This is a genomic window from Trueperella sp. HMSC08H06 (assembly GCF_001808465.1).
Taxonomy (GTDB): domain Bacteria; phylum Actinomycetota; class Actinomycetes; order Actinomycetales; family Actinomycetaceae; genus Trueperella; species Trueperella bernardiae.
The window spans coordinates 137,140-193,992 of sequence record NZ_KV793344.1; the positions used below are offsets into that span (position 1 = coordinate 137,140).

Here is a 56,853-nt window from a genome sequence, read left to right on the forward strand (position 1 = left end):
GGTAGCCGGTATTTTCACGAGTTCTGTCGGAGGGGCCCTGGAACTGGGTGCCCGGCGCCGGCCCGGGCGCCGGTAATCCGCCGGGCAATCTAGCCCCAGAGGGAGGCGACGGGGAGTGCGGCGAGGCGATCGCCGAGGAGACGCCCGCGGCTGTCTGTGGTGAGGACATATCCGGCGATGAAGCGCTCGCCCAGCTGATCACGCAACCACGTCAGGTGCTTGTAATCGACAGTCCCAACAGAGGACGCTGCCTTGACTTCCAAGGCGATGACGCGGCCGTCGTCGAGTTCAATGACCAGGTCGATTTCGCGGCCGTCCGGGCTGCGGTAGTGGAAGAGCTCCCATTCCTCCGAGGACCAGGTCTTCTGGCGAAGCAACTCGCTTGCCACGAATGCCTCCAGCATCCCGCCGAAAGCCTGGCCTCGAACGAGGTCCTTGAGCGTGGCCGGTTTTGCGCCGGTGAGCCACATGCCAAGGCCGGGGTCGCTGATGACGACCTTGTGGCGGCCCACCTCACGCTTGAGCAGATTGGGTGTCCACGGCGGCAAGAGGTCCACGAGGAACAGCCCTTCGAGCAGGCGCAGGTACTGCGCGGCAGTGCTTGCCGGAATGCTGAGCTCATTGGCCAAACGGCCGATAACCACCTCCGATCCTTGCACAGCAGAAAGCGTGCGAAGCAACGCCGTCACCTGCTCTGGGCGCTGGATCTTCGATAGGTCCTGGATATCCCGTGAGGTCACACGGGTGGTGTACGACCTCATCCACGTTTGTCTCATCCGCTCTGGAAGGTGTTGCGCTTCTGGCATGGAGCCGCGGGATATCGCGTCGACGTAATCGCTACGGGTCAGCGGCGAGGTCTCGCCTGCGGGGTTGAGCCTGCCGAGCGTGCGCGAAACGAAGTCATCCCGCATGCCGCTCAGCTCTCCCTGGCTAAAGCCGCGCATCTGCAAGCTGGCCACTCGGCCGGCCAGGCTGTCCGCGGCGGCAGTACCCGTCGTCAGCTGAGAGCTACCAGTAATCAGAAAGCGGCCGGGTCTGCGGTAGCGATCGATCTCGGCCTTCAGCGAGAGAATGAGCTCGGGCACCCGTTGAAACTCGTCAATGACCAGCATGCCGCCGGGGTTCTGAGCAAGAAAACCCCTGGGATCATCGAGAGCGACGCTTCGAGTTTCCGGGTCGTCCATCGTGAAGCTCGCAACTGACGTGCCGGCTGACGCCAACTCCTCGGAAACCTGCTGGGTGAGCGTCGACTTTCCCACCTGCCGTGCACCCAGAACCTCGACAGCCGGGAAATGATCCGTCAGCTGCCGGAGGAGGGGTGCTGAATTCCTTGGGATAATAGCGCTCATGCAGGTCATCCTAGGTACTATTCGCTTGGGCGTCTAGGCATTTCTGTTGATTGGTGGCAAGGTGCTCTGTGGTTTGGTGGCAATATGCTATGTGCTTTGGTGGCAAGGTGCTCTGTGATTTAGTGGCTGGGTCCAGCCGGCGGCCGGTGTGGGTAACTGGTGAGTCTGGGGCCGGAAGGGGCGTTTTTACTGACGAGACTTCTCAGGTTTACCTGTTGTCTACGGACGAGCCGGCGCGGAGGCGCGCCCGGGCCGGAACTCCCAGCCAAGTTTCAGGAATTCTTCACTCTTTGAAAAGATTAAAGATGGAATCTGTTCCTATAGCCGGCATCCCGGCGTTGGAAAGGAGAACGAATGAACGAGCATGAGGAACGCGGCCCCGCCGACGACACATCGGCCCCCCAGGGCGCGAACCCGGTAGCAGGTAAACCTGAAATATCGCCGGCGCAGACCCTGGCTGAGACCCCGGTCGAGGATGAGAGCGGAGCGCGCACGGAGTCGGCGCCCGCGGCATCGTCGCACGAGGAGGGCCCGGCGCCCATGATGCCGGCGCAGGAGGAGCGCCCGGCACGGGCAGAGGAGGGCCCGGCGCCCGCCGAGCAGACGCATGACGCCGCCCCGACTTTCCGCCCGACGCCGGCGGCAGACCAGCGTCCCTCGCCCATGCCAGCTCCGGTATCTGGCCAGGTGCCGAATAACCCGGAGCGCGTGCCGGGTGCGGGTGCCGGCGTCGTCCCGGGAGCTCCCGAGCACCCCAAGGTGTATCGCAGCTCGGAGGCAGGAGTGCCCCGCCCGGCAGAACAGCCGGCGCAGACGGTTTCTCAGGGGCAGGCCGGCCAGGCGGCGCGGCCTACACAGTCGGGACAACCGGCTCCGCAGGCGCAGCTCAGCCAGCCCGCCGGCTCGAGCCATCCGACGCAGCCGTTGCAGCCGACCCGGCCCACCCAGCCGTTGCCTGTGGCCGGCGGTTTCGCCAGCCCGAACGGCCCGTCGGGCTACGGCCCGCAGCCAGGCCAGCCCGGCAACCCGAACCAGCCGGGCCACCCCGGCCAACCCGGCTCCGGCCAGGCCCCTGCGTGGGCCACACCTCAGCCGGCGAAGAAGCGCCGCCGCGGCCCGGGTTGGATGGCCCTCATCGCGGTAGGCCTCATCGCCTCACTGCTGGGTGGATCAATCGGAGTGGGTGTGGTGTCGGCACGGTGGGGTACGGCCCGCCCGGCGGCGATGCCGACGTCGACAACGTCGGGAGTAACCGAGACGGTCTCGAACGTGGATGGCACGGACTGGCAGGCGGTGGCTGCAGCGGTTAGCAACGCGGTGGTCTCGATTAACGTGAGTGGCGCGAAGGGTGACACTGCCGGATCGGGCTTCATTATTGACGAAGACGGCCACATCATTACGAACGACCACGTGGTCTCGGGCGCGGACCAGGTCTACGTCACGCTCTCCGATTCCCGGGTCTACCAGGCGGAGATCGTCGGCACTGACGCGGCGACCGACCTCGCGGTCATCAAACTGGTCAACCCGCCGAAGGACCTCACCGTGGCCCGCTTCGGTGATTCCTCGGCCCTCAAGGTTGGCCAGCCCGTGGCCGCGATCGGCAACCCGCTCGGCCTGTCTTCGACCATGACCACCGGCATCATCTCCGCCCTCGACCGCCCGGTCCAGACCGTCAGCGAGTCCAGCCCGGCGTCGGCTACGCGCGTGGTGACGAACGCTGTCCAGATCGACGCGGCGGTCAACCCCGGCAACTCGGGCGGCCCGGTCTTCGATTCGAGCGGCGCGGTGATCGGCGTCGCCTCCTCGATCGCCACCCTGTCCGGGAGCGAGTCCAGCCAGTCCGGCTCGATCGGCCTGGGCTTCGCGATCCCGATCAATCTCGCCAAGACCATCGCCAATCAGCTGATCAACAACGGCGTGGCCGAGCACGCATTCCTGGGCGTGAGCATTGTCGACGGCGTCGGCCAGGCTGACGGCACGAACTGGAAGGGTGCAAAGATCGGCCGGGTGGAGCCCGGCACGCCGGCCGCGGAGGCGAACCTGCAGGAGGGCGACGTGATCCTCAAGATCGGCGACCGCGATGTCGCCTCGGCGCTCGCGCTCACGGGTTACGTGCGTCAGTTCAGTTCCGGCGACGTCGTCACCCTGCTCGTGGCCCGCAACGGGGAGTTGGTGAACGTGGACGTCACGCTCGCCACCCGCGCCGACCAGAACTAACGTCCCGCCCTGCGGCAGCCGCGGCTACCGCCCACAGGGCCTTACCCTCCGAGTGCGCCGAGCACGGGAGCAAGCTTCGCTTCCGTCTCGGCGTATTCGGCGTCCGGGTCGGAGTCGGCCATGATGCCGCCGCCGGCCCACGCGATTGCCTGCCGCCCCTCGATCCGGGCGCAGCGCAGCGCGATGCACCATTCGCCCCCGCGGGTGTCCATCCACCCCACGGGCGCGCCATAGCGGTCGCGGTCGATACCTTCTATTTCTGCGATCGTGTCGAGCGCGCGCAACGTGGGCGTGCCGCCGAGCGCCGCCGTCGGGTGAAGCGCGCCCGCCACCTGCAACGACGTCGCCTCAATCTCCAACTCCGCCCGCACCTGTGTGGCCAGGTGCAACACGTTGGGCAGGGTGAGCACCTCGGTGGGCGCCACCTCCACCCGGCCGAGCTTTTCCAGCTTCTCCACCACGGACTCCACGGCCAGCCGGTGCTCGCAGGCGTCCTTCGCCGAATCCAGCAGCGCCTGCACGTCCGCCTCGCCGCGGGGGAGCGTGCCGGCCAGCACCTTGACCTCCACCTCGCGCCCCGTGCCCGCGGCCAGCAGCTCCGGGGTGGCCCCCACCAGTCCGTCCACCGCGAACGTCCAGCACTGCGGGTAGGCCGCCGCCAGCCGTGCCACCACGTAGCGTTCGTCGATCTCGCGTTCGGCCTCCACCTGCAGCTCGCGCGCCAGCACCACCTTGCGCACGCTCCCCGCCGCGATCCGCTCCTGGATCCGCGTCACCTTGTCGCGGTAAACCGCCACATCGACGTCGTCGGCGCGCACCTTCCCGTGGCTGGCGTAGCTTCCCGACGACGGCCGAAGCGCGGCGTCCACCAGCGCCAGGGCATCCGGGGTGAGGGTGTCGAAGACGTCAAGGTCGGCGGGGCCGATGAAGGTTAGCCAACCGACCTCTCCGTCGAATCCCACCACCACTTGGGGCACGATGAGCGCAGAACCGACGGGCGAATCGGCGGCGAAGGCGAACGAGCCCATGCTCACAAGCCCGGTGCCGGGGCGGAGAAGCGTGTCACGAATCTCTGCGGCCTGCACCACCTCGATCCACCACTGCGAGGTGAGCGCGAAGCGGGTGCCCGCCCCGTCGCGCCCGTGGTCGTAACGGGCGGCCTCGCCTGCGGCAATGAAGCCGCGCCCGTCCTTCAGCCACGCGAGCGCGCCAGCCGACGCGGGCATGAGCTCGGTCAAAACCGGGGGCGTAGGCAGGGCGGTTGTCTGGGCTCGCAGGTGTGGAATGGTAAACACGAATAACGATCTTACGTGCCAAGATGGTTAAATGCAGTCATGAAACGAGCCACTCTGGAGAAGGTCCCGGCGGACGTCGCAGCGATGTTTGACCAGGTGTCCTCCAAATACGACCGCACCAACTTCATCCTCACCTTCGGCCTCATCGACGTGTGGAGAGTCGCCACCCGTGAGGCGATCGCGCCCGGCCCCGGCATGTCTATCCTCGACATCGCCGCAGGCACGGGCTCCTCGTCGGTCACGTATGCAACCGCGGGGGCCGACGTCGTCGCCTCCGACATCTCCGAGGGAATGATGGAGAAGGGGCGCCTGCGTCACCCCGAACTGAAGTTCGTCCAGGCCGACGCCACGAACCTGCCGTTCGAGGACGATTCCTTCGACGTCACCACCATTTCTTACGGACTTCGCAACGTCAACGATCCGGATAAGGCTCTGCGCGAGATGTTGCGCGTGACGAAGCCGGGCGGCAAGCTCGTGGTGACCGAATTTTCACGGCCCACCTTCGCGCCCTTCCGCCGCGCCTACCGCTTCTTCCTGGCCGACGTGCTGCCCACCATCGCCTTCGCGGTTTCGTCCGACGCCGAGGCCTACGACTACCTCGTGGAGTCGATCCTGTCCTGGCCGCGCCAGGAGGTTTTTGCGAAGCGGATCCAAGAGGCCGGGTGGAGCGATGTGGAGTATCGCAACCTGTCGAACGGGGTCGTGGCCTTGCATCGTGCGACCAAGCCGATCGAGCGTTGATGGGCCACCCATTTGCGCAAGTCAACTGTGCTGTTAATACCCGCACCATAATTTTTCAAGCCCCTAACAGTTGCGTAGACTTGGGCCGTTATGGCGAGATTTCGTGCTCGCCGGCGAAAGGTGGTGGCTATGAGGGAGCATGCTGACGTGATCGTCGTCGGCGGTGGTCCTGCCGGAGCAGCCACCGCACACTACCTCGCACAAAACGGTATCGACGTGCTCGTGCTGGAAAAGGCAACCTTCCCGCGTGACAAGATCTGTGGCGACGGGCTGACCCCGCGCGCGGTGTCAGAACTCATCCGCATGGGCATCTCCCTGCCCGAGGAGGAGGGCTGGGTGCGCAACTACGGCGTGCGCGCGTATGGCGCCGGCCACATGATCGAGGTGCCCTGGCCCGAGCTGGCCTCCATGCCTTCATGGGGGAGCGCCAACCGGCGCGTGGACTTCGACCACATGCTCATCCGCCACGCCGTGGCCTCCGGGGCCCGCCTGCGCGAGGGCGTCACGGTCACAGGCCCGCTCATCCACGAGCCCTCCGGCCGCGTCGTGGGCGTCACCGCCCGCTCGAGTGCCGACCGCAAGAAGGAGATGACCTTCTCCGCCCGCTTCGTGGTCGACGCCGGGGGAGTGGCCGCGCGGCTGTCAATCGCGGTGGGGCGGGAGAAGGACATGATGCGCCCGATGGGCGTGGCCTACCGCACCTACTTCGAATCCCCGCTGGCCAGCACCGACATGATGGAGTCCTGGCTGGAGCTGTGGGCGGGCAAGCCCGGTGAATCCGAGCAACTGCCCGGCTACGCGTGGGCGTTCGCCGTGGGGGACGGGCTCATCAACGTGGGGCTCGGCTCCCTGTCGTCCACCGCGAAGGCCACTGGCGTCGATCACCGCAAGGTCTTCCAGCAGTGGCTGGCCAACACCCCCGAGGAGTGGCAGATGAACGCCGACACCCAGCGCGGCCCGATCCGCGGCGCCGCGCTGCCCATGGCGTTCAACCGCAAGCCGCACTACGCGAGCGGGCTGGTGCTGGTGGGCGACGCGGGCGGCATGGTCTCGCCCTTCAATGGAGAGGGCATCGGGCCCGCGCTACTGGCGGGCCGCCTGGCCGCCGACTCGATCGCCCAGGCCCTGACCCACGGCCCTCTCGGTGCCCAAGACCGGGTGATGGCCGAATACCCGCGCCAGCTGGGCGCCGAGCTCGGCGGCTACTACACGTTGGGACGGGTCTTCGCCGCGCTCATCGAGCGCCCTGAGATCATGCACCTGTGCGTCAAGTACGGCCTGCCGCGCTCCACGCTCATGACCCTGGTGATGAAGCTCCTGTCCGATTCATATGATCGCCACGACGGGGATTGGATGGATCGTCTCATCACGGCGCTGTCGAAGGCGGTGCCGCGCGCATGAGCACATTTTTTCGTGGGCAAAACTGTAAAGTGAGAAGTGGTGCACACATGAGCGCCCACTTTTCGAAGATGAAAGAACATGTGGAGGACTGATGTATTCGTATGTTCCGCTTCTCGTGATGATCATTGCCGGTGGCGTGGTCGCGGTTGCCGGCCTTTTGGTGTCGGCAATCATTGGCCCCAAGCGCTACAACCGCGTCAAGGTCGCGAACTACGAGTGCGGCCTTGAAGCCACCCCGAACGCGGGGCACGAGGGCCGCTTCCCGATCAAGTACTTCTTGACGGCCATGACTTTCATTATTTTCGACATCGAGGTGGTCTTCCTCTACCCGTGGGCGGTCTCGGCCGGCTACCTCGGGCTGGCGGGTGTCATCTCGATTGGCGTCTTTGTTTTCCTCATCACCGTCCCGTTCATTTACGAATGGCGTCGTGGCGGCCTGGAGTGGGAGTGAAATAAATGGGAATTGAAGAAAAGGCATCCGGCAAGCTCCTCACGGGTATCGAGGCCGTCGGCGGCTGGGCGCAGGCCCGTTCGCTTTGGCCCGTCACCATGGGCCTTGCCTGCTGCGCTATTGAGATGATGTCGTTCGGTGCCGTGCGCTACGACGCCTCGCGAATCGGCATGGAGGTCTTCCGCGCCTCGCCGCGTCACGCAGACCTCATGCTGGTCTCCGGCCGTGTGAGTCACAAGATGGCCCCGGTTGTGCGCAACATTTATGACGAGCTCGCCGAGCCCAAGTGGGTCATCTCGATGGGCGTGTGCGCCTCCTCGGGCGGCATGTTCAACAACTACGCCATCTTGCAGGGCATCGACCACCTCGTGCCGGTGGACGTGTACCTGCCAGGCTGCCCGCCGCGCCCGGAGATGCTGATCAACGCCATCTTCGAGCTGCGCAAGCACCACGTTGAGGGCCGCCCGATCGGCGAACACCGTAAGGAGATCGCGCGCAAGGCCGAGCAGGCCGCACTTGCTGCGATCCCCGTCGAAGAGAAGAAGGGACTGCTGGCGTGAGTGAACACGAAGGCGCTATGGTGCCAAACGCTGGGGCCGGTTCGGTCATCGCTACCCGCAAGGGTATGTGGGGCGTGAAGGATACGGGCGACACCACCGGCTTTACCGGGAACGAAGAGGTCGCCGTCATCGCCCCGCCGTCGTCGCGCCCGTACGGCGGCTGGGTCGACGAGGGGGTGGACATCATCATCGAGCTCGCCCAGGCTGACGGCCTGACCGAGCGTGACGTCATCGAGAAGATTTCGGTGGACCGCGGCCAGCTGGTCATCTTCATCAAGCGTGAGCGCCTGCCGCTCGTGGCGCGCTACTTGCGCGACGACCAGGACCTGCGCTTCGAAATGTGCCTCGGTGTCTCGGCCGTGCACTACCCGATGGACAAGGGCCGCGAGCTACACGCGTACTTCCCCTTCTTCTCCATCACCCACAATCGCATGATCGCCCTCGAGGTCACGTGCCCCGACGACGACCCGCACATGCCCTCCATCTGCTCCGTCTACCCGGGCGATGACTGGTCCGAGCGCGAGGCGTTCGACCTCATGGGCATCATCTTTGACGGGCACCCGGGTCTGACACGCTCGGCGATGCCCGACGACTGGGTCGGCCACCCGCAGCGCAAGGACTACCCGCTTGGCGGCATCCCGGTTGAGTACAAGGGCGCAGTTATTCCGCCGCCGGATACACGGAGGGAGTACAACTAATGAATTCCACATACGCGACCCGCGCAGCGACCGAAGAGTCGATGGAGAACGCCAAGATTTACGAGGCCGTGGGCGGGGACTGGGGCGATATCGCCAAGGACGCTGAGGAGCTGGGCGAAGAGCACATCGTCGTCAATCTCGGCCCGGTCCACCCCTCCACGCACGGCGTTTTGCGCGTCCAGGTTGAGCTTGACGGGGAGCGCGTGAACGAAGTTCGCGCCGCCACCGGCTTCCTCCACACCGGTATCGAGAAGAACATGGAGTACCGCACGTGGACCCAGGGCGTGGCGTTCTGCACGCGCATGGACTACGTGGCGCCGATCTTCCAGGAGGTCGGCTATTGCATGGCGGTGGAGAAGCTGCTCGGCATCGAGGATCAGATCCCCGAGCGCGCCCAGGCGATCCGCGTGCTGCTCATGGAACTCACCCGCATCAGCTCCCACATCGTGGGCATCGGCTCGGGCGGTAACGAGCTCGGCGCCACCACGATGCTGACGCTAACCTTCCGCCTGCGCGAGGACATCCTGCGCATCATGGAGGACATCACCGGCCTGCGCATGAACAACGAGTTCATCCGCCCCGGCGGCGTGATGGAGGACCTGCCCGAAGGCGGCATCGACTACATCCGTGAACTGCTCCCCGGTATCCGTAACACGATCTCGGAGATGCAGGACCTGACGATGGCGAACCCGATCTTCTTGAAGCGCCACGTCGACGTCGCGGTCTCTCCGCTGTCGGCCCTCATGGCCCTGTCGATGACGGGCCCGTCGGTGCGCGCCGCTGGCGTGCCGTGGGACCTGCGCAAGACCCAGCCCTACTGCGGCTACGAGAAGTACGAGTTTGACGTGCCGGTGGCCGACAAGTGTGATGCGTACAACCGCATCAAGGTCAAGTTCGAGGAGTGCTACCAGTCGATCCGCATCATCTACCAGGTGCTGGACGAGCTGGAGAGGACCGCCGGCGATCCGGTGATGATTGACGACAAGAAGATCGCCTGGCCCGCCCAGCTCTCGATCGCTTCCGACGGCCAGGGCACCAGCCCCGAGCACGTGCGTCACATCATGACCGAGTCGATGGAATCCCTCATCCACCACTTCAAGCTGGTCACGGAGGGCTTCCGGGTACCGGCCGGCCAGGCCTACTCGATCATTGAGCACGCCAAGGGCGTGCTGGGCGTGCACCTGGTCTCCGATGGCGGCACGCGTCCCTACCGCGCGCACTTCCGCGATCCGGGCTACAACAACCTGCAGTCGCTGGCGCTCATGGCGGAGGGTGGCCTGCTGGCTGACCTCATCATCGCGCTGGCCGCCGTCGATCCCGTGATGGGAGGAGTGGACCGCTAATGGCTACGAATTACACGCCAGAAGTCGAGGCGCGTCTTCGCGCCGACGCCGCCGAGGTCGTCTCGCGCTACCCGCAGTCGCGTTCGGCGATCATGCCGCTGCTGCACCTCGTGCAGTCCGAGGATGGTTTCTGCTCGCCGCGTGGCATCACGCTGGTCGCCGACATCCTGGGCCTGACCCGCGCGCAGGTGTCCGCGGTTGCCACCTTCTACTCGCAGTACCGGCGCCACCCCAACGGCGAATACAACGTGGGCGTTTGCACCAACGCGCTGTGCGCGGTCATGGGCGGCGACCAGATCTGGGAGGAGCTCACCGACTACGTCGGCGTGGGCCACGACCAGACCACGGAGGACGGCAAGATCACGCTCGAGCAACTCGAGTGCAACGCGGGCTGCGACTACGCGCCCGTCGTCATGGTCAACTGGGAGTTCTTCGACAACCAGACCCCGGCGTCGGCGAAGCAGATCGTGGACGACATCCGTGCGGGCAGGGACATCCACCCCACGCGCGGCCCGGAGAAGGTGCACACCTTTAAGGAGATTTCCCGCGTGCTGGCCGGCTTCGAGGACGGCCATGTCGACGAGGGCCCGGCGGCCGGTGAGGCCTCGCTGCGCGGCCTGAAGATCGCCCGCGAGCACGGCTGGTCCGCGCCGAAGGCAGTGGAGGAGACGAAATGACTGAGTTTTCACCCGCAGGAACCCTCTCCCCGGTGCTGTCTGACACTTGGGACAAGGAGCGCTCCTGGACGCTCGAGACGTACCGGGCGAACGGCGGCTACCAGGCGATCAAGAAGGCCTGGGAGATGACGAAGGAAGACGGCGCGATCACGAACGTGATCAAGGACTCCGGCCTGCGCGGCCGTGGCGGTGCAGGCTTCCCCACGGGCCTCAAGTGGTCCTTCCTTCCCGCTCCCGACGGCGGCCCGCGCTACCTCGTGGTCAACGCTGACGAGTCGGAGCCGGGCACGTGTAAGGACATCCCGTTCCTCATGGCGAACCCGCACCTGCTGGTGGAGGGCATGATGATTTGCATGCTCGCCATCGGCGGCCACCACGGCTTTATCTACCTACGCGGCGAGGTCGTTCACGTCTATCGCCGCCTGCTCGCTGCCGTGCGCGAGGCCCGCGAGGCCGGGCTGCTGGGCAAGGGCCTGGGCCCGAACGGCGATTACGACCTGGACATCACGGTCCACGCCGGCGCCGGCGCCTACATCTGTGGTGAGGAGACCGCGTTGCTCGATTCGCTCGAGGGCTTCCGCGGCCAGCCGCGCCTGAAGCCCCCGTTCCCAGCGGTTGAGGGCCTGTATGCCCGCCCCACGGTAGTCAACAATGTCGAATCGATCGCCTCGGTTCCCGGCATCATCAACCACGGTGCTGACTGGTTCCAGGCGATGGGCGCCGATACGAAGAACTCCCGAGGTCACGGCATCTTTTCTCTGTCCGGCCACGTGAAGAACCCGGGTCAGTACGAGGCCCCGTTCGGCATCACGATGCGCGAGCTGCTGGAGATGGCCGGCGGCATCCGCGACGGCCACGAGCTGAAGTTCTACGCGGTGGGCGGTTCCTCGGCGCCGCTGTGCACGCCCGATCACCTGGACGTCCCGCTCGGGTACGACGAGGTGGCGGCCTCCGGTTCCATGCTCGCCACGCGCGCCATCCAGGTATTCGATGAGACCGTGTCGGTGGTCCGCGTCGTGTCGCGGTGGACCGACTTTTACCAGCACGAATCGTGCGGCAAGTGCACCCCGTGCCGTGAGGGCACGTACTGGATGCGCCAGCTCATGCACCGCTTCGAGGCTGGAAAGGCCCGCGAGGGCGAGATCGAGTTGCTGTACGAGATTGCCGACAACATTTTCGGACGTTCCTTCTGCGCGCTTGGCGACGCGGCGGCCACCCCGATCCGTTCTGCCATTGACCTGTTCCGGTCCGAGTTTGAGGCTGGCTACACGACGCCGGCCGCCGAGCTCTTCCCGCCTGAGAAGTCCGTCCTGTTCCGCGAAGTAGGTGTTCAATGACAACCACTGATCACGCACCCGTCGATCTTGTCACGATCAAGGTTGACGGCAAGGAGGTCTCCGTTCCGAAGGGGACGCTGATCATTCGCGCCGCCGAGAAGATCGGCGTGCACATCCCGCGTTTCTGTGACCACCCGCTATTGGCGCCCGCGGCGGCCTGCCGTCAGTGCCTCGTGGAGGTGGCTACCCCGAACCGTGAGGGCGTGGTGGCGAAGATGCCTAAGCCGCAGCCGGCGTGCGCGGTGACGGTGTCGCCGAACATGGAGGTCTTCACGGCCGCGTCCTCGCAGGTGGCGGAGAAGGCCCAGCACGGTGTCATGGAGTTCCTGCTCATCAACCACCCGATGGACTGCCCGGTGTGTGACAAGGGCGGCGAGTGCCCCCTGCAGAACCAGGCGATGACGGACGGCCGCGGGGAGTCGCGCTTCATTGACATCAAGCGCACCTATCCCAAGCCGATCTCGGTGTCCTCCCAGATCCTGCTTGATCGCGACCGTTGCATCCTGTGCCAACGTTGCACGCGTTTCTCCACGCAGATTGCGGGCGACGCCTTCATCCAGCTTCAGGGCCGCGGCGGCGGTTCGGCCGGGCGCGAGGTCCACGGCCTGCACGGCTCGCAGATCGGTAACTTCGACGCCTCGGTCCTCGACTTCGCGGTCGAGGGCGGCCACGCCCCGGACGTGCTCAACGATTACTCGGGCCCGGACGGCGATTCGGGCCGCGAGGTCGGCTTCTCGGCCGGCCCGGTGGCCGTGGGTGAGATGGACGTGACGGGCAAGCCGTTCTCCTCCTACTTCTCCGGCAACGTCATCCAGATCTGCCCGGTGGGCGCGCTGACGTCGGCGGCCTACCGCTTCCGCGCCCGCCCGTTCGACCTGGTCTCCGTGCCCTCGGTTACAGAGCACGACGCCTCCGGCTCCGCCATTCGCGTCGACTACCGCCGCGGTACCGTGGTGCGGCGCATGGCCCAGGAGGACATGGACGTCAACGAATCGTGGATCACGGACAAGGACCGCTTCGCCTTCCGCTGGCAGACCGGCCCGGATCGCCTCACCTACCCGCGCATCGCGGGGGAGGAGGGCCCGATCTCGTGGTTCGAGGCCCTTGAGGCCGCCGCCGATGGGCTGAATGCGGCGAAGGCCAAGGGCGTCGGCGTCATCACCGGCGGCCGCCTGGCCCTCGAGGATGCCTACGCGTATTCCAAGTTCGCCCGCGTGGCGCTCGGCACGAACGATATCGACTTCCGCACCCGCCGCGGCAGCGCCGAGGAGGACCAGTTCCTCGCGGCGCACGTGGCCGGCACCGAGCTCGGCGTCACCTACGCCGACATCGAGCATGCCGGGCACGTTCTCACGGTGGGCCTGGAGGCCGAGGACGAGATCGGCTCGGTCTTCTTGCGCCTTCGCAAGGGCGTTCTGGCGAAGACCACGGCGGTCACGGTGGTCTCCGCCTACAAGACGCTGGGCACGTCGAAGATGAACGCTCGCTTCCTGCCGGCGGTGCCGGGTACGGAGGCCGAGGTGCTCGACGCGATCGCCGCGGGCGGCGCTGAGGGCTTCGGCGAGGCGTTCGCTGATCTTTCCGCCGCCGGCTCCATCATCCTCGTGGGTGAGCGCGCGGCCGACACCCCGGGCGCGCTGTCCGCAGCCGTCCGCCTGGCCGAGCGCACGGGCGCGCGCCTCGCGTGGATCCCGCGCCGAGCGGGCGACCGCGGTGCCGTGGACGCCGGCGCCATGCCGAACCTGCTACCGGGCGGTCGCCTCGTGTCCGACGCCGGCGCCCGCATCGACACGGCGGCCGTGTGGGGCGTGGACTCGCTCCCCGCCACCCCGGGCCGCCACACCGAGCAAATCCTGGCCGCGGCCGCGGCGGGCGAGCTCGGCGCGATCGTGCTCGCGGGCGTGGAGCTGGCCGACCTGCCGGCCGGCGCCGCCGATGCCCTGCGCAACGTGTTCGTGGTCCAGCTTGAGGTGCGCGACACCGAGACCACCGCGCTTGCCGACGTCGTCCTGCCCGTGGCCCCCACGGCCGAAAAGGGCGGCACGTTCGTCAACTGGGAAGGCCGCCTGCGCCCCTTCGGGCAGACCATCGTGTCCAAGGCCCTCGCCGACCGCAAGGTCCTGACCGAGCTCGCCACCGAGATGGGTGTCGACCTCGGGCTGGAGACCCTCAAGGCCGTCGTCGAGGAAATGGCCGAGCTGCGCCGCTGGGACGGCACGCGCGCCGAGCTGCCGAACGAGGCCCCGGCTCCCGCCCCCACCGTGGGCGCGGGTCAGGCCGTGCTCGCCTCCTGGAAGCAGATGATTGACGCGGGCGCGCTGCTAAGCGGCGAGCCCCACCTGGCCAAGACGGCCCGCAAGCCCGTGGCGGTCATGAGCCCCGCCACCGCGAAGAAGGCCGGCGTCACCGGCGCGGTGAAGATCACCGGCCCGGCGGGCTCGCTGAGCCTCGACGTCGCGGTGGTCGACATGCCCGACGCCGTGGTGTGGGTCCCGCAAAACGCTGTCGGTTGCGCCATCGCCACGCTCGGAAGCCGGCCAGGCGACCTCGTCACGATTCAATCGGAGGTAACGAAGTGAATCTCTATACCGTTGGCGGAGTCGCCGCAGACTTCTCGCAAGACACGTGGTGGATCTGGGTGATCAAGGCGGTCGCGATCGTCGTCTTCCTCATTTTCTCCGTGATCTTCGCGCTGTGGTTTGAGCGCCGGCTGATCGCCAAGATGCAAAACCGCCTCGGCCCGAACACGGTTGGTCCGCTCGGCCTTGGCCAGTCCTTCCCGGACGCCATCAAGCTGATCCTGAAGGAAGACTTCTGGCTGGCGGGCGCCGATAAGGTCATTTACGCGATCGCGCCGGCCATCTCGGCAACGTGTGCGTTCGTGGTTATGGCCGTGCTCCCGGTGGGCCCGGGCGTGTCGATGTTCGGCATCCACACCCCGCTACAGTTGGCCGACTCCCCGGTGGCGATGCTCTTCGTACTGGCCGCCGCGGCGCTCGGCGAATATGGCCTGGTGCTTGGCGGCTGGTCCGCGAAGTCCACCCTGCCGCTGTACGGCTCGGTCCGCGCGGCTACCCAGATGATTTCATACGAGCTGGCCGAGGGCCTGTCGCTCGTGACGATCTTCATCACGGCCGCCACGATGTCCACCTCGGGCATCGTCGAGGCCCAGACCAGTCTGTGGAACGTCATCTTGCTCATGCCGGCCTTCCTCATCTTCCTGGTGACGATGTTCGGCGGCACCAACCGCCTCCCCTTTGACCTCACCGAGGCCGAGGGCGAGATCGTGGCTGGCGCGCACCTGGAGTATTCCTCCATGAAATTCGGCTGGTTCTACCTGGCCGAGTACGTCAACATGCTCAACATGTCGATGCTGGTCACCACCCTGTTCTTCGGCGGCTACCGCTCGGGCCCGATCCTCACCTCGCTGTTCGGCTTGTGGGGCGGGGACCCGAACGTGGGCTGGTTCCCGGTGCTCATCTTCGTGGCGAAGATGTGGACCTTCATGGCCCTGTTCGTCTGGGTGCGCGGCACGCTGCTGCGCTTCCGCTACGACCAGTTCATGCACCTGGGCTGGAAGGGCCTCATCCCCGCAGCCCTCGGCTGGCTGGCGATCGTCATGATCGTGGTCGGCATCAACATGGTGGTGCGGATCAACATGGTCCCCGTGCTCACGATCCTCGCCGTCGGCTACTCGCTCATCCTGCTGATCTGGGCTTTCGGTGATGACACGGTGAAGAAGACCCAGCAGGAGATCATCGCGGAGCGCGAGTCGGAGGAGTTCGACGGCTTCGAGAACGGCTACCCCGTTCCGCCGCTTCCCGGCCAGCACCTTCCGCCGTCGCCGCGTGCGCGTGGCCGTGCGACGATCGACACGCAGACCATTGAGGAGGCCTAAATGTCTGAAGACACCAACGCTCCGCGCTTCGAGCAGCCGGATCCGGCGCTCTACAGCCCCACGAAGAAGGGCCCGATCGGCAACTTCTTCGCGCCGGTGGCCGGATTTGGCGTGACGTTCTCGACCATCTTCCGCCCCACGGTCACGGAGGAGTACCCCTTCAAGAAGGTCCCCACCCGCCCGCGCTACCACGGCCTGCACAAGCTCAACCGCTACGCGGACGGGCTGGAAAAGTGCATCGGCTGTGAGCTGTGCGCCTGGGCCTGTCCGGCGGACGCTATCTACGTCGAGGCCGCGGCGAACACCCCGGGGGCGCAGTACTCGCCGGGCGAGCGCTACGGCCGCGTCTACCAGGTCAACTACCTGCGTTGCATTTTCTGCGCGTACTGCATCCAGGCGTGCCCCACGCGTGCGCTGACGATGTCGAACGACTACGAGATTGCAGGCCCCACCCGCGAGGACATGATTTACGAGAAGCACCAGCTCCTCGTTCCGCTCGCCGAGGGCATGCTCAACCCGCCGCACCCGATGGTGGAGGGCACGACGGACGCCGACTACTACCAGGGAACTATTACCGGGCCCACGCAGGAGCAGATCGACTGGGTTAAGGACAACCGACCCGACGATCCCTCCCTCTCCACGGCGCGGGCCACCCAGAAAGCTGAGGTCGCACAATAATGCCCACCCAGCCTCTTGAGATTTCGCTCGGTGAGACGATCATCTTCGCCCTCATGGCGGTGGCGATGGTCGCGCTCGCCGTCTACGGACTGCTCATTGCGCGCAAGGCCGTCTACTCGGTCGTTTCCGTCATCTTCATCATGGTCGGCCTGGCCGTGCTCTACACCGCGCTGGAGGCGCCCTTCATGGGCGTGGCCCAGGTGGTGGTCTACACGGGTGCCATCCTCATGATGTTCCTGTTCGTGCTCATGCTCATCGGCGTGGATTCCTCCGATTCTACACACGAGACACTGAAGGCCCAGCGCCCGGTGGCGATCGTGGGCGGGATTGGCGTGGCCGGGATCCTCATTGGCGTCGTGCTCGGCGCGGCGAACCCGGCCGCGGTTGGCCTTGCAGCCGCGAACGCGAACGGCAACCCCGTCGGAGTCGCGCAGTCGATCTTCACCAACCACATCCTCACCCTTGAGCTCACCGGCACGCTCCTCATCGTGGCCGCGCTTGGCGCGATGACGCTGACGCACCGTGATCGCATCCACGATCCGATCACGCAGGAAGACCGCGCCCACCAGGGCGTACGCGACTTCGTCACGGACGGGCGCCACATCGGCAACAAGCCGAACCCGGGCGTCTACGCCGAGTCGAACTCGTCGGCCAACCCGGGCCTGACCGCCTACGGCCAGCCGCTCGATCTGTCGGTCAACCGCGTGCTGCAGGTGCGTGGCCAGATGCGCACGGTCGGCCAGATCTCGCCGGCCACCGTGGAACGCATCGCCACTGGGACCGGCGTCTCCGGCCCGTCAACGTACGGCGTCACCGGCCGCGCGACCCTCGCGGGCATGCCCGGCGAGCTCGCCCCCGATCACGACGCCGCCCTGGCCCGCCTCGAGCAGCTTGAGAGCGGAGCGGATGTGCCGAGCGCCAGGGAGGTCGCTGACGCGGCCGAGACCACTGCCGAGCTGACGGATAAGACGGAGGAGTAAGCCATGGATCTGATGTACTACGTGGTCCTCGCGATCATCCTCTTCGTGGTGGGCGGCGCGACCGTCCTCACCCGCCGCAACGGCGTCATCGCCCTGCTCGGCGTTGAGATCATGCTCAACTCGTGCAACCTGGTGCTCATCACCTTCTCCCGCATGTGGGGCAACCTTGAGGGGCAGGTCTTCGCCTTCTTCGTCATGGTGGTGGCTGCCGCCGAGGTCGTGGTGGGCCTGGCGATCATCGTGTCCATATTCCGTACTCGCAGGACGGCGTCGTTGGACGGCGCCAACCTCATGAAGAACTAGGCAGGTGCGAGCATTGACTAGCATTTTTGCGGAAAGCACCGTGGCTGTCGCAAGCGCGACGGGCGCGGCGAGCCTCATCTGGCTGGCCGTGGCCATCCCGCTTGTCAGCTTCGCGATCCTCCTCCTGGCAGGCAAGGCTGCTGACGCGTGGGGCCACTGGCTGGCGATCCTCGCCTCCACGGCGTCGTTCGTCATCGGCGCCGCCGCCGCCCTGCAACTGCTGGGGATGGACGCGAGCGCGCGCGTGGTCGAGACCACGCTGTATGAGTGGATCCCCGCGGTGGGTAACTTCGCGGTGGACTTCGGCACGCGGGTCGACCCGCTGTCGATCACGTTCGTCCTGCTCGTGACCTTCGTGGGCACCCTCATCCACATCTACTCCGTGTCCTACATGGAGCACGATCCGGCCCGGCGTCGTTTCTTCGCCTACCTCAACCTGTTCGTGGCAGCGATGCTACTGCTCGTCCTGGGCAACTCCTACGTGGTGCTGTTCTTCGGTTGGGAAGGCGTGGGCCTGGCGTCCTACCTTCTCATCTCGTTCTGGAACCACGTGCCCGAGTACGCCACCGCCGGTAAGAAGGCGTTCGTCATGAACCGTGTGGGCGACCTGGGCATGCTGATCGCGATGATGGCGATGGTGGCGAGCTTCGGTTCGGTGAAGTTCACCGACGTGTCGGCCGGTGTGGCTGGCGTTTCCGAGGGCACGGCCGCGTTCATCGGGGTATTCCTCCTGTTGGCCGCCTGCGGTAAGTCGGCGCAGTTCCCGCTGCAGGCATGGCTGGGGGACGCGATGGCGGGCCCGACCCCGGTCTCGGCCCTCATCCACGCCGCCACGATGGTGACCGCCGGTGTCTACCTCATGGTTCGCTCCGGCGCCGTCTACCAGGCCGCGCCCACTGCCGCTCTGCTCGTGGCCCTCATCGGCCTCATCACGCTCGTCTTCGGCGCGATCGTCGGTGCGGCGAAGGACGACATGAAGAAGGTCCTCGCGGCCTCCACCATGTCGCAGATCGGCTACATGATGCTGGCGGCGGGCCTCGGCCCGGTGGGTGCTGGCTTCGCGATCTTCCACCTCGTCACTCACGGCTTTTTCAAGGCCAACATGTTCCTTGGTGCCGGCGCTGTCATGCACGGCATGAACGACGAGGTCAACATCCGCGGCTTCGGTGGCCTGGCTAAGCACATGAAAATCACGTTCTACACGTTCTTCGCCGGCTACCTGGCGATCATCGGCTTCCCGCTGCTGTCCGGTTTCTACTCGAAGGACAAGATCATCGAGATCGCGTTCACGGGCGAGGGCGCGCTTCCGTGGATCTTTGGCACGATCACCGTGCTCGTGGCGGGGCTTACCGCCTTCTACATGTCGCGCCTGTTCTTCGGGATCTTCCTGGGGGAGGAGCGCTGGGCGAAGGAAGGCCCGGACGCCAAGCACCCGCACGATCCGTCGCCGCTCATGTGGATCCCGATGGCGCTGCTCGCCCTCGGCTCCCTCGGCCTTGGCGCGGTCCTCAACTACACGGGCTTCCTCACCTGGCTTGAGCCGGCGATCGGCCACGTCGCCCACGAGGAGCCGGTCTTGCCGGTCCCGGTCATCACGGGCGTCACGCTCGCCATCGTGGCGATCGGCGTCGGGCTCGCCTGGAAGATGTACGTGGCCACCCCGATGCCCAAGGCAGCACCGGTGGGCAACGGCCTGACCCGCGCCGCGCGCGTGGATCTCTACCAGGATCAGATCAACGAGGGCCTGTTCATGAACCCCGGCCTCGCGCTCGTGGCAGGCACCGACGCGCTCGACCGCGGCGTGGTGGACGGCCTGGTCCGCGGGGTTGCCAAGCTGCCGTCCGTCGGATCGGTCGTGGGCAAGTTCCAGACCGGTTACGCCCGTAACTACGCCAGCTACATCACCATCGGCCTGGTCCTGGCGCTCATCGTCGTCGTCGCGGCCGCGCTCTAGGAGGACAAGAGGTATGCAATTGCAAACTGTTTCCGAAGCTGGCTTCCCCTGGATCACAGTGATGATCGGGCTCGCCCTGCTGGGCGCGCTCGCGCTGTGGCTGGTCAAGCCGCTGCGTTCGGCGGCCCGCCCGGTGGCGCTGGGCGTGTCCCTCCTCGTGGCCGGCGTTTTCGTTGGCGCGATGATCTCGGAGTTCGAGGTGGCGAGCTCGGCGCGCGTCCAGCTAGCCGAGACCTACTCGTGGATTCCGCAGATTGGCGTGTCGCTCGCGTGGGGCATCAACGGAATGGGCGCGGTCATGCTCGCGCTGTCCGTGTTCCTCGTGCCGGTGGTCATCCTCGCGTCGTGGACCGAGGTCGACGACGACCGGCAGGGTGGCTACCTCGCCTGGATCCTCGCCCTTGAGGCGATCATCATCGGCCTGTTCGCCGCGCGTGACCTGTTCCTGTTCTACGTGCTGTTCGAGCTCATGATCCTGCCGATCTTCTTCATGATCGGCCGCTACGGCAAGGGGGAGAGGCGCGGCAAGGCCGCGATGAAGTTCCTCATCTACTCGCTCGCCGGCGGCCTCATCATGCTGGTGGGCGTCATCGCGGTCTACGCCTACGGGCCGGGCGGCTCGGGCGGCTTCATGATCGATAACCTTGCTGCGGGCTCGCAGATGTCGGCTGCGGCGCAGATATGGATCTTCCTCGCCTTCTTCATCGCGTTCGCGATCAAGGCCCCGATGTGGCCGGTCCACACCTGGCTGCCCGACGCCACGGAGGAGGCCCCCGCAGGCACCTCCACCTTGCTGGTGGGCATCCTGGACAAGATGGGTACGTTCGGCATGATCGCGATCTGCCTGCCGCTGTTCCCCGACGCCGCCGCCGCGGCCGCGCCGGTGATCATCGGCTTCGCGCTCGTGTCGATCATCTGGGGTGCGCTCATGGCGATCGCCTCGGACAACCTCATGCGCCTCGTGGCGTTCACCTCGGTGTCCCACTTCGGTTTCATGGTCATGGGTATCTTCTCCGGCTCATCGATCGCGATGGCCGGCGCGATCCTGTACATGGTGGCGCACGGTATTGGTACCGCGGGCCTGTTCCTCATTGTGGGCTTCCTCGGCGAACGCGGGGGCTCCCACCTCATTTCTCGCTACGGCGGCTGGCAGCGCGTCACCCCGATCCTGGCCGGCACGTTCATGATCTCGGGCCTTGCCACGATCGCCCTGCCGGGCCTGTCGGGCTTCATCCCCGAGTTCATGGTCCTCATGGGCACGTACGGCGTGCTACCGTGGGCGGCGCTCATCGGCGTCGTCGGCGTCGTGCTCGCCGCGCTCTACATCCTTCTGCCGTACCAGCGGGTCTTTACCGGCCCGAAGCCGGAGGAGCAGGTGGCGGACCTGGGCGGGCGCGAGAAGACGGTCATGGGCCTGCTGATCGCGGCCATGCTCGTCCTCGGCTTCTTCCCGTCCATCGCACTCGACGCCGTCAACCCCGTGGCCGAGCAGTACGCATCCACGCTGATGGTCACCGCTGAAGGGAGCACCAAGTGAATCTCGAAATTCAATGGATGGCAGTCCTGCCACTGTTGATCGTCCTCGGATCGGCCGTGCTGGGCACCCTCTTTGAGGCGTTCGTGCCCCGCCGCGCTCGCCGCGCCGTGCAGGTGACCCTGTCGCTCGCCGCGCTCGCCGCCGCCCTGGTGGTGCTCGTGTGGCGCTGGACGGAGACCCAGGCCGATGGCTCCACGGTGCAGCCGCTGGCCCTAGCAATCCACGCCGACGGCACGGTGGCGGTCAGCCTCGTGGAGGACGCGATGTCGCTCATCGCGCAGGTGGTCATCGTGGTCGGTGCGCTCCTGTCCTTCCTGGTGATCGCCGACCGCACGCAGACCCGCGAGGGCGCGTTCGCGGCGGCCGCCGCCACCCGCCCGGGTTCGTCGGAGGAGCGAGAGTTTAGCCGGCTTGGCCGCCAGCAGACCGAGGTCTACCCGCTGGCACTCTTCGCCACGGGCGGCATGATGGCCTTCACCTCGGCCTACGATCTGCTGACCTTCTTCATCGCGCTCGAAGTGCTCTCTCTTCCGCTCTACGTCCTGTCGGCAACCGCGCGCCGCAAGCGCCTGCTGTCGCAGGAGGCCGCGCTGAAGTACTTCATCCTCGGCGCTTTCTCTTCGGCGATCTTCCTCATGGGTTCGGCGCTCATCTACGGCGCCACCGGCTCCCTGTCGATCGAGGCCCCGGTGCTGCTCATCTCGCGCGGCCAGGGTCTGGCGACACCGGTGCTGCTGACGGTCGGCGTCGTGATGGTGGTCATCGGCCTGCTGTTCAAGGTGGGCGCCGCGCCGTTCCACGCGTGGACCCCGGATGTCTACCAGGGCGCCCCCACGCCGATCACCGGTTTCATGGCCGCTGGCACGAAGACCGCCGCGTTCGTGGCCCTCATGCGTGTGTTCATCCTGCTGGTGGCCCCTGTGTGGGATTCGATCAACATTTTCATGTGGATCGTTATCATCGCTACGATCGTGATCGGCACGGTCATGGGTCTGGTGCAGACCGACATCAAGCGCCTGCTGGCCTACTCCTCGATCGCGCACGCCGGCTTCATCCTCATTGCTGTCACGGCGATCAACATCATTTCTAACGCCGAGGTCACGCTCATCGCGGTCCCCGCGGTGCTGTTCTATCTGCTGGCTTACGCGGTGGCCACCGTGGGTGCGTTCGGCGTGGTGACGCTCGTGCGCGAGCGTGACGCGCAGGGCAACATCCTGGGCGAGGCCACGAAGCTCTCTAGCTGGGCGGGCCTGGGCAAGCGCAACCCGGTGCTGGCCGTGTCGATGACGATCTTCCTCCTGTCGTTCGCGGGCATCCCGCTGACCGGTGGCTTCATCGGAAAGTTCGAGGTCTTCCGCGCCGGTATCGAGGGCGGCCTGGCCGTGCTCGTGGTGCTGGCGGTGCTGGCCTCGGCTGCGACCGCGGTGTTCTACTTCCGCTTGGTCCAGCTCATGTTCTTCCGTGAGCCAGAGGGCGAGTCGGTGGCCGTGGTCGAGTCGGAGGGCATGTCGATCGTCGCGATCGTCATCGCCGCGATCACCACGATCGCGCTCGGCGTGGTGCCCTACTTCGCGCTCGACTTCATCATGGGATCGTTTGCGTGAGCGTCACGGATGTCCTAGCCAGCGACGACCCGCTCGCCCGCCGGCTCGCCGCGCGCATGGAGGTGGTCGAAGACCGGCTGCGATCGGCGTGCCGGGTGGACGACGTCGTCGTCGATTCGGCCACCTCCTACCTCGCCGACGCCGGCGGCAAGCGGTTGCGGCCGCTGCTGACGTTGCTCGCGGCGGAGGTGGGCCCGAACCCCGATTCGCCGGACGTCGTTGACGCGGCCGTGGTCATGGAGCTGACGCACCTGGCCTCGCTCTACCACGACGACGTCATGGACGAGGCACCCAAGCGGCGCGGCGTTCCGACAGCACAGTACATTTTCGGTAACTCCTCGGCGATCATGGCTGGCGACGTACTGTTCTCGCGCGCGTCTAAGATTGTGGCCGGGCTGGGGCAGAAGGCGATCTACATGCACGCCGAGTCTTTCGAGCGCCTGTGCATGGGCCAGCTGCACGAGACGGTGGGCCCGCAGGCGGGGGAGGACCCGATCGAGCATCACCTCAAGGTCCTGTCCGGCAAAACGGGCTCGCTCATCGCGGCATCCGCCCACCACGGCGTCATGGCCGCGGGCGGCCCGGACGAGGAGAGTGAGGCGCTGGCCGCGTTCGGCGAACGGATCGGCGTGGCCTTCCAGATCGCCGACGACGTCATCGATCTGGTCTCCGACCCCGAGCTCACCGGCAAGACTCCGGGCACTGACCTGCTCGAGGGCGTGCCGACCATGCCCACGCTTCTGCTTGAGCGCGCGGCTCAGGAGGGCACGATCGACGACGACGGGCGCGTGATCCTCGACTTCCTCGCCGAAGGCAACCTGGAGGCGGGGGACCGGCTGGCCACGGTGGTGGACATGCTCAAGGCGCACGACGTGGTCGACCAGACGCGGCAGCTCGCCCGGCAATGGGTGGACGACGCGCTGGGATACTTGGAGGGAATCAAGGACCGGGAAGTCTACAGTTATCTGGTCATGTTCGCCCACGGGATGGTCGAACGTATGGCGTGACGGCGTCGTCGTAACGGGGGCTCACACGCGAAAGCGTCAAGGCCGCGAACGGAAGCGCAGGGTGTACGTGCCCTGCGCTTCTTCGTAGGCGAACGGTGAGGCGGACAATTGCGGCTGGGGGCCGGGGAACGGCTAGAATGGCGGCAGTCTTAAAAGGAGCAAACGTGCGCAAACTGATCGATAAGATTCTCCGGGCAGGCGAGGGGAGAACCCTGAAGAAGCTCGAGGGGATCACGCGGCAAGTCAACGAGCTGGAAGACGCCTTCAAGGAGATGAGCGACGAGGAGCTCAAGGCTCAGACGGCGGAATTCCGCGAGCGCTACCAGGAGGGCGAGTCCCTGGATGACCTGCTGCCGGAGGCATTCGCGGTGGTGCGCGAGGCGTCGGTGCGTACGCTCGGCCAGCGGCACTACGACGTGCAGATCATGGGGGGTGCCGCCTTGCACCTGGGCAACATCGCGGAGATGAAGACCGGTGAGGGCAAGACTCTGGTGGCCACGCTCGCCGCCTATCTCAACGCGATCCCGGGGCGCGGCGTGCACGTGGTGACGGTCAACGACTACCTGGCCTCCTACCAGTCGGAACTCATGGGCCGCGTGTTCCGCTACCTCGGGATGACCACCGGGTGCATCACCACGGGGCTCAGCCCGGCCCAGCGGCGCGAGCAGTACGCGTGCGACATCACGTACGGCACGAACAACGAGTTCGGCTTTGACTACCTGCGCGATAACATGGCGATGAGCCTGGACAACCTGGTCCAGCGTGAGCACAACTTCGCGATCGTGGACGAGGTGGACTCGATCCTCATTGACGAGGCGCGTACCCCGCTTATCATTTCGGGCCCGGCCGAGGGGGATGCGAACAAGTGGTACACGATGTTCTCCCAGGCGGTGGGCTCGCTCAAGCGCGATATTGACTACGAGGTCGATGAGAAGAAGCGCACCGTGGGCGTGCTCGAACCGGGCATTGACAAGATTGAGGACATACTGGGGATCGACAACCTGTACGAGTCGGTCAACACCCCGCTGATTGGCTACCTCAACAACGCGATCAAGGCCAAGGAGCTGTTCGCACGCGACCAGGATTACATCGTGGCCGACGGCGAGGTGCTGATTGTGGACGAGCACACGGGCCGCGTGCTGCCCGGGCGCCGCTACAACGAGGGCATGCACCAGGCGATCGAGGCGAAGGAGGGCGTGGCGATCAAGGCCGAGAACCAGACGCTGGCCACGATCACGCTGCAGAACTATTTCCGCCTGTACGACAAGCTGTCGGGCATGACGGGCACGGCAGAGACCGAGGCGGAGGAGTTCGCCTCCACCTACGACATCGGCGTGGTGCCGATTCCGACCAACCGTCCGATGCGGCGCGTTGACCACACGGACCTGGTCTACCCCACGGAGCGCGGCAAGTTCGCGGCGATCGTGGAGGACATCAAGGAGCGGTTTGCCACGGGCCAGCCGGTGCTGGTGGGTACGGCGTCGGTGGAGAACTCGGAGAAGCTGTCGGCCCTGCTGAAGAAGGCGCACGTGCCGCACGAGGTGCTCAATGCTAAGCAGCACGAGCGCGAGGCAGCGGTGGTGGCGATGGCGGGCCGCAAGGGCGCCGTCACGGTGGCGACCAACATGGCTGGTCGAGGCACCGACATCATGCTCGGCGGAAACGCCGAGCACATCGCGGTGGACCTCATGGCCAAGCGTGGGCTGGACCCGGAGGAGGACGCCGAGGAGTACGAGAAGGTGTGGCCCGAGGTGCTGGCCGAGGCCAAGGCGGCCGTGGCCAAGGAGCACGACGAGGTGGTGGAGCTGGGCGGCCTGTACGTGCTCGGCTCGGAGCGCCACGAATCGCGCCGCATTGACAACCAGCTGCGCGGACGATCAGGGCGTCAGGGCGACCCGGGCGAGTCGCGGTTCTACCTCTCACTCGACGACGACCTCATGCGCCTGTTCGGCAACACGCGCGCCACGGACCGCTTCAAGAACGGCCCGGAGGACGAGGTGCTCGACTTCAAGATCCTGAGCACCGCGATCGAGCGCGCCCAGACCCAGATCGAGGCGCGCAACGCCGAGATGCGCAAGAATGTGCTGAAGTATGACGACGTGATGAACGAGCAGCGCTCCACCGTCTACGCCGAGCGCCGGCGCATTCTCGAGGGTGAGGACGTGGAGGACCAGATCAGCTCGTTCATCACCTTCGTGGTTGACGACGTCGTGGGCAGCCACACGGTCGGTTCGGCCGACGAGTGGGACATGCACGCGCTGTGGATGGACGTGAAGGGCATCTACCGCCCGTCGTTCACAGACGAGGAGCTCATCGAGGCTCACGGCGGCGACCAGCGCGAGCTGAGCCGGAGCACGGTGCGTGACGAGATCCTGGAGGACGTGGAGACGATCTACCACGAGCGCGAGGAGGAGCTGGGCTCTGAGCAGATGCGCAACGTGGAGCGCGAGGTGCTGCTGACCGTGCTGGATCGCAAGTGGCGCGAGCACCTGTACGAGATGGACTACCTTAAGGAAGGCATCGGCCTGCGCGCGATGGCCCAGCGCGACCCGCTTGTCGAATACAAGCAGGAGGGCTACCACATGTTCCAGCAGATGAATGACTCGATCCGCGAGGAGACGGTGCGTCACCTGCTGAACTTCGAACTGCCCTCCGAGCGGATGGCCCGCGAGGCGTTGGAGTCCGCGAAGGCGGCGCTCGCTGCCGGTGAGGGCGGTTTCATCGGCCAGAAGGCTCCCGTGCAGCCGCAGCAGTCGACCGAGAAGATCCTGGGCATCAAGCGGCCCGAGTCGCAGAAGCTGTCCTATTCCTCGTCAGCCGGTCAGAGCGGTCCCGCGGCCCAGCGTGGACCGGCGGCGGGCAACAAGCCTCCGGTGGGCACGTTCGGCAACGCTGTGACACAGGGCCAGGGCCAGCAAGGTGGCGAGGCGGACCCGTACGCGGGGATGAATCGCGCCCAGCGGCGTGCGGCCAAGCGGCGCAAGTAGGAGCCCGCGGGTGGCGCGGCCCGGTGGCGGACGCTACCGGGCCACGTTGGATAGGTGCGTTAAAAGAAACTGGACGATTTCCGGGTGATCTCCTCATATAAGAAGATCGGCCCGAAATCGTCCAGTTTATTTCAATCGTTGCTCGCGAGTTCGTTGGCAGGGGCCCGCGGGGGTGGCCGGGCCCCACTTAGATGATCTCGAGGGCGGTCACGTGCCACCGGCCGCGGCGCACCTCGAGCCGGGCGGCCGCCGCGCGGGTGCGTTTGCCGTCGAAAACGACGAGCGAGACCTCGGCGACCCCGTCGCGCGGCTCGCACACCCGCACACGCTTGATGCGCGGCGGCATGCACTTCTCGGCCCGGCCGAGCACGCGCTGGGCGAGGCCGGCGCGGCGGGTGAGGGCCTCGTAGACGTCGGGGTGCATCCAAGTCTGGAGCTGGCGGGCGGGCCGGTGGCCCATGAGGACCTCGATGGACTGGCCGACCACGCGGGCGGCGAAGCGGTCCGGCGGGGTGAGCTTCTCGGTGGTCTTGCCCGATTCGCCGTTGTACATGAGCCTGTCGATGCGTGGCGAGGTGAAGGCTGCGCGGTCGAAGCCCTCGCCGTTGGAGGGCGCAGGCAGGGACTGCGAGGACCGGCCTGGGTAGCTCTTCGGGAGCTGGCGCGGTGGCGGCGGGGGAGGGGCGACGTGGACCTTGTGATCGAGTAGTGCTTGGCTCATGGGGTGTCCTTAGGGAAGTGTGATGATTTGGCCGGGACGGATGAGGTTCGGGTCGTCGCCGATGACGCCCTTGTTAGCGAGGTAGAGGTCGAGCACGATGTCGGCCAACTCGGAGTCGTTCGAGGGGGAGTAGTAGTCCCTGGCGATCGACCACAGGCAATCCCCGGCTTCCACGATGTGGGTGCGTTCCGAGATGAGCGTGGCTCCCGCTGTATGATCGACCCTGGCGATCGGCGCCGACTCGCGCGTGGCTGCGAGGGCGGCGTCGTGGAGCGGCTTGCCGATGCGAGGTGCTTCGGCGGCGGCGACTGGTCCGGCCTCCGGTAGGGGCGCGACCGCGGTTTCGGACGCGACGGCGGGGTCGGCGTCGTGAATGGGTCCGGCCGGCTCGTAGAGCGTGCTCGCGGAGGGCAGGGGAGCGCCCCAGCTGAGATCGACGTCGGCGGAGGCGGGAGCGATGAAGCTGCCGGCAAGCCCGGCGGCGGCGATGCCCTTGAGGATCGGCGGACCCCAACGGGCGACCCGTGCGCGCAGGGTGCGGCTTCCGGAGCGGGAGGCGCGAAGGAGTGCGAGCGCGGCGATGAGATACCACAGGACCACGAGCGCGATTGCCACGGCGGACGCGGCGACGAGCACGGCCTCCAGGTCCTGCTGGGGTGCGCCGGTGTGGGACGGGTTCATGTCGACTCCAATGATGCTGTTTGGTGTTGTTTGATGCTGTGTGATCGAGTTTGGTGCTGTTTGATGGCGTGCGCGAGTGGGTATACCCGGTAAGTCGAAGGGTGAGATGCGCGACGGTGTGGAAAGTGGAGCGCTCGCGGGCGACCGGCCGTAGCCTGTGCCTATGGATTGGACGATTCTTGCTGAGGCCATCGCCTCCGAAGTGGAACAAGGCGAGCGCGACGAACTCGACGCAGAGGTGGCCGACCTCGCCGACGCCGAACGGGCCACGCTCACGGTGGGGGACCGCCTGCGGGGTGCCGTGGGAGCGAGCATCGAGGTGGCCGTGCGGGGCTTGGTGCTCGACGGCGTCGTCGAGGCGGTGGGCGAGGGCTGGTTCTTGCTCACGGACGCCACCCACGAGCACATCGTGCTCACGGAGGCGGTGGTGAGCCTCAGCCGCGTGTCCTGGGCGCAGACGCCGGGAAGTGGCCTGCCGGTCAGCGTGGGGTCGTTCGTGCGCCAGCTCCAGGACACCTACGTGGCGCTGCGCGGGCCGGACGTCAACGTGGCGGGCCGGGTGGTCGGCGTTGGGCGCGACCACCTGCTGATTGAAGAGGAGGGCGGGGATCGGTACGGTTCGTACGCCCAGCCGTGGGAGGCCCGCTACGATTTCGGGCAAAGGGAACGGCTATCGCAGATCGTCATTCCGATCGATGCGATAGCCGTGATGAGCCAGGCGAGGGTGAACCGCGGGGTTTAGAAATCCTCTCCCGACGCGATTTTTTCTCGGGTGGCCGCGTAGGCGCGCTCGACGTACTCGGTGAGCACGGCGTCCTCAATGCGCCACTGGCCGCGTCCGCCTACCTGAATGGCAGGAAGTTCGCCATTCTTGATGAGCGTGCGTACCTGTCCGGCCGAGACATTCAGGTACTCGGCGACATCAGCGATTGTTAGAAACCTAGACATAGCTAGAGTGTCCCATCTACTAGCGACCGACGCTTGAACTGTACACGGGTGTTAAGTCCTGTGGAAAACTGTGAACGATTTTCGCGAAATATGCAACGGTTGAGCCATGACGATATCGAAATATCTACCGTGGAAGGATCCGCGGCTGGCCATTGGAGTGCTTCTCATTGCGAGTGGCGGGCTCGCGGGCTCGGTCGTGCTGGGTGGGGAATCCTCTGTCCCGTTACTGCGCGCGAGCGCCCCGGTCGCGGAGGGTAGTGTGCTAAGTGAGAGCCAGTTCACAGTGGTGGAGCTGCCCGAGCGCGTGGGGGCCGAGTACGTGAGGAGCGGGCAGATTCCCGACGGCGCCGTGGCAACTCACGCTCTTCAGCCCGGCGATCTTCTCCCGACCTCCGCCCTCGGCCAGCCAGGCGCGCTTGCCGACGTGACCATCCCGCTGCTCGTGGCGCCCGCCTCGAGCGTGGGGGTGGGGTCGCAGGTGGATGTGTGGCGCGTGCAGAACGCGACCATCAACACGGCCTCGGGGGCGAGGCTCATCGCGCAGGGCGCGGTGATCGTTTCCGTGGAGGTCGGGGGCGTGGGCTCGCAGACCGCCGCCCAGATCCGGGTGGCGCCAGCCGACGTGCCCGGGATCCTCGAGGTGCTCGGCACCCAGGACGGGCTGGTGCTCGTGGGGAAGGCCGGCCAATGATCCTCCTATGTTTGCCCGCCCAGCTTGAGGAGCAGGTGGTGCGCGGCCTGGCGGCGTTCGGCGAGGAGGTCCGCATCGCCCGCCGGTGTGCCGACCTGGCCGAGGTCATCGCCGGGGTTGAGGCCAACCTGGGCAAGATCGTGTTGCTGGGCGACGATCCCGCGCTCGACCTCTCGGCCGTCACCCGGCTCGCCGCCGCCGGCGCGCGCGTGGGTGTGGTGCCGTCCTTCCGGCCGGTCACGGCCATCAACGCGCTCGGCGCGGTGCCCGTGGCCGAGTCGGAGATGGTGGACTTCGTGCGCGGGTCCACGCCCGTTGAACCCGTGGCGGCACCGATGCGGCGGGGCCGGATCATCGCCGTGTGGGGGCCGGGCGGGAGCGTGGGGCGATCGGCGCTCGTGCGAGACCTCGCGGCGGTTGCCCCGAACGTCGTGGTGGTCGACGCCGACACCCACCGCCCCAGCCTGTCCCAGCTCTACGGGCTGGAGGAGACGTCTGCCATCGTGGCCCTCGCCCGGCACATCGAGCGGGGCAAGGACCCGGCCGAGCTCATCGACGCGGTGCTGGTGGAGCTGCCCGGGCGCGGGGCTGATAAGCCTGGCCGCCTACTTGCCGGCCTTAATACTGGCGAGCGCTGGAGGGAGTTGCCCCGGGTGGTGGTCGAGCGCATGTGGGAGCCGCTCGCCGCATCCGCGGACGCGGTGATCGTGGACCTTTCCGGTGGGATGGAGGCGCGGCCCTCCCGCGAGGACCGCCACGCCGCCACCCGCTCGGCCGTGGAGGCGGCGGACGTGGTGGTGCACGTGGGCGCCGGCACGCCCGTGGGGTTGCGGCGCTTCCTCGAACACCTCGACGCCCTGGGCAGTGACAGGCTTGGCGAGCACCACGGGGTGGTCCTCCTCTCCGAGCACGGACTGGGCGTGGACGGTAAGGCGAAGGTCCTCTCGCTCCTCGCCGACGCACCCGTGCCGATTCACTTCCTGCGCGCTGATCGGCGGCGCCTCGAACGCTGCGAGCTCCAGGCCCGCGACATGGTGGGTACCTACCCGCGTTCTGGCTATGCCAAGGACGTGCGGGCCCTGTGGGAGGTCATCGGCGCCGCGGGCGCATAGCGGCGGGGGCATCAGGCGAGCGCGTCAGCGGGCGCGGCGGTTTAGAATGTGTCTATGCGCATCTACATTCCGCTCACGCCCGAGGATCTCGCCGCGGCCATCGAGCCCCGGCTGGTTCACGCCGTCACACCCGAACTCAAGCGGGCCGTGCCACGCGAGGACGACGAGGGATGGGAAATGATCGCCACCCTTGCCGCCGCTGACGACTCGCTCCGCCTGCTTGCCGGCCGTCAGGCGCGCCGCCGGATGGTGTGCGTGGCCGAGGTGCCCGGCCGTGCGCTAGAGCACGCGGCCGAGCTCCCCACTGCCCGCCGGCTCACCGCTTCCGTGGAGTGGGGGGACGTGGAGACCATCCTCGTGGATGAACCGGGATACGAGGAGCTCGTCTCCCGTGCCATCGCCGGTGAGGAGGCGGCCTTCGCGGCAACCGGTGACATCGACCTGCTCTGGTACGACGTCATCGAGCGCGCCGACCTGGCCGCCGAACTTGAGGCAGGCGCACTGGTCGAGCCGGGCGCCTAGGGCCCGGGTTTTGCGCCTGCCGGGTGGGACCGCGAGTCAGAACCGGGAAGGGTTCATGCTCCGCGACCGGCCTACGCGGAGACGCTCATCGTGGAACCCCCGCCGCCGAGCGGCTTGACCGTGACCCGATCGGGGATCATGGCCTTGAGTTCCTCCACGTGGGAGACCACGCCCACCGTGCGCCCGTCCGCTCGCAGCTGCCCGAGTGTGTCCATGACCGTTTGCAGGTAGTCGCTCGACAGGCTGCCGAAGCCCTCGTCGATCAAGAGCGTGTCAATGCGGATCCCGCCGTTCTCCGCCTGCACCACTTCGGACAGTGCGAGCGCGAGGGCGAGCGAGGTGTAGAAGGTCTCGCCGCCCGAGAGGGTGCCGGGGGAGCGGACGTGGTCGCCGCCAGGGCCGGAGTCGTGATGGACCACCTCGAGCCCGAGGCCCGACTTAAGCTCCCCGCGCCCCTCGTCGGCCCGGCGTAGCTCGTAGCGGCCGAAGGAGAAGCGGGCGAGGTGCTCGTTGGCTCGCTCGACGATCTGCTCGAAGCGGCGCAGAAGCACCCACACCGTGAGCTTGACGCGGCTGAGCGACATCGACCCGGCGTTCGCCAGATCCGCCAGCCGGGCGGCCGGCCCGGCCGCATCGCTGATCCTCTTCCAGTCCCGATGGGCGGCGTGTAGCCGAGCGAGGTGCCCATTCGAGGCGGTCATCCGCTGTGAGGCGATCGCCTCGGCACGGTTGGCCTGGGAGACCGCCTCCCGCGCGGCGGCATCGGCTCGCCGGGCGGCCTCCAGGTCCACCTCCTGGCCCTCAACCTGCAGCCGTTCGCTGGCCAGTTGGCCTTCGATGCTTGCGCACTGGGCCGCGTGGTCCTCTACCTCCTTCTTCAGCGCTGTGAGCGTGGGACGGGGGAGGTGGCTTGCGCGGGCCTGCGCGGCGGTGACGTGCGCGGCAGCGAGCGCCTCGGACGCCGCGGCGCGGGCCTCTTCGAGCGAGCGGGCCGCAGATGCCGCCGTCGTTGCCACTGCGCGCAAGCTGCTGAGCTGTTCGCGCTGCCGGCCAAGCGCGGCCTGGCGGTCATGAACGCTGGGGAATTCCCCGCGCGCGTCGGAGACGCGCGCGGTATCGGCCCCGAGCATCTGGCTGGCGCTTGCGGTACGTTCGGTCAGCGCTCGCTGATCCTCCCGGACCTGCCCCAGTGCCAGACGTTGCTTGGCCTGGGCGTCCTCCAGCGCCGCGCGCTCGGCCTCCATCGCCGCCGCGTTCTTTTCGGCAGCGCTGGCCTTTGCCAGGTCAGCCGTGAGAGCAACAATCGTGGCCGCGATCGACTCGGGCGTGGCGTCGCCCAGCTGGGAACGCAACGCTTCGGCAGAGCTGGACAGGGCCGTGACCTTTTGGTTCGCTTGGTCAAGTGCGGCGGCCAGCGGCGCGAGCGCCGCCTCCTCGGCCTGGACCTGCTCGAGCGTGGCCGAATCCGCCGCTGGGGCGGCCGGAGCGGGGTGCTCGGTGGAACCGCAAACGGGGCACGGCTCAGATTCGCTCAGCGTGCTGGCTAGGTTGGAAGCCATCGATCTGCGCCAGGCCTCCGTGGTGGCATTTAATTTCTCGCGTTGGGCCGAGTGCGCGGCGGCGGCCTTCACCAGGGTCCCGCGCGCCCGCTCGAGCGTGCCCTCAACGTCCGTGAGCTTCGTGGCCGTGGCTTGGGCCGCTTGCTGGGAGGCAAGCTTTTCCGTGATGACCGGGGCGGTGGCGGCAAGTGTGCGCTTGGCCTGGAGCGCGGAGTCGAATTCGGCGGCGCGCGAAGGGTAGGCGGCAAGCTGTTCATCGAGCTCGGCAGCCCTCGCTTGCAGTGCCTCTGCCTCCTTTTCAAGACCGGCCAGTTCCTCTCGGCGCTGCGACAGGCCGGCCTCGAGTGCGGCCAGCTCCGCGAGCGCGCCGAGCTGGGTGTTGATCCCGGCCAGTTCCGCATCGCAGGAATCGATGACAGATTCGGCGGCCTCCAGCACGCCCTCCTGTGCCGCGATAGCGCTGGCGAGCGAGTCAATATCCGTGACGGTCGCAGCCCCCGCGGCTGGTGTGCCCACCGCACCCGTAGCCGACGGCTCCGTAGCAGCCGCATCCGGCCCGGACGCCCCCGCGGACGCCATGACCGCGGGCAGCGCGATAGCAGACAGCGCCTCCCGCGCCGAGTCCTCCCGGTTCAGGCGGTCGATGGCGAGTGCCACCGATTCGTGGGCGGCGATCTTCGCCCGCGCCTCCTCGATGCGTGGCGCACGCTCGGCCAGCACTGCGCGCTCGGCCACCAGCCGACCCCGTTCGGCGATGGCGGCGGTGAGGATCTCCGCCTGCTGCAGGGCCTGAGCGGCCTGCCGGGCGGCGGCGCCGACCTCGACGGTCAGCTCCGAGGCCGCCGCCCACGCCTGGCCAAGCACGTGGTCGGCTTCCGCGATCGCCTCGAGCGGCGCCTCATCGTCCGGCTCGAGGACGAGCTGGACCAGGTGGGGGAACTGTTCGGCCACCCCGTCGATATCAAGCCAGGAGTGCAAGGCGCGGATGGCCTCCTCCGAGGCGGCCTTGACCTTTCCGCGTGCCTCCTTCGCCGCATCCTCCAGGGCGTAGGCGAAACGCTTGTAATCGCTGGTGTTGAACAGGGTTTCGAGCAGAGCCGCCCGCTCGGTGGACTTCATCTTCAAGAACTGAGCGAACTGACCCTGGGGGAGCACCACGGTTTGCACGAACTGTTCGCGCGTGAGCCCCAAAAGCCCCTCCAGCTCGGCATCCACCTGTGAGATCTTCGAGCCGAGGATCTCCCCGGCCTCCCACTTCTTCGCCTCCACGGCCGCCTCGGACATGCGCCACAGGTGTGCGGTGGCGCCTATGGGCGTGGTGCCCTCCCCGCGCACCTTCTGCTTGAGGTAGGCGGGCGTGCGCCGCACGCGGTACGTGCCCGAGGCGATGGTGAACACGAGCTCCACCACCGACTCCACGGTGCCGGGCGCGTAGCTGGAGCGCATGCGGGACCGATCCGAGTCGCTTCCCGCCACGTCCCCGTACAGGGCGAAGACGATCGCGTCGATAATTGAGGACTTCCCGGCGCCCGTGGGCCCGTCAAAAAGGAACAGGCCGGAGGCCGTCAGGTCATCAAAGTTGATCGTGTGCGTGCCCGGGAATGGGCCGATCGCACTGAAAGTCAGGTGCCGGAACTGCATCAGGCCCTCACCTTCTCCCACGTATCGGCCACGAGCTGGTCCTCCATCTCGGTCAGTTCCCGCCCTCCCGCATGCGCAAAGAATTCGCGCATGACGGCCAGCGGGTTGGAACGGATCTCGGCCAGCTCCCTCAGCGTGACGGCCGTGGCCTCACTCACGTGTTCGAGCACGAGCATGTGCGCAAAGCGCGCCTTGAGCTTGGCGTACAGATCGGCCGGCCTGTCCGGATCCGTGACTCGGATGCGCACGAAGTAATCGCCAAACGCCGCGTACTTTACCGACAGCAGGTTTTCCAGCGTGTCCTCCAACGTGGCAAGCGGCCGGTATACGGGCGCAGGGATGAGCTCCACGCCCCCGCTTTGGGTATCGAGCAGCACGGAGGATTTGACGTGCTTTTCCTCGGAGAAGGAAAAGGCGATGGGCGAGCCCGAATAGCGCATGAGCGGATCGCCCTCCGTGCCCACCCGTTGCGGGCCGTGGATGTGGCCGAGGGCCACGTAATCCGTGAGCCCGCCCAGGCGGAACAGGTGCGAGGGGATCGAATCCGCCCCGCCCACCGAGATATCCCGCTCCGACTCCGTGGGTTGCGCGCCGATGACGAACGAATGGGAGAGCACCACCCGGTACGGGTTGCCCCCGCGCCGCTTCATGTCCGCCTCCACGCGGGCCAGCATCTCGGTGTTAACCGCCATGTGGCTGCGTTCGAGCACCTCATCCCCGGCCAGCTTCTCCCGCTCCGTGGGCGGATCTAAGTAGGGGATGGGGTAGATGAGGGCGCCCCCGGTGTCGTCGTCCATCACCACGGGGACGTGGGCGCGGCGCGAATCGGTACAGATATGCAGCCGATCCCGCACCAAACCTGACAGGAAGCCGAGGCGCTGGGGCGAATCGTGGTTGCCGCTGGTCATGATCACCCGCGTGTGCTCGAGCAGGCGCCCAAGCGTGTCAGACAGCAGCTCCACCATGGTGACGGGCGGGACGCTGCGGTCAAACACGTCACCTGAAATGAAGAGCGCATCCACACTCTCCGCCGCCACGAGATCGACCACGTGATCGGCCCACTGCTCAAAGGCAGGGGTGAGATCGGCACCGTGCATTTCCCGGCCCAGGTGCCAATCGGCCGTATGTAAAAACCTCATGTCTTCAGGCTAGCGGTCCCCTCCGACAACTTTTTCTCCGCACGCCCCGCCGGCGGCAGAAACCGCTTAATCCCGCACGGAATTGAGGATCTCGAGGGCGGGGTTGTGAAGGTGGCCGTTCGTGGCGATCGCGTTGTGCCCCCACGGCCCATCCTCGCCCTCGAGCGAAGTGAAGCGCCCGCCGGCCTCGGTCACGATCGGCACGAGCGCGGCCATGTCATACAGGTTGAGCTCCGGCTCGCTCGCGATATCCACCGCGCCCTCGGCCACCAGCATGTACGACCAAAAGTCGCCGAAGGCGCGCGTGCGCCAGCAGGTCTGAGCCAGGCGCAAAAAGGCGCGCAGCTGGTTGCGATCCGACCAGCCATCCAGCGACGAATAGGACAGCGACGCGTCTGAGACCCGCCCCACCTGCGACACGTGGATGCGCCGCGCCGCAGCCGCCGACCGCCCCGCGTAGGCTCCCAGGCCCTTCGCCGCAAACCAGCGTTGCTTGAGCGCTGGGGCTGAGACGATGCCGAGCACGATCGCCCCGTTGTCCTCCAGCGCGATGAGCGTGGCCCACACCGGCACGCCGCGCACGTAATTCTTCGTGCCATCGATCGGGTCGATGATCCACCGCCGCCCCGACAGGCCCTCCACCGGGGCCTCCTCCTCGCCCGTCACGCCGTCGCGCGAACGGAACTGGCGCAACATGTCGCGAATGAGGCGCTCGGCGGCGCGGTCGGCGTCAGAGACGGGGGTCATGTCGGGCTTGGTCTCGACCCGCAGGTCGGCGGCCCGAAAGCGCTCGAGGGTAAGGACATCGACCCGGTCGGCGATCCCGAGGGCCACCTGCAGGTCATCGGCGTAACGTGGTTGCATGCCCCAAGCATAGCCGCTGATTGGCTTTCGCACGCCCCGCGCGCCCATCGAGCCCCGCGCACGACGCCGCCATGCCGGTTACGCCCCGGCCACCAGGCCCGCCCGGTGTGGCTAGGCCCAGTGGGGGTCCATCTTCTGGCGTGAATCGAGCAGGCGGTGGAAGGACTCAACACGGGCCATGAGCCGCTCGCCTTCCACCTCTTCGAGCGCGCATTCGAGCGCGCCGGGCTCGTGCGGGCAACCGCGCGGACAGTCTTCGGCCGCCTCGCGCAGATCCGGGAACCCGCGCAGCAGGTCCTCGGCCTCGACGTGCGCGAGGCCGAACGTGCGCACGCCTGGCGTATCGATGACCACGCCGCCGCCCTCGAGGCCGAAGGCCATCGCCGACGTCGACGTGTGCCGCCCGCGTCCCGTCACCTCGTTCACGTGCCCGGTCTCGCGCTCGGCGCTCGGCACGAGTGCGTTGATGAGCGTCGACTTCCCTACCCCCGAGTGCCCCACCAGCACCGACACGTGGCCTTCTAGCGCAGCGGCAATCTCACCCACGTCCGACGTCTCGCGCTTCTCGTCGATCGTGGAGGTGTAGATGTCGAGGTCGAGGTCGGCATACAGGTCGAGCAGCGCCTGGGGGCTGGCCAGATCCGACTTGGTGAGCAGCAGGATCGGGTGCATGTCGGCGTCGTAGGCGGCTACGAGGCAGCGGTCGATCATGCCGGGGCGCGGCTCGGGTTGGGCGAGCGCCGTGACGATGACCAGCTGGTCGGCGTTCGCCACGATGACCCGCTCGGTACCTGCCGCCTCCGACTCCTCGGCCGTGCGCCGCAGGGCCGTCTTGCGCGGGTCCACCTGGACGATCCGGGCGAGCGTGTCCTTCCGACCCGACAGGTCGCCCGTGAGGGCCACGATGTCGCCCACCACGATCGCACCGCGTGCCAGCTCCTTGGCCTTGACGGCCGTCACCTTTGTTCCGTCCTCGAGCGTGACGTGATAGCGCCCGCGATCCACCCGGTAGACTCGGGCGCGCGCGGCCTGGCTGTAGTCGGGCCGGATCTTCGTGCGCGGGCGCGAGCCCTTGCCCGGGCGCACCCGCACCCGGTGGTCGTCCGTGCCGATGTCACGCCTCGACATGCCCGAACGCCCCTTCCCACATCGCAACGAAGCCCGGCAGTGTCTTCGCTGTCGTCTCCACGTTCTGGACGCGCGAGCCCTCCAGGCGTAGCCCGAGGAGCGCGGCGAACGTGGCCATCCGGTGGTCGTCGTACGTGTCGAACGTGGCGGGGCGCCCGGCCCCGCCTTCGATCACCAGGTCATCGCCCTCCTCGCGGGCCGAAATCTCAGCGCGGCCAAGCTCGGTCACGAGCGCCGCGAGCCGGTTCGTCTCATGCCCGCGCAGCTGGCCGATGTTGCGCAGGCGCGACGTGCCGCCGGCAAACGCGGCGACGGCGGCCACGGTTGGCACGAGCTCGCCCACGTCCTTCATGTCGGCATCAAACGGCACGATGCGCTCCGGCCCGGTCAGCTCCAGTGTGCCGCCCTCCAGGCGCGCCCGCCCGCCCATCTGGGTAAAGATCCGACGGTAGGCATCCCCCGGCTGCGTGGTCGCCTCCGGCCAGCGCTCCACGCGCACGGTTCCGCCGGTCACCATCGCGGCGGCGAGGAATGCCCCCGCGTTCGAAAGGTCTGGCTCGATCGCTACCTCGCCCAGTCTGGGTACGCCGGGGGAGACCACCCAACGCTGCCCCTCGTCCACGACCTCGATCCCCGCCTCGCGTAGGACCTCCACCGTCATCGCGATGTGCGGTGCCGACGGGAGGCTAGCGCCCACGTGGCGCAGGTCGAGGCCGCGCTCCATCCGAGGCGCGGCGAGCAGCAGGGCGGAAACAAACTGGGAGGAGGCCGAGGCGTCGATATCGAGCTGGCCGCCGGCCACGCGGCCAGTCCCGTGCACGGTCAGTGGCAAAACGGGGGAGCCTTCGTGCTCGCCGGCTTCCACGCGCGCCCCGAGCCTGCCCAGTGCTTCCACGATCGCGCCCATCGGCCGCACACGGGCCGCCCGGTCGCCGTCGAGAACCACGGGATCACCCGCCAGCGCGGCGAGCGGCGGAATGAAGCGCATAACCGTGCCGGCAAGCCCACACTCGATGCGCCCGCCCCGGAACGGGCCCGGCTCCACGCGCCACGCATCGCCGCCGCGCACCACCCGCGCGCCCAGCGCCTCAAGGGCGCCGGCCATGAGCTCGGTGTCGCGCGCCACCAGCGGGTGGCGAATCACGGTCGGCTCATCGCCCAGGGCGGCAAGCACGAGGTACCGGTTCGTCAGCGACTTCGAGCCGGGGATGGAGAACGTGGCGTGGGCAGGGCCCGACGCGGGGGCCGGCCACGTCACCGGCTGGTACCGATGTGGGCGTTCTCGGAGACGTCCTTCGCCCACGTGGAGGCGCGCCAGCCGAGCGAGGGCCTGCCGCCCCGGTCGGTCGAGGCGATGAGGGCGCCACCGATGAGGCCGGCGTCGGCAACCAGCGCCGAAAGAGAGGCACGACGCGCGGGCCCAGACTGCTCCCAGAACGGGTTGCGGCCCAGCGACATCGGGATCTGCATCGCGCCCAGCATGAGGGCGGTAGAGCGCGGCATGCGCCCGCGCGCGAGCGAAACGCCGGCAACAGTGAAGACCGCACCCGTGACGCGGGTCAGCACGTCAACCGGGATGTCCTTCGTGGGCACGCCCGCCCGCTCGAGCACCCCGAGGATGCGTTCGGCGGCGGCACGGTGGCCGGCGGGCTTACGGATCGCGTCGATACCGGCGGCCACGAAGGGCGCCGCGAGCAGCGGGCGGGCAAGAGTGGAAAGCATGAGGTCCTCCGTTCGTCTGTGTGTCCAGTCTAATCGACCGCGCCGACACTGTCCGGACACAGCGCCATCACGCGCGAACAGACCCGCTCGGCGTCGCCCCTTGCCGGCCTGCGCGACGCCGTCCTTTGTCGGCTCGCCACGGGTCCGCCTTCGTGCCGCGCGGCGGTTAGCTCATCTCGAGGATGTCGGCGAGCGGGGCGTAGTGGTCGATGACCGCCTGGCGGTAGGCCGCCTCGTCGCCGGCCTCGGCCGTGAGGAGCATGCGCTCGTGGGCGCGCGCGGTCTGGAGCAGCCCGTCGTCCTGTTCCACGTCCAGATCGGGGATGAAGGTTTGGTGGATGAGCCACATCGCCGCGTTGAGCTGGGAGATCAGCTCGTTATCCAGGTAGGCCATGATCTCGTTGTGGAAGGCGCTGTCCTCTTCCATGTACCGCTCCCCGCGGGAGGCCTTCTCCACCATGCGCTCAACCAGCCGGTGCAGCTCCGGGTTGGCGGTGCCTTTCATCGCGGTGGTTACCGCAACGGCGACGCCCAGGTCGAGGAAGCGCCGCGTGGAGACCACCTGGCGCAGCGACTCCGTGCCCGAGGCCCGGTCGAGGGCGAAGCGCAACACGAGGGTTTCGACCATCGGCTCGAGCGACATGTCGCCCACGAAGGAGCCCCGGCCCTGGTGGACGCGGATGATGTCGAGCGCCTCGAGCTTGCGCAGGGCCTCGCGCACGGAGGAACGCGAAACGCCGAGCGCCTCGCACAGGGCCGCTTCGGTGGGAAGCGGATCTCCGGGCTTGAGGTCGTGTTGGATGATATAGGACTTGACGGCATCGATCGTGGCTGATGAGCGGTTCGTGGTTGGAATGGCGCTCTTCCCCGGCATCGTTGTCGGGGAGTACTTACTTAAAAGCACTTGCGCGGACTTGTCAGACAACATACGATGAGTGTACCCGATGAGAAGCGTTGGCGCTTCACATTTAACTCAATGGAGAGGAAACAACATGCGTTCTACAAAGCGCTGGGCGAAGTTGACGGCTGTCGCTGCCGCCACCACGCTCGCCCTGGCCGCCTGTGGCGGAGGAAGCTCGCAGACGCCGTCATCGTCCGGGACCACCGATTCGAACACCTCCACAGGTGGGGCCCCGTCCGGTCAGCTGAACCTGGGTGTCGCCTACGAGACCACGAACTACGATCCGTCCACCACCTCCTCGGCTCTGGCCATGGGTGCGAACTGGCACGTCGTTGAGGGTCTGTACGAGTTCGACATGTCCAACTACGAGCTCTTCCCGGCCCTGGCTGCCGGCGATCCGGTCAAGGTTTCGGACACCGAGTACGAGGTCACTCTGCGCGACGGCGCGAAGTTCTCGGATGGCACCGACGTCACCACGGCTGACGTGCTCGAGTCCTATGCCCGCACGACGGCCGACACCTCGATCTACAAGCAGTTCTTCAGCTTCGTCGATTCGGTCGAGGCGAAGGATGACAAGACGATCACGATCAAGACGAAGTACCCCTTCGCCGCCGTCGCTGAGCGCTTTGTCGATGTGAAGATCGTCCCCGCGGCCTCCACGCAGGAAGAGATGACCGCCAAGCCGATCGGCACCGGCCCGTACAAGTACGAGTCGATCACCAACACCGCGATCGAGGCCGTCCCGAACGAGCACTACAATGGCTCCAAGCCCGCCACCGTTGAGAAGATCCACTGGGATGTCCTCAAGGACGACGCGGCCCGTCTGGCTGCCGCCCTCGGTGGCACCATCGACGTGATGGAGACCGTCCCGTCGGCCACCAAGGATCAGCTCGCAGCCGCCGGCTGGACCCTGGACGAGGTTCCGGGCTACAACAACCCGTTCCTGATGTTCAACACCTCCAAGGCTCCGTTCGACAACAAGGACGTCCGCAAGGCCTTCCACTACGCGATCGACCGTGCGAAGCTGGTCAACGACGTGATGGGCGGCGACGCGACCGTTGCCACCTCCTTCCTGCCCGCTGCCAACCCGATGCACAAGGAGGCTGCCGAGCAGTTCACCTATGACACGGCCAAGGCTAAGGCTGCCTTCGAAGCCGCCGGCCTGAAGGAGATCACCCTCATCACCACCGATCACCCGTGGATCGCCAACCTCGCCCCGCAGATCCGCCAGGATCTCGAGGCCGCTGGCCTGACCGTCAACGTTCAGTCGATGGCCTCGGGTGACCTCTACGCGAACTTCGCCGACGTCGACAACCCGACCTTCGACGTCGCCCTCGCACCGGGCGATCCGTCGGTCTTCGGTTCCGACCCGGGCATCATCATCAACTGGTGGTACGGCGACAACGTGTGGACCCAGAAGCGTACGCAGTGGGCCAACTCCGCGCCCGAGCAGTTCGCCAAGCTCTCCGAGATCGTGACCGGTGCCGAGCAGGCCTCTGGTGACGAAGCGAAGAAGCTGTGGGGCGAGGCGCAGGATCTTATCGCCGATGAGGCTCCGCTCTTCCCGCTCTTCCACCGCACGATGATCACCGGCATCAACGGGGACAAGGTTGTGGGTGCCCACGGTATTGGCACCACCGGCCTCAACCTTGTCGGCGCTTCGGTCAAGTAACATCCATTCGAGTCAAAGAGTGGAGGGTAGGTCCTTCCGCCTACCCTCCACTTTTTGCACCCTCAGCCAGTTAGGGCAGCGCACATAGGTGCGCACTGACCTCAGCCCTCCCTCGTCGGAAGAGGAAATACAGATGAACAATCTGCTCAGACTTCTCGGGCGGCGCCTGATCGCGCTTCCCATCATGGTGATCGGCGTGACCCTGCTCGTCTTCTTCATCATGTCTCTCTCGCCGATCGACCCGGCCTACACGGCTCTCGGCGAGTTCGCGACGCCGCAGGCGCTGGAAGAGTTCCGCGTCGCACACGGCCTCAACGATCCCTTCTTTATCCAGTACGGCAACTATGTCATCAACATGTTCCAGGGAGACCTGGGCATCTACGGCGTCGGCGAAACCAACCGCGTGTCCGACATGGTGATGGGCGCACTCCCGGTCACCCTGTCTCTGACCTTCTTCGGCCTCATCATCGCTATCCTCGTTGCCTTCCCGCTCGGCATCCTCGCCGCCATCTACCGCGACCGCTGGCCAGATCAGGTCATCCGCGTTTTCTCGGTGATCTGCATCGGCACCCCGTCCTTCTGGCTCGCCTCCCTCCTGGTGCTGGCCTTCGTGGGCGGTTCGATCCCCGTCTCCGGTGGCCTGCCCGCGATGAGCGAAGACTTTGGCGGATGGTTCATGCGCATGCTGCTTCCCGCCTTCTCCCTGGCGGTCCCCGTGATCGGCCAGATGACCCGCGTGGTGCGAACCTCCATGGTGGAAGAGCTCGATAGGGATTACGTGCGCACCGCACTCGGCGCCGGCATCCCGCGCTCGGTCGTCATCGGCCGCAATGTTCTGCGCAACGCCCTCATTACCCCGGTGACCGTGCTCGGCCTGCGCGTTGGCTACCTCATGGGTGGCGCCGTCGTCATCGAGATCATCTTCGGCCTGCAGGGCATGGGCCGCGTGCTCATCCTCGGCATCCAGAACAACTGGGTCAACCTCGTGCAAGGCGGCGCGCTCGTGGTCGCGATCTCCTTCATCATCGTCAACATTGTGGTTGACATGCTCTACCTCCTCATCAACCCGCGTATTAGGTCGGTGTAACAGATGACTTCCAAGAAAAAGAAGCTCGAGAAGGTCACGGCGCCCGGAGCCCGTTTCTCGCGGATCAAGAACATGTCGCTCGGCGCGCGCCTGGCCATGGTGTTCCTCATCCTCATCTTCATCATTTCTTTCCTCTCCCCGCTGATCGCCCCCTACAACCCCAACGAGCTGGGCGGCCAGTGGCTCGCCCCCGGAGGCGAGCACCCGTTCGGCACGGACCACGTGGGCCGTGACATCCTGTCCCGCATCCTCTACGGTGGCCGCTTCTCGCTCATCATCGGCATCGCCGCCACCCTCGTGGCACTGGTCTTCGGCGCCCTCATCGGTGCGGTCGCCGCCGTGTCGCGCAAGTGGATCGGCGAAGTGATCATGCGCATCATGGACGTCATCATGGCCGTCCCCGGCATCGCAATGGCCGCGGTCATGGTGCTAGTCTTCTCCCGCCGCCTCGAGCCGGACAACGTGGTGGGCCTGGTAATCGTCATCATCTGCTCGATCGCCTTCGTCTACATCCCGCAGCTGGCCCGCATCGTTCGTGCGAACGTCATGAGCGCCTACGGCGAGGACTACGTGCGCGCGGTCATCGTCTCCGGTGCGCGTGCACCCTGGATCCTCATCCGTCACGTGGCCCGCAACACGGCCGCCCCGGTCCTCGTGTTCGCCACCGTGCTGGTTGCTGACGCGATCATCCTCGAGGCCTCGCTGACCTTCATCGGCTCGGGCCTGCAGTCCACGATGGTCCCCACCTGGGGTAACGTCCTGTCGGACGCGTCGTCGAACCTGTCGGTGTTGCTCGGCATGTGGTGGACGGCGCTCTTCCCGGGTCTGTTCATCATGCTCACGGTGCTATGCCTCAATATCCTGTCCGAAGGTATTACCGACGCGATGGTGGCGGCGCCGTCGTCGGCCCAGAAGGTCGAGGCCGTCACGGGCGCCCGCGAGCAGGACAAGCTGCTGCTCGACCCACGCCTCGCCTACGCCGCCCAGGCCGAATCGCTCAAGGCTCGCCTCGATCAGCTCGAGGTGGTCGAGTCCAAGCGCACGGACCGCTTCGTCGCCACCGCCACCGGCCAGCCGCTGCTGGAGGTGCGCAACCTGTCGATCAAGTTCCCGCGCCACGGCGACATCAACGTGGTCGACCACGTCAACTTCTCGGTCCGCAAGGGCGAGACGATGGGCCTGGTGGGCGAGTCCGGCTGTGGTAAGTCGATCACCGCGCTCACGGTCATGGGCCTCATCGACCCGCGCGCCGAGATCAGCGGCGAGATCTTCTACGAGGGTAAGGACCTTCTGAAGATGAGCGCCAAGGAGCGCCAGGCGCTGCTCGGCAACGAAATGGCGATGATCTACCAGGACGCCCTGTCCTCGCTCAACCCGGCCATGCTCATCCGCAGCCAGATGAAGCAGCTGACCTCGCGCGGCGGCACCCGCAGCGCCGAGGAGCTGCTGGAGCTGGTGGGCCTGGACCCGAAGCGCACGCTCGAGTCCTACCCGCACGAGCTCTCCGGCGGCCAGCGCCAGCGCGTGCTCATCGCCATGGCCCTCACCCGCGACCCGAAGCTCATCATTGCCGACGAGCCGACCACCGCCCTCGACGTGACGGTGCAAAAGCAGGTCATCGAGCTGCTCAACAACCTGCGCGAGAAGCTCGGATTTGCGATGGTCTTCGTCTCCCACGACCTGGCCCTCGTGGCCGAGGTCGCCCACAAGATCACGGTCATGTACGCCGGCCAGGTGGTCGAGCAGGCGCCGGCCTCGGAGCTGCTCACCCACCCCGTCCACGAGTACACCCGTGGCCTGCTCGGCTCGGTGCTCTCGATCGAGGCGGGCGCCGACAGGCTCCACCAGGTCCCCGGCACGGTCCCGTCGCCGAAGGACTTCCCGGCGGGCGACCGTTTCGCGCCGCGCTCCTCGCACCCCGACGTCGGGCTCACCACCCCGCCGCTGCGCATGGAGATCCCCGGACGCGACCACTACTACGCCGCCATCCCGGATTCGGCCTGGACCGACGCCGGCTACCCGGCCCCTGCCCAGCCCGGTGTCCCGGCGGGGCAGAACACTGAAGCGAAGGGAGAAGCACGATGAGCGAGACCCCGATCATCGAACTGCGCGACCTGCACGTCATCTTCAAGACCCGCGCCGGCACTATCTTCAACCCCACCAAGGTCCACGCGGTGGACGGGGTGTCGATGAAGGTCATGCCCGGCCAGGTGCTCGGCATCGTGGGCGAGTCCGGGTGTGGCAAATCCACCACCGCGAACGTCATGTGTGGCCTGCAGGAGGCCACCACGGGCCGGGTCTTCTTCAAGGGTGAGGAGGTGACGAAGCGTTCGGCTGCCGACCGCCGGAAGATCGGGCGCGTCGTCTCGGTCGTCTTCCAAGATCCGGCCACCGCGCTGAATGCCCGCATGCACGTGCGTGACCAGCTACTCGACCCGCTGCGCGTCCACGACATCGGCACCGAAGCCGAGCGTGACGCCCGCGTGGAGGAGCTGATCGCCCAGGTGGGCTTGCCGCAGTCGGCACTCGACGCGCTTCCCGGCCAGCTGTCCGGTGGCCAGCGCCAGCGCGTGGCGATCGCCCGCGCGCTCGCCCTGCGCCCGGACGCGATCATTGCCGACGAGCCGACGTCGGCCCTCGACGTGTCGGTGCGCGCCCAGATCCTCAACCTTCTCATGGACCTGAAGAACGAGCTGGGGCTCGCGATGGTCTTTATCTCCCACGACATCCAGACCGTGCGTTACATCTCCGACCGCATTGCGGTGATGAACAAGGGCAAGGTCGTGGAGGAGGGCCCGGCGAAGGAGCTCCTGGCCAACCCGAAGGACCCCTACACCAAGAAACTGCTCGGAGCGGCACCGTCGCTTCTCCATCCTCAACTGTAAGGAAGACCAATGAAAATCCGTGGAGTTGTCCCTCCCGTTGTCACCCCGCTCACCGCGGACGGCGCGCTCGACGTCGCCTCGTTTGAGCGTTCGATTAACCGCATGATCGACGCCGGAGTCGATGGCCTGTTCGTCCTCGGCTCCTCCGGCGAGGTCGTGTTCTCCACCGATGAGCGCCGCCGCGAGGTCATCGAGAACGCCGTGCGGATCGTGGCGGGCCGCGTGCCCGTGCTGGTCGGTGTCATCGACATGACCACCAAGCGCACGATTGAGCACGCTCGCGTGGCCAAGGAGCTCGGCGCCGACGCCATCGTCGCCACCGCCCCCTTCTACGCAATCCTGGGCCCGAAGGAGATCAAGCGTCACTTCCGCCTCGTCCACGAGGAGGTGGACCTGCCGCTGTTCGCCTACGACATTCCGGTGTGCGTGCACGTCAAGCTCGCCCCGGCGCTCATCCTCGAGCTCGCCCGAGAGGGCGTGCTGGCGGGCGTGAAGGATTCGTCCGGCGACGACGTCTCCTTCCGTTTCCTGGCCCAGGCCCGTGACGAGGAAAGCCTTGACCTGGCCCTGCTCACCGGGCACGAGGTCGTGGTGGACGGCGCCTACATGTCCCACGCGGACGGTTCGGTGCCGGGCCTGGCGAACGTTGACCCGGTCATCTTCGTCGAGCAGTGGCGCGCCTACCAGGCCGGCGATTGGGGCCGGGTGCGCGAGCTGCAGGATGAGGCGACCCGCCTCATGCGGATCGTCCAGGTCGCCTCTGGTGAGGTGGGCTTCGCGGCCGGCGTCGGCGCCTTCAAGACGGCGCTCATGCTGCTCGGCGTGTTCGAGACGAACACGATGCCCGAGCCCGTCCTCGCTCTTGAGGGTGAGAACGTGGAGGCCGTGGCCCGCGTGCTCCGGGAAACCGGGCATCTCAACTAGGAGGGGACCATGGCTGGTGCCGAGATCCTGACGATCGATATTGGTGGCACCAAGGTGGGTTGGGCTTTCGCCGACGCCGAGCACCTGTGCGTCGGCGAAAGCCAATCCATGAAGACTCTCGCTCGCGCTGGCGGTGCCGATGTGGCACGGCGCATCCGCGACATGGTGGTGGATGCGTGTGCTAACCGCTCTCTCCTCGGCATCGGAATCGCCAGCGCGGGTGTGGTCGACCCGGCCACGGGCGCGATCGTCTCAGCTACGAACACGATGCCCGGATGGGCCGGGACGCGCCTGGGGGAGATGCTGTCCCAGGCCACGGGCCTGCCCGTCCACGTCATCAACGACGTCCACGCCCACGGGCTGGGCGAGGCCGTCATGGGTGCGGGCAAGGGGGCGACGTCGGCGGTGTCGATGGCGCTCGGCACCGGGATCGGGGGCGCGCTCATCCGCGATGGCCAGATCGATTTTGGTGATCACTTCCTGTCCGGCCACTACGGGCACATCCACCACCACCTGGCCGAGGGCATGCCCTGCTCGTGCGGGCGCACCGGCCACATTGAGGCCATCGCTTCCGGGCATGGGATCACGAACTGGTACAACTCCCGCCGCGGCGCCGCCGACCCGGAGGTCACCAACGGCAAGGAGCTCCAGGACCTCGCCGAATCCGGCAACGAGCTGGCGCGGGCCGTCTTCAACGAGTCGGCTTACGCCACGGGCGAATCGCTCGCCACGCTTGCCAACTGTATCGACCCCTCCGTCATTGTTCTTTCCGGTTCGATGACGCGCTCGGGGGAGGAATGGTGGCAAAATGTTTACGCGGGATTTGTTGCGCGCGCAATGGACCCGGTCGCCACCGTGCCGATCAAGCTCGGCGAACTCGGTTCCGCCGCGCCCCTGTACGGGGCGGCGATCAACTTCATGAGGAAAGAAGTCTAAATGCATCAGCTCATCGAATCGCTGCGCGGGCGCCTGATCGTCTCCGCGCAGGCATACCCGGGCGAGCCTATGCGCCACCCTGAGACCATGGCACAGATCGCGCTCGCGGCCGAGCGTGGTGGCGCCGCCGCGATCCGCTGCCAGGGCCTGGCAGACATCGCCGCTATCAAGGGGCAGGTGGACGTGCCCGTCATCGGCCTGTGGAAAGAGGGTCACGACGGCGTCTACATCACCCCCACCCTGCGCCACGCGCGCGCCTGCATCATGGCCGGTGCGGACATCGTGGCGATCGACGCCACCCGCCGCCCCCGCCCTGACGGGCGCACCTACGCCGAGACGGTGGCCGAGCTGAAGAAGGACGACGCCCTCGTCATGGCCGACTGCGGCTCGTTTGACGACGCGGTGATGGCGGCCGAGGCTGGCTCCGACATCCTGTCGACCACCCTGTCCGGCTACACGGGCGAGCGCCCGAAGAGTGTGGGCCCGGACCTCGAGCTGTTGCGCGAGATCGTGACCGCCTTCCCCGACCTGCCGGTCTTCTGCGAGGGCCGCGTTCACACGCCCGAGCACGCCAAGGCCGTCATGGACGCGGGCGCCTTCGCGGTCGTCGTCGGCACGGCCATTACCCACCCGACCACGATCACGTCGTGGTTTGCAGATGCCATCAGTTAAGAAAGCGAGAAGAAACATGCAGATCGGAATTTTCAGCGACGAGACGGAACTTGCCAAGGCTGCCGCCGCTTACCTGATGAACACGATGAAGGGCGCCGAGCCGAAGAACCTCGGCGTCGCTACGGGCTCCACCCCGCTCGGGCTGTACGCCCAGCTGCGCGAGGCCCACGCCACTGGCGACTTCACGCTCGCGGACGCGAAGGCCTTCGCGCTCGATGAGTATGTCGGCATCGACCCGGCCCACCCGGAGGCCTACCGCAACGTGCTGCGTACCGAGCTCGTGGGGGATGAAAAAACGGGCCTGACGGAGGACAACCTCCACACGCCGAACGGTCAGGCCGACGATCCGTACGCGGCGGCCGAGGCCTACGACGCCGACATTCGCGACAACGGCGGGGTACACCTGCAGATCCTGGGGATCGGCGCCAACGGCCACATCGGCTTCAACGAGCCGGGCGTCTCGCTCGTCTCGCGCACGCACGTGGACGCGCTGACCCACCAGACCCGCAAGGACAACGCCCGCTTCTTCGAGGGCAACCTTGACCTGGTGCCGGACAAGTGCGTTACTCAAGGCCTGGGCACCATCATGGAGGCCAAGCACCTGCTCCTCATCGCTCTCGGCGAGAACAAGGCCGACGCGATCGCCGGCATGGTGGAGGGCCCGATCTCGGCCTCCTGCCCGGCGTCGATCACGCAGATGCACCCGTCGGTCGTCGTCTTCTGTGACGAGGCGGCCGCCTCGAAGCTGACGAACACCGACATGTACCGCACGCGCTGGGAGGTCCTCAAGTGATCGAGCTTCGCGGCAAGCTCCTTAACGGCTACGGCAAGATCGTCGGCTCGGGCGTGCGCTTGGAGGACGGCGTCGTGGCCGAGGTCTTCCCCGTGGAGGAAGGCGTGGAGGGCTGGGTGACACCGGGCTTTATCGACGTCCACTGCCACGGCGGCGGCGGGGCCTCCTTCCCCGACGACCCGAGCGCCGAGGGCGTGGATAAGGCCGTCGAGGCCCACCGCTCCTTCGGCACGACGGCGCTCATCGCCTCCACCGTCTCGCTCATTGACACGCTGACCCCGATCAAGGGGCTGGCGCAAGCGTGCGAGGAGGGCAAGCTGGTGGGCATCCACCTGGAGGGCCCCTACATTTCGCCCGCCAAGTGTGGCGCCCAGAACCCGGCCGCGATCCGTATGCCGGATCTGGATGAGCTGCGTGGGTGGCTCGAGGCCGGCAAGGGCTGGATTAAGACGATGACGATCGCGCCTGAGGTGGACAACGCCATCGAGGCCGCCCAGCTGCTCCTCGACTACGGGGCCGTGCCCTCGTGGGGTCACACCTCGGCCGACGAAGAGCAGACCCGCGCGGTCATCGAGGCCACCTCGGCCTACGCCGCGAAGATCGGCTTTGCTAAGCCACCGCAGATGGCCACTCACCTGTTCAACGCGATGCCCCCGCTCGGGCACCGCGCCCCGGGCCCGGTCCGCGAGCTCATGGCGGCGGCGCGCAGGGGAGAGGCGGTGGTCGAGCTCGTGGCCGACACGGTCCACGTCCACCCCGACCTGGTCGCCGACGTCGTTACCTTCATCCAGCGAGAGAACCCGCTCGGCGTGGTCTTCGTGACCGACGCGATGGAAGGTGCGGGCATGCCGGACGGCAAGTACGTGCTCGGCGGGCAGGATGTGGATATTGTCGACGGCGTCGCGCGGCTTTCGCGCAACGGCGCCATTGCGGGCGGCACTGCTCGCGTGGCCGAGGAGGTCCAGCGGATGGTCCGCGGCGGGTACCTCGACATGGAGGCCGCCGTGCGGTGCGGGGTGGGAGCCCCGGCCCACGCCGTCGGGCTGACCCAAGCCGACCCGGGCGTGACCCTCGAGTGGAAGGTGGGGGAGCCGGCGAATGCCGTCGTCTTCACCGAAGACCTGGAGGTCACCACGATCGTCCGGGAGGGCGTAGCAAGGTAGCTCACAGGGCGCCGCGGGAATAGACCGCGGCGCCTTGTGCGTTTGCCCCGGTGATGGATGGAGGAGATGCCGTGACGGTCGAGGAGACGCCCGAGGAGCGCACCGCCCGCTTTGAGCGCGACGCGATGCCCTACCTCAACCAGCTCTACGGCGCAGCCCTGCGGCTCACCCGCAACCAGCAGGACGCCGAGGACCTCGTCCAGGAGACCTTCGCCAAGGCCTTCGCCTCCTTCCACCAGTTCACGCCAGGCACCAACCTCAAGGCGTGGCTGTACCGGATCCTCAACAACGCCTTCATCTCCTCCTATCGCAAGCGCCAACGCCGGCCCCAGGAGGCCGCGGCCGAGGTGGAGGACTGGCAGGAATACAAGGCCTCGTTCCACCACTCGCGCGGGCTGGAGTCCGCCGAGATGCTCGCGCTCGAACTGTTGCCGAACGAGGATATCCGGCAGGCACTCGACCAGCTTTCGGACGAGCGCCGTACGGCGGTCTACCTGGCCGACGTGGAGGGTTTTAGCTACCAGGAGATCGCGGACATCATGGGCACCCCGATCGGGACCGTCATGTCACGCCTGTACCGGGGCCGCACCCAGTTGCGTGAGGCCCTGCGCGACTACGCGCGCGATCTGGGATATGTCAAGGAGAACGTGTGATGAAGGAGTTTGACGAGCTCATGTCCAAACTCGAGGCCTGCACCTGCCACGGGGAGTGCACGTGCGCCCAGTGCGGCTGTGAGGAGGTGCTCGACCACCTTTTCGAGCTGGTGGATGACGAGATTTCCGACGATGACGCCCGCCGCCTTCTCCGCCACGGCGCCACGTGTAGGGCGTGCGCGGCGAGGATCGAGGAGGAGATCGTGGTGCGCAAGGTGATCCGCCGCGGGTGCTGCTCCCAGGAGGCGCCCGAGTCTTTGCGTACGAAGATCACACACATCGTTGGCGAGTAGGTTGGTAGGATACCGGCTGAAAAGATACACTTGAGACCTATCTACCGGAGGAGTAAACATGTCGAAGCGTGGACGGAAGCGCAAGGATCGCAAGAAGAAGAGTGCGAACCACGGCAAGCGCCCCAACGCCTAGGTAAATGGTCGGAGTTGTCTCCGGCCATTTCTTTTTGCCCGGGTTTCTCCGCTGGGTTTCCTGCCGGCTTGCCGCCGGTTTGAATTTACTGGACGATTCCAGGGTGATCTTCGTATATGAGCAGATCGGCCCGGAATCGTCCAAAACTCTTCAATCGGCCAGCATATATTCGCCCGCGGGCGGGCCTGTGAAGTCGTCCACAGGTGTGGACGATGGTGTGATCCTGCTGTGATCCTTTGTTATGGTTTCGTTATCAAATGATTGTCTGACAAGGAGCCTCATGTCTCGTGCCGATCGTCGCGTGATCAAGCAGCGCAACCACTCCGCTACTCGCATCACCACCGCGTCCACATTCGCGGCATCGACCATGGTGGGTATGGTTGCCCCTATCGCTTTCGCTGATACCGAGGCCGAGCCGGCGGCCCGGCCTGAGGCCGTTGCCCCTGCGGTCGTTGCCCCTGAAGCTTCCTCCGCGTCGCTGGCCACCACCGCCGAGGGTGAGTGGCAGTTCGAGGCCGTGACTGTTGAGGCCGAGAGCCCGGCCGTTGCCGCGCCGGCCGTCGAGACCGCGCAGACCGCCCAGGCCGCGCAGACCGCCCGCGCGGACTCCTCCGAGGCGGCGACCGAAGCCACCTACGCAGAGCCTGCCGCGGCCCCCGCCCCGGCAGCCTCCGGCATTGTGGGAATCGCGCGTTCCTACGCCGGCTCCGCGTACGTCTACGGCGGCACGTCGCCCGCCGGCTTTGACTGTTCGGGCTTCACCTCCTACGTGTACGCGCTAGCCGGCATCTCCTTGCCGCGCTCGTCTGGCTCTCAGCTGTACGCCGGCCAGCAGGTCTCCGCCGCGGAGGCCCAGCCTGGTGACCTCGTGTGGTGGCCCGGCCATGTGGGCATCTACACCGGCAATGGCCAGCACATCGCGGCCCGCAACCCTGCCACGGGCGTCATGGAGGGGCCGATCTACGGTAACCCGATCTACATCCGCGTCGGCTAAGACGCACTGAACTGAAGAGGGGGAGCGCGATCCGCGCTCCCCCTTTCAACGTGCTAGTCGGCCGTGGGCGGCTCGATGCCCAGCCAGCGGTGCCAGCCCTTGTGGAGCACCAGCCAGGTCATGAGGCCGTAGCCGGCCTGGCGGGGGCAGTAGGAGTCGGCGGAGGTGGCCATGTCAGTCAGCCACTGTTCGTGATCGCGCAATGGATTGTAGGTGTCGACGAATGGGATCTGGCGCCTCTCGCACACCTCGGAAAAGGCCCGGGTGAGCTCGGCCTGGTCGCGGGCAGCGATGTTGAGCCGCGGCGGCGGGCCCACCACGAAGGGGCTCATGCCCCGGCGCACGGCCGTGTCGAGCATGTTGGCCAGGTACAGGCGAGAGCGCGAAGTTGAGGTGACCGACAGGTCGTGTGAACCGAGGCCAACCACCAGGCGGTTGTCGGCGTCGCGATCGAGGCGGGGGAGCACCTCAGCCTCCCAGCGTGACACCAGCCGGTCGGTGGTTTCGCCGGGATAGGCGAGCGAGATCGGCATGAGGGGTGGGTCGCTTGGGGAGCGCGCGATGGTGCGCCCCACCCAGCCCAGGGCGCGGGCATCGCCGTAGCCCGCCACCAGTTCGTCGCCTACGAAGAATACTCGGATGCTCACACGCCCATTATAGAGTACGTGGCCCCCACCCGAAGGCAGGGGCCACGTGGTCGGCAATATCTCGGTGTTATCGCGCCATTACCGCGCGAAGGCCTGGCGCATGAGCTCCTCGGCCTCGATACGATGGCGGCCGATCATGCCCGCGGCTGTCGAGGCGGCGGCCGGGCGCGAGATGCGCGTGATACCGCGGTCGAGCTCCACGAACATGTCGAGCGCGAAGTGCGCCCAGGCGCCCTGGTTGGCGGGCTCGTCCTGCACCCAGAACACCTCGGCGTTCGGGTACTTGTCGAGCTCAGCGCGAAGCTCCTCCACCGGGTTGGGGTAGAGCTGCTCGACGCGGATGATCGCGGTGCGGTCATCGCCCTTCTTGGCACGCTCCTCGATGAGGTCGTAGTAGATCCTTCCGGTGCACAGCAGCACCCGATCCACGGTGCCGAGCTCCTGGGTCTCGCCGATCACCTTTTGCACCGTGCCCGAGGTGAACTCCTCCACCATCGAGTCCGCGCCCTTGCGGCGCAGGAGCTGCTTGGGGGAGAAGACGATCATGGGCTTGCGCGGGCGGCGGTAGGCCTGTTCGCGCAGCATGTGGAAGTAGTTTGCCGGGGTGGAGGGCTGAACCACGATCATGTTGTCCTCCGCGCACAGCTGCAGGTAGCGCTCGATGCGGGCCGAGGAGTGGTCCGGGCCCTGGCCCTCGTAGCCGTGGGGGAGCAGCAGCACGATCGACGCCGTCTGGTGCCACTTTTGTTCGGCGGAGGAGATGAACTCGTCCACCACGGTCTGGGCGCCGTTGGCGAAGTCGCCGAACTGGGCCTCCCACAGCACGAGCGCGTCTGGGCGTTGCACCGAGTAGCCGTACTCGAAGGCCATGATCGAGTACTCGGAGAGGGCCGAGTCGTAGATCTTGAACCGCGCCTGGTCTTCGGTCAGGCCCATGAGCGGCGTCCACTCCTCGCCCGTCACCAGGTCGTGGGCCACGGCGTGGCGCTGGGTGAACGTGCCGCGGCGCGAATCCTGGCCGGACATGCGCACGGGCACGCCCTCGATGAGGAGGGAGCCGAAGGCGAGCAGTTCGCCAAAGCCCCAGTCGATGTGGCCTTCGTGGGCCATCTTGTTGCGCTTGTCGAACAGCGCCATGATCTTCTTGTGCAGGGTGAAGCCCTCCGGCGGGGTGGTGTGGGCCCGGCCGATGCGCTGGAGGATTTCGGGGGAGACGGCGGTGGTCCAGCCGACCATCGTGCCGGCGTCCTCCTGCTGGGAGGCGGGCATGCCGAGCGCGTCGGCGGCGTCGGCCTCGTCGTTTTCGGCCTTCTTCTCCGCCTCGCGCGCGTCCTGGAACGCCTTCTCGAGTAGGGCGTGGAAGTCGTCCTCCACCTTGGCGGCCTGCTCGTCAGAGATGTCGCCGCGGCCGAGCAGGGCCTCCTGGTATAGCTGGCGCGTGGTGCGCTTTTCGTCCACTAGGGAGTACATGATCGGCTGGGTCATCGACGGGTCGTCGCCTTCGTTGTGGCCGCGCTTGCGGTAGCAGATGATGTCGAGGATGACGTCCTTCTTGAACTGCATGCGGTAGTCGTAGGCCATGCGGGCCATCCGGCACACGGCCTCCGGGTCGTCTCCATTGACGTGGAAGATTGGCAGCTGCAGGCCCTTGGTGATGTCGGTGGTGTAGCGCGAGGAGCGCGAGTTCGACGGGGCGGTGGTGAAGCCGATCTGGTTGTTGACGATGATGTGGATGGTGCCGCCGGTGCGGTAGGCGGGCAGCTGGGAGAGGTTGAGCACCTCGGTGACCACGCCCTGGCCGGAGAAGGCCGCATCGCCGTGAATGAGGAGGGGGACCACGGCGCCGCCGTCGTCGTCGAGCTGGTCCTGCATGCCGCGCACCACGCCCTCGAGCACGCCGTCGGCTGCCTCGAGGTGGGACGGGTTCGCGGCGAGGTATACGCCCACCTGGTCGCCGCGGGCGGAGGTGTAGGTGCCCTCGGTGCCGAGGTGGTACTTGACGTCGCCCGAGCCCGGCTTGCGCGGGTCCATCACCCCGTCGAACTCGGAGAAGACCTGGCCGAAGGACTTGCCGGCGATGTTGGTCAGCACGTTGAGACGGCCGCGGTGGGCCATGCCGATGGCGACCTCGTGCAGCCCGTCGTCGGCGGCGCCGTCCAGGATCGAATCGAGGGCCGGGATGAGGGACTCGCCGCCTTCGAGCGAGAAGCGCTTCTGTCCCACGTACTTGGTTTGGAGGAAGACCTCGAAGGCCTCGGCCTGGTTGAGCTTTTCGAGGATCCGCACGCGTTGTTCGGGCGTGGTGGCCTCAGGCGTGCGCTCGAGGCGTTCCTGGAACCACTTGCGCTGGACCGGGTCCTGGATGTGCATGTACTCGATGCCCACGGTGCGGCAGTAGGCCTCGCGCAGGTTGGTGAGGATCTGGCGTAGCGTGAGGTGGCTGGTGCCGGCGAAGCCGCCGGTGGGGAAGGAGCGGTCGAGGTCCCACAGGCTGAGCCCGTAGGAGCCGATCTCCAGGTCCGGGTGGCGGCGCAGGTGGAAGGATAGCGGGTCGGTGTCCGCGATGAGATGGCCGCGCGAGCGGTAGGCGTGGATCAGTTCGGCGATGCGGGCGGGCTTGCCGAGTTCGCGTTCGGCGTCGTACTCGATGTCCTTTTCCCACACGACGGGCGTGTAGGGCACGCGCAACGAGAGGTAGACGCGCTCGTAGAAGCTATCCTCGCCGAGCAACTTGTTTTCCATGAGGCGCAGGAAGCGCCCGGAGGTGGCGCCCTGGATGACGCGGTGGTCGTAGGTGGAGCCGATGTGGACCACCTTCGACACGCCCAGGCGGGCGATCGTCTCATCGGCGGTGCCCTGGAATTCGGGCGGGTAGGTCATGGAGCCGACGCCCACGATGAGCCCCTGGCCGACCATGAGGCGCGGCACGGATTCGGTGGTGCCGAGCCCGCCGGGGTTGGTGAGTGTGGCGGTGGTGCCTTGGTAATCCTCGATCGTGAGCTTGCCCGCGCGCCCGCGGTCTACCAGCTCCTCGTAGGCGGCCACGAACTCGGAGAACGTCTTCGTCTCGGCGGCCTTGATTGAGGGAACGACGAGCGTGCGTGTGCCGTCGGGCTTGGCGACATCGATCGCGATGCCCAGGTTGACGTGCTTGGGTTCGACCAGGGACGGCTTGCCATCCTCGATCGAGTAGGCCACGTTCATCTCTGGCATTTCGGCCAGCGATTCGACCATGGCGTAGGCGATGAGGTGGGTGAAGGAGATCTTGCCGCCGCGGGAGGCCGCGAGGAAACGGTTGATGACGGCGCGGTTGTCGAACATGACGCGCGCGGGCATGGCGCGCAGCGAGGTGGCG

The 56,853-nt window shown here is 66.9% G+C and carries 51 protein-coding genes (1 of these 51 only partly in view); 37 read left to right on the forward strand and 14 right to left on the reverse strand.

The window, feature by feature from the left end; genetic code table 11:
* Positions 1-89 precede the first annotated feature (89 nt).
* Positions 90-1,349 (reverse strand): ATP-binding protein, encoded by a 1,260-nt coding sequence (locus HMPREF3174_RS02990; protein WP_070447814.1) that lies wholly within the window; start codon positions 1,347-1,349, stop codon positions 90-92.
* Positions 1,350-1,703: 354 nt separating this feature from the next.
* Between HMPREF3174_RS02990 and HMPREF3174_RS02995 the strand changes: the two genes are divergently transcribed.
* Positions 1,704-3,566 carry a S1C family serine protease gene (locus HMPREF3174_RS02995; protein ID WP_244899224.1) on the forward strand — a complete coding sequence of 621 codons (1,863 nt, stop codon included), beginning with the start codon at positions 1,704-1,706 and terminating at the stop codon, positions 3,564-3,566.
* A 41-nt stretch (positions 3,567-3,607) separates the two neighbouring features.
* Here HMPREF3174_RS02995 and HMPREF3174_RS03000 read toward each other — a convergent pair whose 3' ends face one another.
* The gene (locus HMPREF3174_RS03000; RefSeq protein WP_070447817.1) at positions 3,608-4,861 is read right to left on the reverse strand and encodes an isochorismate synthase; all 1,254 of its coding nucleotides are present in this window, start codon (positions 4,859-4,861) and stop codon (positions 3,608-3,610) included.
* A 39-nt stretch (positions 4,862-4,900) separates the two neighbouring features.
* Between HMPREF3174_RS03000 and HMPREF3174_RS03005 the strand changes: the two genes are divergently transcribed.
* From HMPREF3174_RS03005 to secA, 18 genes are all read left to right on the forward strand, one after another.
* Complete coding sequence (locus HMPREF3174_RS03005) at positions 4,901-5,602, forward strand: class I SAM-dependent methyltransferase (RefSeq protein WP_068538654.1); 702 nt, start codon at positions 4,901-4,903, stop codon at positions 5,600-5,602.
* Between the two features lie 129 nt (positions 5,603-5,731).
* Positions 5,732-7,003 (forward strand): geranylgeranyl reductase family protein, encoded by a 1,272-nt coding sequence (locus HMPREF3174_RS03010; RefSeq protein WP_062613377.1) that lies wholly within the window; start codon positions 5,732-5,734, stop codon positions 7,001-7,003.
* 91 nt (positions 7,004-7,094) lie between these two features.
* A complete protein-coding gene (gene ndhC / locus HMPREF3174_RS03015; RefSeq protein ID WP_062613379.1) occupies positions 7,095-7,454 on the forward strand; it encodes an NADH-quinone oxidoreductase subunit A in 360 nt (119 codons plus the stop codon).
* A 5-nt stretch (positions 7,455-7,459) separates the two neighbouring features.
* Positions 7,460-8,014 (forward strand): NADH-quinone oxidoreductase subunit B, encoded by a 555-nt coding sequence (locus HMPREF3174_RS03020; protein WP_062613381.1) that lies wholly within the window; start codon positions 7,460-7,462, stop codon positions 8,012-8,014.
* Positions 8,015-8,031: 17 nt separating this feature from the next.
* A complete protein-coding gene (locus tag HMPREF3174_RS03025) occupies positions 8,032-8,712 on the forward strand; it encodes an NADH-quinone oxidoreductase subunit C (RefSeq protein ID WP_070447820.1) in 681 nt (226 codons plus the stop codon).
* On the forward strand, positions 8,712-10,055 hold the full coding sequence (locus tag HMPREF3174_RS03030) for an NADH-quinone oxidoreductase subunit D (protein ID WP_062613385.1): 1,344 nt from the start codon (positions 8,712-8,714) through the stop codon (positions 10,053-10,055). Before HMPREF3174_RS03025 ends, HMPREF3174_RS03030 begins: the two co-directional genes overlap by 1 nt.
* The gene (gene nuoE / locus HMPREF3174_RS03035; RefSeq protein ID WP_070447823.1) at positions 10,055-10,732 is read left to right on the forward strand and encodes an NADH-quinone oxidoreductase subunit NuoE; all 678 of its coding nucleotides are present in this window, start codon (positions 10,055-10,057) and stop codon (positions 10,730-10,732) included. Before HMPREF3174_RS03030 ends, nuoE begins: the two co-directional genes overlap by 1 nt.
* Positions 10,729-12,069, forward strand: a complete 1,341-nt coding sequence (gene nuoF, locus HMPREF3174_RS03040; RefSeq protein WP_062613389.1) for an NADH-quinone oxidoreductase subunit NuoF — start codon at positions 10,729-10,731, stop codon at positions 12,067-12,069. The genes nuoE and nuoF overlap by 4 nt, the downstream gene beginning before the upstream one ends.
* Positions 12,066-14,648: an NADH-quinone oxidoreductase subunit G gene (locus HMPREF3174_RS03045; RefSeq protein ID WP_062613390.1), complete on the forward strand. Its 2,583-nt coding sequence runs from the start codon at positions 12,066-12,068 to the stop codon at positions 14,646-14,648. The genes nuoF and HMPREF3174_RS03045 overlap by 4 nt, the downstream gene beginning before the upstream one ends.
* A complete protein-coding gene (gene nuoH / locus HMPREF3174_RS03050; protein WP_062613393.1) occupies positions 14,645-15,967 on the forward strand; it encodes an NADH-quinone oxidoreductase subunit NuoH in 1,323 nt (440 codons plus the stop codon). Before HMPREF3174_RS03045 ends, nuoH begins: the two co-directional genes overlap by 4 nt.
* Positions 15,968-16,645 carry an NADH-quinone oxidoreductase subunit NuoI gene (gene nuoI, locus HMPREF3174_RS03055; protein WP_062613394.1) on the forward strand — a complete coding sequence of 226 codons (678 nt, stop codon included), beginning with the start codon at positions 15,968-15,970 and terminating at the stop codon, positions 16,643-16,645.
* A complete protein-coding gene (locus tag HMPREF3174_RS03060) occupies positions 16,645-17,625 on the forward strand; it encodes an NADH-quinone oxidoreductase subunit J (RefSeq protein WP_062613395.1) in 981 nt (326 codons plus the stop codon). The genes nuoI and HMPREF3174_RS03060 overlap by 1 nt, the downstream gene beginning before the upstream one ends.
* 3 nt (positions 17,626-17,628) lie before the next feature.
* Positions 17,629-17,928: an NADH-quinone oxidoreductase subunit NuoK gene (nuoK, locus tag HMPREF3174_RS03065; RefSeq protein WP_062613396.1), complete on the forward strand. Its 300-nt coding sequence runs from the start codon at positions 17,629-17,631 to the stop codon at positions 17,926-17,928.
* Between the two features lie 40 nt (positions 17,929-17,968).
* Positions 17,969-19,882: an NADH-quinone oxidoreductase subunit L gene (gene nuoL, locus HMPREF3174_RS03070; protein ID WP_246783054.1), complete on the forward strand. Its 1,914-nt coding sequence runs from the start codon at positions 17,969-17,971 to the stop codon at positions 19,880-19,882.
* Between the two features lie 13 nt (positions 19,883-19,895).
* Positions 19,896-21,419, forward strand: coding sequence for an NADH-quinone oxidoreductase subunit M (locus HMPREF3174_RS03075; protein WP_070447826.1), 1,524 nt, complete (start codon positions 19,896-19,898; stop codon positions 21,417-21,419).
* A 17-nt stretch (positions 21,420-21,436) separates the two neighbouring features.
* Positions 21,437-23,023, forward strand: a complete 1,587-nt coding sequence (gene nuoN / locus HMPREF3174_RS03080; RefSeq protein WP_062613398.1) for an NADH-quinone oxidoreductase subunit NuoN — start codon at positions 21,437-21,439, stop codon at positions 23,021-23,023.
* The gene (locus HMPREF3174_RS03085) at positions 23,020-24,030 is read left to right on the forward strand and encodes a polyprenyl synthetase family protein (protein WP_070447829.1); all 1,011 of its coding nucleotides are present in this window, start codon (positions 23,020-23,022) and stop codon (positions 24,028-24,030) included. Before nuoN ends, HMPREF3174_RS03085 begins: the two co-directional genes overlap by 4 nt.
* A gap of 137 nt (positions 24,031-24,167) precedes the next feature.
* Positions 24,168-27,017, forward strand: a complete 2,850-nt coding sequence (gene secA / locus HMPREF3174_RS03090) for a preprotein translocase subunit SecA (protein ID WP_068538660.1) — start codon at positions 24,168-24,170, stop codon at positions 27,015-27,017.
* Between the two features lie 187 nt (positions 27,018-27,204).
* Here the strand turns inward: secA and HMPREF3174_RS08940 are convergent, their stop codons facing one another.
* Positions 27,205-27,738 (reverse strand): Rv3235 family protein, encoded by a 534-nt coding sequence (locus HMPREF3174_RS08940; protein ID WP_083200551.1) that lies wholly within the window; start codon positions 27,736-27,738, stop codon positions 27,205-27,207.
* Positions 27,739-27,747: 9 nt separating this feature from the next.
* Positions 27,748-28,419: a LysM peptidoglycan-binding domain-containing protein gene (locus tag HMPREF3174_RS09360; protein WP_062613402.1), complete on the reverse strand. Its 672-nt coding sequence runs from the start codon at positions 28,417-28,419 to the stop codon at positions 27,748-27,750.
* Positions 28,420-28,582: 163 nt separating this feature from the next.
* Here HMPREF3174_RS09360 and HMPREF3174_RS09365 point away from each other — a divergent pair, with 163 nt between their 5' ends.
* Entirely contained in the window at positions 28,583-29,161 is a 579-nt protein-coding gene (locus HMPREF3174_RS09365; protein WP_068538662.1) for a hypothetical protein, read from the forward strand.
* On the opposite strand, the gene HMPREF3174_RS03110 is transcribed toward HMPREF3174_RS09365, so the two are convergent.
* Positions 29,158-29,367, reverse strand: a complete 210-nt coding sequence (locus tag HMPREF3174_RS03110) for a helix-turn-helix domain-containing protein (RefSeq protein ID WP_062613404.1) — start codon at positions 29,365-29,367, stop codon at positions 29,158-29,160. The two genes, HMPREF3174_RS09365 and HMPREF3174_RS03110, sit on opposite strands and share 4 nt — an antisense overlap.
* A gap of 106 nt (positions 29,368-29,473) precedes the next feature.
* On the opposite strand from HMPREF3174_RS03110, the gene HMPREF3174_RS03115 reads away from it, so the two are divergent.
* The 3 genes from HMPREF3174_RS03115 to HMPREF3174_RS03125 are packed head-to-tail and all read left to right on the forward strand — an operon-like array spanning position 29,474 to position 31,692.
* Positions 29,474-30,058, forward strand: coding sequence for an SAF domain-containing protein (locus tag HMPREF3174_RS03115; RefSeq protein WP_148132153.1), 585 nt, complete (start codon positions 29,474-29,476; stop codon positions 30,056-30,058).
* On the forward strand, positions 30,055-31,170 hold the full coding sequence (locus HMPREF3174_RS03120) for a CpaE/TadZ family protein (protein ID WP_143601997.1): 1,116 nt from the start codon (positions 30,055-30,057) through the stop codon (positions 31,168-31,170). The genes HMPREF3174_RS03115 and HMPREF3174_RS03120 overlap by 4 nt, the downstream gene beginning before the upstream one ends.
* Before the next feature lie 54 nt (positions 31,171-31,224).
* Complete coding sequence (locus HMPREF3174_RS03125; protein ID WP_068538663.1) at positions 31,225-31,692, forward strand: DUF6912 family protein; 468 nt, start codon at positions 31,225-31,227, stop codon at positions 31,690-31,692.
* A gap of 71 nt (positions 31,693-31,763) precedes the next feature.
* Here the strand turns inward: HMPREF3174_RS03125 and HMPREF3174_RS03130 are convergent, their stop codons facing one another.
* The 7 genes from HMPREF3174_RS03130 to HMPREF3174_RS03160 all read right to left on the reverse strand — a co-directional run bounded on the left by HMPREF3174_RS03130 (position 31,764) and on the right by HMPREF3174_RS03160 (position 40,673).
* A complete protein-coding gene (locus HMPREF3174_RS03130) occupies positions 31,764-34,892 on the reverse strand; it encodes an AAA family ATPase (protein WP_148132154.1) in 3,129 nt (1,042 codons plus the stop codon).
* Complete coding sequence (locus tag HMPREF3174_RS03135; protein ID WP_070447836.1) at positions 34,892-36,031, reverse strand: exonuclease SbcCD subunit D; 1,140 nt, start codon at positions 36,029-36,031, stop codon at positions 34,892-34,894. The genes HMPREF3174_RS03130 and HMPREF3174_RS03135 overlap by 1 nt, the downstream gene beginning before the upstream one ends.
* 66 nt (positions 36,032-36,097) lie before the next feature.
* Positions 36,098-36,895 carry a histidinol-phosphatase gene (gene hisN, locus HMPREF3174_RS03140; RefSeq protein WP_062613410.1) on the reverse strand — a complete coding sequence of 266 codons (798 nt, stop codon included), beginning with the start codon at positions 36,893-36,895 and terminating at the stop codon, positions 36,098-36,100.
* A 111-nt stretch (positions 36,896-37,006) separates the two neighbouring features.
* Entirely contained in the window at positions 37,007-38,023 is a 1,017-nt protein-coding gene (gene rsgA / locus HMPREF3174_RS03145) for a ribosome small subunit-dependent GTPase A (protein WP_062613411.1), read from the reverse strand.
* Entirely contained in the window at positions 38,010-39,281 is a 1,272-nt protein-coding gene (gene aroA / locus HMPREF3174_RS03150; RefSeq protein WP_070446462.1) for a 3-phosphoshikimate 1-carboxyvinyltransferase, read from the reverse strand. The genes rsgA and aroA overlap by 14 nt, the downstream gene beginning before the upstream one ends.
* A complete protein-coding gene (locus HMPREF3174_RS03155; protein WP_062613413.1) occupies positions 39,278-39,745 on the reverse strand; it encodes a DoxX family membrane protein in 468 nt (155 codons plus the stop codon). The genes aroA and HMPREF3174_RS03155 overlap by 4 nt, the downstream gene beginning before the upstream one ends.
* Before the next feature lie 166 nt (positions 39,746-39,911).
* The gene (locus HMPREF3174_RS03160; RefSeq protein WP_070447840.1) at positions 39,912-40,673 is read right to left on the reverse strand and encodes a FadR/GntR family transcriptional regulator; all 762 of its coding nucleotides are present in this window, start codon (positions 40,671-40,673) and stop codon (positions 39,912-39,914) included.
* 64 nt (positions 40,674-40,737) lie between these two features.
* Here HMPREF3174_RS03160 and HMPREF3174_RS03165 point away from each other — a divergent pair, with 64 nt between their 5' ends.
* The 14 genes from HMPREF3174_RS03165 (at position 40,738) to HMPREF3174_RS03220 (ending at position 52,851) form a co-directional block, all read left to right on the forward strand.
* Positions 40,738-42,318: an ABC transporter substrate-binding protein gene (locus HMPREF3174_RS03165; protein WP_062613415.1), complete on the forward strand. Its 1,581-nt coding sequence runs from the start codon at positions 40,738-40,740 to the stop codon at positions 42,316-42,318.
* A 133-nt stretch (positions 42,319-42,451) separates the two neighbouring features.
* Positions 42,452-43,405 carry an ABC transporter permease gene (locus tag HMPREF3174_RS03170; RefSeq protein WP_062613416.1) on the forward strand — a complete coding sequence of 318 codons (954 nt, stop codon included), beginning with the start codon at positions 42,452-42,454 and terminating at the stop codon, positions 43,403-43,405.
* Between the two features lie 3 nt (positions 43,406-43,408).
* A complete protein-coding gene (locus HMPREF3174_RS03175; RefSeq protein WP_062613417.1) occupies positions 43,409-45,490 on the forward strand; it encodes a dipeptide/oligopeptide/nickel ABC transporter permease/ATP-binding protein in 2,082 nt (693 codons plus the stop codon).
* Positions 45,487-46,290, forward strand: a complete 804-nt coding sequence (locus tag HMPREF3174_RS03180; protein ID WP_062613418.1) for an ABC transporter ATP-binding protein — start codon at positions 45,487-45,489, stop codon at positions 46,288-46,290. Before HMPREF3174_RS03175 ends, HMPREF3174_RS03180 begins: the two co-directional genes overlap by 4 nt.
* Positions 46,291-46,299: 9 nt before the next feature.
* Positions 46,300-47,214 (forward strand): dihydrodipicolinate synthase family protein, encoded by a 915-nt coding sequence (locus HMPREF3174_RS03185; protein WP_062613419.1) that lies wholly within the window; start codon positions 46,300-46,302, stop codon positions 47,212-47,214.
* 9 nt (positions 47,215-47,223) lie between these two features.
* A complete protein-coding gene (locus tag HMPREF3174_RS03190) occupies positions 47,224-48,150 on the forward strand; it encodes an ROK family protein (RefSeq protein WP_070447843.1) in 927 nt (308 codons plus the stop codon).
* On the forward strand, positions 48,151-48,822 hold the full coding sequence (locus tag HMPREF3174_RS03195) for an N-acetylmannosamine-6-phosphate 2-epimerase (protein WP_062613421.1): 672 nt from the start codon (positions 48,151-48,153) through the stop codon (positions 48,820-48,822).
* Positions 48,823-48,838: 16 nt separating this feature from the next.
* The gene (nagB, locus tag HMPREF3174_RS03200; RefSeq protein ID WP_062613422.1) at positions 48,839-49,615 is read left to right on the forward strand and encodes a glucosamine-6-phosphate deaminase; all 777 of its coding nucleotides are present in this window, start codon (positions 48,839-48,841) and stop codon (positions 49,613-49,615) included.
* Positions 49,612-50,778: an N-acetylglucosamine-6-phosphate deacetylase gene (locus HMPREF3174_RS03205; protein WP_062613423.1), complete on the forward strand. Its 1,167-nt coding sequence runs from the start codon at positions 49,612-49,614 to the stop codon at positions 50,776-50,778. The genes nagB and HMPREF3174_RS03205 overlap by 4 nt, the downstream gene beginning before the upstream one ends.
* A 53-nt stretch (positions 50,779-50,831) precedes the next feature.
* Positions 50,832-51,431 carry a sigma-70 family RNA polymerase sigma factor gene (locus tag HMPREF3174_RS03210; RefSeq protein WP_068538670.1) on the forward strand — a complete coding sequence of 200 codons (600 nt, stop codon included), beginning with the start codon at positions 50,832-50,834 and terminating at the stop codon, positions 51,429-51,431.
* The gene (gene rsrA, locus HMPREF3174_RS03215; RefSeq protein WP_062613425.1) at positions 51,431-51,724 is read left to right on the forward strand and encodes a mycothiol system anti-sigma-R factor; all 294 of its coding nucleotides are present in this window, start codon (positions 51,431-51,433) and stop codon (positions 51,722-51,724) included. The genes HMPREF3174_RS03210 and rsrA overlap by 1 nt, the downstream gene beginning before the upstream one ends.
* A gap of 58 nt (positions 51,725-51,782) precedes the next feature.
* Positions 51,783-51,857, forward strand: a complete 75-nt coding sequence (locus HMPREF3174_RS09645; protein WP_099981265.1) for a 50S ribosomal protein bL37 — start codon at positions 51,783-51,785, stop codon at positions 51,855-51,857.
* A 4-nt stretch (positions 51,858-51,861) separates the two neighbouring features.
* Complete coding sequence (locus HMPREF3174_RS09210; protein ID WP_101923637.1) at positions 51,862-52,089, forward strand: hypothetical protein; 228 nt, start codon at positions 51,862-51,864, stop codon at positions 52,087-52,089.
* A 48-nt stretch (positions 52,090-52,137) separates the two neighbouring features.
* Positions 52,138-52,851 carry a C40 family peptidase gene (locus HMPREF3174_RS03220; RefSeq protein ID WP_070446451.1) on the forward strand — a complete coding sequence of 238 codons (714 nt, stop codon included), beginning with the start codon at positions 52,138-52,140 and terminating at the stop codon, positions 52,849-52,851.
* A 53-nt stretch (positions 52,852-52,904) separates the two neighbouring features.
* On the opposite strand, the gene HMPREF3174_RS03225 is transcribed toward HMPREF3174_RS03220, so the two are convergent.
* Together HMPREF3174_RS03225 and HMPREF3174_RS03230 are read right to left on the reverse strand one after the other, a co-directional pair.
* Positions 52,905-53,492 (reverse strand): GDSL-type esterase/lipase family protein, encoded by a 588-nt coding sequence (locus tag HMPREF3174_RS03225; protein ID WP_082661162.1) that lies wholly within the window; start codon positions 53,490-53,492, stop codon positions 52,905-52,907.
* Between the two features lie 84 nt (positions 53,493-53,576).
* On the reverse strand, positions 53,577-56,853 hold the 3' portion of the coding sequence (locus tag HMPREF3174_RS03230) for a multifunctional oxoglutarate decarboxylase/oxoglutarate dehydrogenase thiamine pyrophosphate-binding subunit/dihydrolipoyllysine-residue succinyltransferase subunit (RefSeq protein ID WP_070447847.1). The gene runs 455 nt beyond the window's last position; only the last 3,277 of its 3,732 coding nucleotides appear in the window; its start codon lies beyond the right edge, outside the window; it ends in the stop codon at positions 53,577-53,579.

Excerpts from the sequence above, each read along its gene's own strand:
- HMPREF3174_RS03135 (WP_070447836.1), bottom strand. The coding sequence starts at position 36,031 with ATGAGGTTTTTACATACGGCCGATTGGCACCTGGGCCGGGAAATGCAC.
- HMPREF3174_RS03025 (WP_070447820.1), top strand. The coding sequence starts at position 8,032 with ATGGTGCCAAACGCTGGGGCCGGTTCGGTCATCGCTACCCGCAAGGGT.
- nuoN (WP_062613398.1), top strand. The coding sequence starts at position 21,437 with ATGGCAGTCCTGCCACTGTTGATCGTCCTCGGATCGGCCGTGCTGGGC.
- HMPREF3174_RS09365 (WP_068538662.1), top strand. The coding sequence starts at position 28,583 with ATGGATTGGACGATTCTTGCTGAGGCCATCGCCTCCGAAGTGGAACAA.
- HMPREF3174_RS03165 (WP_062613415.1), top strand. The coding sequence starts at position 40,738 with ATGCGTTCTACAAAGCGCTGGGCGAAGTTGACGGCTGTCGCTGCCGCC.
- HMPREF3174_RS03060 (WP_062613395.1), top strand. The coding sequence starts at position 16,645 with ATGCCCACCCAGCCTCTTGAGATTTCGCTCGGTGAGACGATCATCTTC.
- HMPREF3174_RS03125 (WP_068538663.1), top strand. The coding sequence starts at position 31,225 with ATGCGCATCTACATTCCGCTCACGCCCGAGGATCTCGCCGCGGCCATC.
- HMPREF3174_RS03190 (WP_070447843.1), top strand. The coding sequence starts at position 47,224 with ATGGCTGGTGCCGAGATCCTGACGATCGATATTGGTGGCACCAAGGTG.
- hisN (WP_062613410.1), bottom strand. The coding sequence starts at position 36,895 with ATGCAACCACGTTACGCCGATGACCTGCAGGTGGCCCTCGGGATCGCC.
- HMPREF3174_RS03075 (WP_070447826.1), top strand. The coding sequence starts at position 19,896 with ATGCAATTGCAAACTGTTTCCGAAGCTGGCTTCCCCTGGATCACAGTG.
- HMPREF3174_RS03110 (WP_062613404.1), bottom strand. The coding sequence starts at position 29,367 with ATGTCTAGGTTTCTAACAATCGCTGATGTCGCCGAGTACCTGAATGTC.
- HMPREF3174_RS03210 (WP_068538670.1), top strand. The coding sequence starts at position 50,832 with ATGGATGGAGGAGATGCCGTGACGGTCGAGGAGACGCCCGAGGAGCGC.
- HMPREF3174_RS09360 (WP_062613402.1), bottom strand. The coding sequence starts at position 28,419 with ATGAACCCGTCCCACACCGGCGCACCCCAGCAGGACCTGGAGGCCGTG.
- HMPREF3174_RS03170 (WP_062613416.1), top strand. The coding sequence starts at position 42,452 with ATGAACAATCTGCTCAGACTTCTCGGGCGGCGCCTGATCGCGCTTCCC.
- nuoI (WP_062613394.1), top strand. The coding sequence starts at position 15,968 with ATGTCTGAAGACACCAACGCTCCGCGCTTCGAGCAGCCGGATCCGGCG.
- secA (WP_068538660.1), top strand. The coding sequence starts at position 24,168 with ATGGCGGCAGTCTTAAAAGGAGCAAACGTGCGCAAACTGATCGATAAG.
- HMPREF3174_RS03030 (WP_062613385.1), top strand. The coding sequence starts at position 8,712 with ATGAATTCCACATACGCGACCCGCGCAGCGACCGAAGAGTCGATGGAG.
- HMPREF3174_RS03185 (WP_062613419.1), top strand. The coding sequence starts at position 46,300 with ATGAAAATCCGTGGAGTTGTCCCTCCCGTTGTCACCCCGCTCACCGCG.
- HMPREF3174_RS03155 (WP_062613413.1), bottom strand. The coding sequence starts at position 39,745 with ATGCTTTCCACTCTTGCCCGCCCGCTGCTCGCGGCGCCCTTCGTGGCC.
- HMPREF3174_RS03175 (WP_062613417.1), top strand. The coding sequence starts at position 43,409 with ATGACTTCCAAGAAAAAGAAGCTCGAGAAGGTCACGGCGCCCGGAGCC.
- nagB (WP_062613422.1), top strand. The coding sequence starts at position 48,839 with ATGCAGATCGGAATTTTCAGCGACGAGACGGAACTTGCCAAGGCTGCC.
- nuoE (WP_070447823.1), top strand. The coding sequence starts at position 10,055 with ATGGCTACGAATTACACGCCAGAAGTCGAGGCGCGTCTTCGCGCCGAC.
- rsrA (WP_062613425.1), top strand. The coding sequence starts at position 51,431 with ATGAAGGAGTTTGACGAGCTCATGTCCAAACTCGAGGCCTGCACCTGC.
- HMPREF3174_RS03160 (WP_070447840.1), bottom strand. The coding sequence starts at position 40,673 with ATGTTGTCTGACAAGTCCGCGCAAGTGCTTTTAAGTAAGTACTCCCCG.
- HMPREF3174_RS03010 (WP_062613377.1), top strand. The coding sequence starts at position 5,732 with ATGAGGGAGCATGCTGACGTGATCGTCGTCGGCGGTGGTCCTGCCGGA.
- HMPREF3174_RS08940 (WP_083200551.1), bottom strand. The coding sequence starts at position 27,738 with ATGAGCCAAGCACTACTCGATCACAAGGTCCACGTCGCCCCTCCCCCG.
- HMPREF3174_RS03220 (WP_070446451.1), top strand. The coding sequence starts at position 52,138 with ATGTCTCGTGCCGATCGTCGCGTGATCAAGCAGCGCAACCACTCCGCT.
- HMPREF3174_RS03130 (WP_148132154.1), bottom strand. The coding sequence starts at position 34,892 with ATGCAGTTCCGGCACCTGACTTTCAGTGCGATCGGCCCATTCCCGGGC.
- HMPREF3174_RS03120 (WP_143601997.1), top strand. The coding sequence starts at position 30,055 with ATGATCCTCCTATGTTTGCCCGCCCAGCTTGAGGAGCAGGTGGTGCGC.
- HMPREF3174_RS02990 (WP_070447814.1), bottom strand. The coding sequence starts at position 1,349 with ATGAGCGCTATTATCCCAAGGAATTCAGCACCCCTCCTCCGGCAGCTG.
- HMPREF3174_RS03180 (WP_062613418.1), top strand. The coding sequence starts at position 45,487 with ATGAGCGAGACCCCGATCATCGAACTGCGCGACCTGCACGTCATCTTC.
- HMPREF3174_RS09210 (WP_101923637.1), top strand. The coding sequence starts at position 51,862 with ATGGTCGGAGTTGTCTCCGGCCATTTCTTTTTGCCCGGGTTTCTCCGC.
- nuoK (WP_062613396.1), top strand. The coding sequence starts at position 17,629 with ATGGATCTGATGTACTACGTGGTCCTCGCGATCATCCTCTTCGTGGTG.
- HMPREF3174_RS03020 (WP_062613381.1), top strand. The coding sequence starts at position 7,460 with ATGGGAATTGAAGAAAAGGCATCCGGCAAGCTCCTCACGGGTATCGAG.
- HMPREF3174_RS03045 (WP_062613390.1), top strand. The coding sequence starts at position 12,066 with ATGACAACCACTGATCACGCACCCGTCGATCTTGTCACGATCAAGGTT.
- HMPREF3174_RS03195 (WP_062613421.1), top strand. The coding sequence starts at position 48,151 with ATGCATCAGCTCATCGAATCGCTGCGCGGGCGCCTGATCGTCTCCGCG.
- HMPREF3174_RS02995 (WP_244899224.1), top strand. The coding sequence starts at position 1,704 with ATGAACGAGCATGAGGAACGCGGCCCCGCCGACGACACATCGGCCCCC.
- ndhC (WP_062613379.1), top strand. The coding sequence starts at position 7,095 with ATGTATTCGTATGTTCCGCTTCTCGTGATGATCATTGCCGGTGGCGTG.
- HMPREF3174_RS03115 (WP_148132153.1), top strand. The coding sequence starts at position 29,474 with ATGACGATATCGAAATATCTACCGTGGAAGGATCCGCGGCTGGCCATT.
- HMPREF3174_RS03005 (WP_068538654.1), top strand. The coding sequence starts at position 4,901 with ATGAAACGAGCCACTCTGGAGAAGGTCCCGGCGGACGTCGCAGCGATG.
- nuoF (WP_062613389.1), top strand. The coding sequence starts at position 10,729 with ATGACTGAGTTTTCACCCGCAGGAACCCTCTCCCCGGTGCTGTCTGAC.
- rsgA (WP_062613411.1), bottom strand. The coding sequence starts at position 38,023 with ATGTCGAGGCGTGACATCGGCACGGACGACCACCGGGTGCGGGTGCGC.